We start from the raw sequence: 57,671 nt of genomic DNA, 5'->3' as shown, positions 1-57,671 counted from the left end.
ATTCCTGTTTCTCAAGCACAAGGAATTGCCGTCGGAAGACGAGCAATTCGTCGCCTATCGCGACCTGGTGATGGGCATGGGCGGCCTGCCCGTCACCATCCGCACGCTGGATCTGGGCGCCGACAAGGCCGATGCCGCCGGGCTGTCCCTGCGCGGCGAGGACAATCCGGCATTGGGCGTACGCGGCGTGCGCCTGTCGCTGCGTTATCCGGCGGTGTTCACCACCCAGATCCGCGCGATCCTGCGCGCCGCCTGCTACGGCCCGGTGCGCGTACTGGTACCGATGGTGACCCAGCCGGATGAGCTCATTGCGGTGCGCACGCTGTTCAAGCTGGCGCGGCAGGACCTGAAACGCGAGAACATCGACCTGCCTGAAAAGCTGCCCCTGGGCGCGATGATCGAAGTGCCCGCGGCGGCGATCAACGTGCGCGCGCTGCTCGAGTATTCCGACTTCCTGGCCATCGGCACCAATGACCTGGCCCAGTACGTGCTCGCCGCCGATCGCGGCAACGACGCGCTGGAAAACATCTACAACCCGTTGCAACCGGCACTGCTGCGGCTGCTGTCGCATGTGATCAGCGCCGGCCGCCGCGCGAAGAAGCCGGTCAGCCTGTGCGGCGAGATTGCCGGCGACGTGAACTTCACCGCCTTGCTGCTGATGCTTGGCCTATGCGAATTCAGCATGCATCCGAGTCAGATCCTGCATGTGCGCGACCGCCTCGCCACGCTGGACCACGCCGATCTGCGCCGGCACGCCGCACAGCTGCTGCGCGCGCATACCCACGAACAGGCCGAAGCCTTGCTGAGCCGGATCGTGGGCGCGCAGGAGCCCGTGGCAGCGTCTCCCGGCGTGGACTGAGGACGGCCCCGCGGCGGCCGTCTCAGCGACGGCGCCCGCCGGGGCGGACGCCTTCCACATCGATGCCTTCCAGATCGGCGCCTTTCAGAAACGCCTCCAGCAGCGCACCGCGGTATTTCTGCCGATGCAGCAGCAGGGAAAGCTTGCGGCGCAGATCGAGGAACGGCGTTTTCAAGGCCTTCAGGCGTCCCGTCGCCAGCGCATCGGTGACCGCCACCTCGGGCAGGCAGGCGATGCCGAGGCCGGCCACCACGGCCTGCTTGATCGCCTCGATCTGGTCGAGTTCAAGCACGGTCTCGCCGGGCGGCAGCTGCGCGAGCACCCGCTCGCTGGTCGCGCGCGTGGCCGAGCCGGGTTCGCGCAACACCCAGCGCGCGCCGGCGAAATCGGTGGGTTTCAGGCTGCGCTTGCGCGCCAGCGGATGCTCCGGCGGCGCGCAGACCACCAGCAAGTCGTCGCGCCACGGCCGCACCTCCAGCAACGGATGCGTCACCGGCCCTTCGACGCAGCCGATGTCGAGGCTGTGATCGAGCATGCCGGCGGCGATCGCTTCGGTATTCGCCACCCGCAGGCGGATCGCCACCTGCGGATGCGCGCGCACGAACGTGCCGAGCAGCTCGCCGACACGGTAGTTGCCCACCGTGTTGCTGGCGCCGATGCGCAGTTCGCCGCTCAGCGCCGCACCGTCTTCGCTGCCGCGTCGGCCGAACTCGGCATGACGTTCCAGCAGTTCCTGCGCCAGCGGCAGCAGTTCGCGGCCGCGCGCATTCAGGCGCAGGCGGCCACGCTCGCGCGCGAACACCGGCGCGTCCAGTTGCCGTTCCATTTCCGCCAGCGCCATGCTGGCGGCCGGCTGGGTCAGGTGCAGCCGTTCGGCGGCGGCGCGCACGCTGCCGAGCAGCGCGATCTGCACGAACACATCCAGTTGGCGGGGGCTGATGTTGATCATCAGCTTATTTTATACATTCCATCATATATTCCCAATTTTCCTGATAGTGCTGCCGGCGGACAATGGCGCATTGCCGGAGCCCACGCATGTCCACATCGTCCATCGCCACCCTCGTTCACCCTACGCTGCGCATGCGCGCGCCCGGCCTGCTGCTGGCCCTGGCGATCGGGCTGCTGGCCTTGCTGCTGGGGCGCTGGCTGCCGCTGATCGGCGGACCGGTGATCGGCATCGTGCTCGGCATCGTGGTGCGCAACCTGTTGTCGCCCGGCGAACGCTACACGCCGGGCATCGCGTTCGCCGGCAAGAAGGTGCTCCAGTGGTCGATCATCGCGCTGGGCTTCGGGCTCAGCCTGGGCCAGGTTGCCAAGACCGGTTTCGAATCGCTGTCGGTAACCCTGGTGACGATGACCGTGGCCTTCCTCGCCGCGTGGCTGCTGGGACGCTGGCTGGGCGTGCACGACAAGCTGAAGATCCTCATCGGCGTGGGGACCGCGATCTGCGGCGGCTCGGCGATCGCCGCGATAACCCCGATCATCCGCCCGGACGACCACGATACCGCGTTCGCGATCTCCACCATCTTCCTGTTCAACCTGGTCGCCGTGCTGCTGTTCCCGCTGCTTGGCCATCTGATGCACCTGTCCGACCTGGGCTTCGGCCTGTGGGCCGGTACCGCGATCAACGACACCTCGTCGGTGGTCGCCGCCGGCTACAGCTTCAGCAAGACTGCCGGCGACTACGCCACCATCGTCAAGCTGACCCGCGCCACCTTGATCATCCCGGTCTGCCTGGTGCTGGCCTTCGCCGTCGCCGCCCGCGAAAAGCGCAGGCATGCACAAGCCGGCACCGTGGGCCATTTCAGCCTGGCCAGCATCTTTCCGTGGTTCATCCTGTGGTTCCTGGTCGCATCCGCCATCCGCACTGCGGGCCTGATCCCGACAGCGATCCAGCCGGCCATCCACATGCTGGCGGAGTTCCTGATCATCGTGGCGCTCACCGCGATCGGCCTGTCCGCCAATCTGCGCAAGATGGCTGCCAGCGGCGCACGGCCGATCCTGCTGGGGCTGGGTGTGTGGATCGCGGTGGCGGTGAGCAGTCTGCTGGTGCAGCTGGTGATCGGACAACTCTGAGAAGTGAGTGGAGAGAAGCGAGAAACGAGTTGGTCGGCTGGGAGCGGAAAGTGGCCGGGGGAGAGCTTTACTCACCCCTCACCCCTCACCCCTCACTTCTCTCCACTCACTTCTGCCCTCTGCTCCATCAATGCCACACGGTCCGCACAGGTACACCGGCAACACGCATTCAAGCGCTGCGGAACACGGCGGCCCGATGGATCTCCCACGGACCGACGACCTGCAGCCAGCGCTCCTGCGCAACGGTGGCGGTGCAGGGTCCCAGCGTGCAGATGCGTATCTCGCGCGTGGCCGCCTGCGCCCGCAACATGTCCAGTACGTCGCGCAGCATCGTGTCCTCGAACGGCGTGTACAGATAGAACACCGTGCCGGCCGATAAATCGATCTCCCGCACATCGCCCTGCACGAACGTCACCCGGTCGAGGTTGAGCGAGTGCGCACAGCGCCGCGCGCACTCGACATGAGCCGCCTCCCATTCGATACCGACGCAGCGCGCGCCGGTACAGATCGCGGCGAGCATGGGGACCTGACCCAGACCGGAGCCAAGGTCGATCAGCACGTCGCGCTCATCGAGCGCGGTGCGCGCGATCATGTCGAAGATATGCCGTGCCGGCGTGGGTTGGTAAAACACCATCTCCGCGGCCAGCCCGGCGAGCGGCATCCCGGGCTCGTCGATCTGCAGGACGCCGCTGATCAACGCATCCAGATAGTCATAGCTGTCGCCCGCCGTCCGGCCGCCCTCATCCGGACCGGCCGCGTACGCACACTCGAGCAATCGGCGGGCACCCGCGCCGAGCTGGACGTCCCGGCGAATGCTTTCGCAGAGCTGGTCGTCGACGGATTCAAGGTCGACGCACAACGCCTCGATGCGATCGCGCAGCCCCGCTTCCACGGCCGTCTCCAGATGGCCGGGCAGACCACAGAGGCGCCAGCTCTCCAGACGATCGAGTACTTCGCTGCGCTCGCGCAGCCGGTCCGGTTCGTGCAACGACCGATCCCGCTCCAGATCATTGATGATGTCGTGCGGCGACCGGCTCATCGGCTGGTCATCCCTGCTTGTGAAGAGCGAACAACCGCCGACTCACGCCTTCCCCTGCTCCACCAGCGTCAGCGCCACCTTGTCGCGCAGATACACCGGCAGCGCCAGCTCCGGCGCCTGCAGGTGACCGGCATGGAATTCGCGCAACGCCAGTTCGGCGACATGGGCGGCCTGCGGGTAACGCATGCCATCGGCCGAGCGCAGCCTGCCCGTGAGGCGCTGGCTCAGCATGCTGGCATAGGTGGCCCAGCCGCTGCCCACCACCTGCCAGGCATCGGCTTCCGGCAACAGCAGCGACGCAGCGGTGCAGATGCGCTCGTCATCCAGCGCGATCAGCCCGCCATGGTCGTCGCGGCGGTAGCAGGCGGCGTAGATCTCGCCCATGCGCGCGTCGATCACGGCGAGGATCGCGGTACCTTCTTCTTCCGGCGCCTCCAGCGCCAGTGCGGCCAGCGAGGAAATGGTGATCACCGGCACGTCCAGCGCCAGCGCCATGCCTTGCGCCAGCGACACGCCCAGGCGCACGCCGGTGAACGCACCGGGGCCGCGGCCCACCGCGATCGCATCCAGCGCATGGCGGCCGATGCCGGCTTCGGCCAGCAGCGCATCGGCCATCGGCAGCACCAGCTCGGTGTGCCGGCGCGGGGCGATCTCGCTGCGCGCGATCAGTTCGTCGCCGTGGATCAGGGCGACGGAGCAGGCTTCGGTGGCGGTTTCGATCGCGAGCAGATTCATGATCGCTCCATGATAGCCGGTGGCGGCACCGGTGGTTCGGTCGATGCCGACCCCGTTGTCGTCGGTCCTGCTGTCATGGGCACGTACGCATACCAGTCGATGCGGCGGGTCAGATACATCATCAACGCCACCATCACCAGCAGCACCAGCGCGCCGATCAACAGCGCGTACTGCTCGGCCGCGATCAACCCGTACAGCATCGCGTAGATCAGCCCCAGCACGCCGCCCAGCAACAGTCCGGCGCGGCGGGCACGCAATACCGCCATCGCGTAACCGCCCACGATGAAGACCACCGCGATCGCGGCCAGCGTATAAGCCAGGCCGAAACCGATCTGTTCGGACAGCGCCAGCAGCACCACGTAGAACGTGGCCAGCGCCGCGCCGACCAGCAGGTATTGCACCGGATGCACACGCAGCCGCTTGAGCACTTCGAACAGGAAGAACGCCACGAACGTCATCGCGATGAACAGCAAGCCGTACTTGCCCGCGCGCACGTTGCGCTGGTACACGTCGACCGGCTGGTACAGCTGCACGCCGAAGGTGGATGCCTGCAATGCCCCGTCCAGGCCATTCCCGGCATCGGTCCAGTGCTGGCCGTAGCTGCGATTGAGATCGAGCATGTGCCAGTGCGCGCTGAATTCCTTGGCGTCGAGCTGATGCTCCAACGGCAGCGCCGCGCCGATGAAGCTCGGATCGCGCCACGGCGCGCGCATCGCCACGTCGGTGCTGCGCGCCAGCGGCAGCAGCTGCAGCGATTCGGTGCCGGCCAGCTTGAGATTGATCTCGACATCGATCGGTTGGTCGGCCAGCGCATCCAGGTCGATCGGCACCACCACGTTCGACCATGGACCAAGCCGATCGGCCGACGAGTCGAAGCGCGCCGGCCTGCCGTTGATGAGCAACTCGCTCACCTCTTGCAGGCCGCGCAGGTCGCCGATCGGCAGGCGCAACTCGGCCTTGCTGCCCTGCCACTGCGCGTTGCTGGCGCGGCGGAACTGGGCCAGGTCCTGCGCCCGGAATTGCCCGCTGATCTTCACCGTGGAGACGAATACCGGCGCGGTGTAGATACCGTAGCTGCGCGTCTGCACGGCCAGCGCCACATCCATCTTCAACTCGTCCGCCAGCATGCTCTCGCTGCCGGAGAGAGTCTGTGGCGGCCGGTTGTCCACCGCCATCAGCTGGGTCAGCGTCGGAACCGTCAGCACCGGACCGCCCAATACCTGCTGACCGCCCCAGCCCTGCGCGATCTGCGCAACCGCGGTCTCGCGCAGTTGCTGACGCTCGCTCACCAGCCCGCTCACCTGCATCAGCGGTATCGTCATCAGCAACGCCAGCACACCGATGCCCAGCACCTTGGCCGTCACCGTCTGTGTCCACTTGACCATGTCCTGCACTCCCTGGGTCGGAGCGTCGATCAGAACAGCAACGAGGGCGATGGCGCAGGCAATGGCGGGCCGCACGCTGGCCGCAAGATGGCATGCCGATGACCGCGAACCTTCGCACCGCCGGCGCGGTCTCTGTAACAGTTCGCCAGCAGAAAGGCTGGCCATCCGATCGCGAAAAAGGGGCAAGCCATGCGCACCATTGCGAAGTTTCTGGCCCGCAACAAGGGCTTCATCACCTTCATGTTGTGCATGGTCGTGTTCCGCAGTGCGGTGGCCGACTGGAACGTGGTGCCGACCGGATCGATGCAGCCCACCATCCGCATCGGCGACCGCATCCTGGTCGACAAGCTGGCCTATGACGTACGCCTGCCGCTGACCCACATCTCGTTGCTGCACCTGGCCGATCCGCAACGCGGCGACATCGTGGTGCTGGATTCCCGCGCGGCGCACGAGCGGCTGGTGAAACGGGTTATCGGCCTGCCCGGCGACCGGGTGGCGATGCGCAACAACGTGATCTTCATCAACGGCCGGGCCGCCAGCTATACCGCCGGCAGCTACGATGGCATCCACGATGACCTGCTGGATCCGGCCCGCTACCGGATCGAACGCTACGGCGACATCCGTCACGCGATACGCCTGTCGGTGAACCGGCCAAGCCCGGCCATCAACTTCGGTCCGGTGAAGGTGCCGCCAGGTCGGTACCTGCTGCTGGGCGACGACCGCGACAACAGCATGGACTCGCGTTATCTCGGTTTCTTCGCGCGCGATGAAGTCGTGGGGCGATCGCGCTACGTGGTCGCCTCACTGGATCCTCGGCATCACTATCTGCCGCGCATCCATCGCTTCGGCGCAGCGCTGGACTGAATGTTCGTGGCCGGTGTCTGCGGCAAGTAGTGCTTCTTGTGGGAGCGGCTTCAGCCGCGATGATCTTCGTCGGCGCGTTGGGGCATCGCCCGCTAGCGGGCTCCTACACGGGTCGGATCGTGCCGCTTGGGCCTGGGCATTGGACTCAGGGACGGTGCTGGCACGGCGTCACCAATGTCCCTTGATGGAACACGATCTGCCATTCGTCGCCTGCGCGCCTCCAGACAGTACTGCGCCGGCTCACCCGCTCGCCCTGCTCCAGGGTGTACGTCAGCAGATACGTGTCCGGCCCGAGTTCGCGGCAATGGAAGTCATGGGTCTTCCAGGTATGTTCGGCGGGATCGGGGGCGCGGCGCTCCAGCACGTCGAGGACCTGAGCGCGGCTGTAGCGGCGGCCGGAAGCGCCGATTTCCCAGAAGTCGGCGGCAGCCATGCGTTCGTAGTCGGCACGCGTGGTACCGAACTCGGGGCGATGGAAGATCGGCTCGCGGCGGCGCAATTCTTCCAGCACCGGCTGCAGCTCGGGCGCGGTGATCGGTGTGGGCTCGATCGAGTCAGCCATGGCGCTGGCTCCTGTGCGTTGAGCGGCATGCCGGTAGAAATCGTCGACGCGAAGATGCTGCGAACGGCGCCTTGTGCGAGCCGCTTCAGCCGCGATGTTGTTGGTCAGTCCGCAAGAGCATCGCCCGCCAGCGGGCTCCTACGGTTTTGCGCTTTCGAAGAATGCTCGCACATCGGCCAGTTCGCGTGTGCGCGGCATCGGCGGCAGGCTGGCCAGGAACAGCTTGCCATAGCCCTTGGTGGTGAGCCGCGGATCGCACAACACCAGCACGCCGCGGTCGTGCACGTCGCGAATCAGGCGACCGGCGCCCTGCTTCAGCGCGATCACGGCGCTGGGCACCTGCCAGCCCATGAACGGGTTGATGCCGGACTGCTCCAGCGCCTCCAGCCGTGCCATCAGCACCGGATCGTCCGGTGCGGCGAACGGCAGCTTGTCGATCACCACCACGCTGAGCGCTTCGCCGACCACGTCGACGCCTTCCCAGAAGCTGGCTGCCCCGAGCAGCACGCCATGGCCGCTGGCGCGGAACTCCTCCAGCAGGCGTGGCCGCGGCGCGGTGCCCTGCACGAACAACGGCCACGGCACCTTGTCCTGCAGCAGTTCGGCGGCGCGACGCAGCGCGCGGTGGGAAGTGAACAGCAGGAACGCGCGCCCGTTCGAGGCGTGCAGCACCGGCAGCGCGGCCTCGATCACCTGCTCGGTGTAATCGCGGGCGTTCGGATCGGACAGGCCCGCCGGCAGATAGCACATGCCCTGCCGCGCATAGTCGAACGGACTTTCCAGGCTCAAGGTCTGCGGATCATCCAGCCCGAGCTGACGCGCGAAGTGATCGAAGTTGCCGGCTACCGACAGCGTGGCCGAGGTGTGGATCCATGCGGCGTGGGTGCGCTCGCGCAGGCCGCGCATCGGCACTGCCAGATCCAGCGGCGTGGCGTACAGCGCGAAGCCGCGCGGAAAGGTTTCGTACCAGCGCACGTCGCGGTCGCGACTTCCTTCGCCTTCGACGATGCGGTCCAGCCGTTCGACGAACAGGTCGGCGCGCTCATGCAGGTTCGTCATGCCGCGCGAGCGCTCGGCCTGCGAAGCCAGCAGTTCGGCCAGCGTGGCCAGCAGTTCGCGCAGGTCATGCAGCGAGCTGCGCACGTCGGCGCGGTCCTGCAGTTGCTGGAACGCGCCGCGCGCCGGCAATGCATCCATCGCCAGCCGCAGCTTGCGCAACGCATCCTGCAGCGCCTCCACCGGCTCCAGCAGCAGGCCGATCGCGCCGGTGATACCGTTGCATTCGGCCAGCGCGTCCTGTGCCAGCTCGGTCAGCTGGCGCGCGCTGACGCTCTGCGAGAAGAACTGCCCGGCCAGCTCGGGGATCTGGTGCGCCTCGTCGAGGATGAATGCGGCCGCGCCAGGCAGAATCTCGCCGAAGCCTTCCTGCTTCAGCGCCAGATCGGCGAACAGCAGATGGTGGTTGACCACCACCACGTCGGCTTCCAGCGCTTCGCGGCGCGCCTTCACCACATGGCAGTCGTCGAAGAACGGGCACTCCACGCCGAGACAGTTTTCCGGCGTCGAGGTGACGCGCGGCCACAGCGGCGATTCTTCCGGCACTTCGGCCAGCTCCATCCGGTCGCCGCGCCGCGTGCGTGCCGACCACGCGCGTATCGTCGCCAGCTGCGCCGCCTGCGCGCGCTCGAACGTGGCGCCCTCGCGCACGGTCTGATCGAGCCGGTACAGGCACAGGTAATTCGCGCGCCCTTTCAGCAGCGCCGTCTTCAGGCGCGCACCGAGCACCGAACGCACCTTCGGCAGGTCGCGGAAGTACAGCTGGTCCTGCAGCGTCTTGGTGCCGGTGGAAATGATCACCCGCTCGCCCGACAGCAGCGCCGGCACCAGATAGGCGAAGGTCTTGCCGGTGCCGGTGCCGGCCTCGGCGATCAGCGTGTCGCGCCCCGCGATCGCCCGCTGCACCGCCAGCGCCATGGCCTGCTGCGCCAGCCGCGGCGCGAAGTTCGGCAGCTCGCGCGCGAACGGGCCGTCGGCACCGAGCAGGGTGCCGATGTCGTCGGACTCGGTGTCATCGATGGCGGTCATCCACCCAGTATGGCGGAGCGCCGGCGTGCGGCAAAACCGTGCCGCTGCCCGCTACGCCGTTCCGAAGCCCTGGTCGCTCGCACGATAGGTCCGTCGCCTGACGCTCTTCCTGCAAGCGTCGAAATGATGCATCGCGTCGACGAACCGGGCGGCGCCTGCTCAGTAGCGCGATATCCCCGCCTTGTGGCACTGCTGCACTCCCTTGCGCGCGGCATCGGCGCCGGCGGCGTCGCCGGCCTGCAGGCGCATCTCGACGATGGTCTGCCAGTTGCGTGCGCACAGCGGGCCGAGCTTGGGACCGAGCGACCACGACTGGCGCGCGAGTTTTTCGGCCCTGGCGAAGTCCTTCAGGCGTATCGCGATCTCGGCACGATCCTGCAGCAAGTCGGGCGAATCCGGCCTGAGCTTTAGCGCCTGGTCGAGCTTGCCCGCGGCGTCCGCGTAGCGGCCGGCCTGTTCGTCGCTCTTCGCCATGTCCTGCAAGCTGGCGACCCCGGGGTCGCGCAACGGGTTGACGTCGATGACGGATTTTTCGCGGTCGCCGGCGGCGCGGATGGCCCCGACCATGTCGTGGTCGGGCACTACGGTAGGCCTGGCCGGTGTCGGTGCCGACTCGAACAGACTGCAGCCGCCGAGCAGCGCGGCAGCCAGCAGGAAGGACAGCGCGGACAAGTGTTTGAACGAATGCGACATGATGATCAATTCCGGATGGGTATGTCGGTGGCGCCAGGCGCGGCGCTGCCGGCGGGCGCAGGATGACCGCCGCCGAACAGACTTTGCACGCCTTGCCAGAAGCAGCCTTCGGTATCGGTCGACAAGGTGCCTGCGATGACCGGAAACTGCCGCGCGCCTTCGCACTGCGGCTCGGTGCGCTTGCCGTCGCTCGGGTTGATCCAGGCCATCTCCAGGCCGTCGGCCGTTGCGGTGGACAGTGGCCGGGTGGGCAGCTTGGCGAACAGGTCGCGCCAGGCGCGCAATGCACCGGTGGCACCGAACAGGCCGGTCGACTTATTGTCGTCGCGACCCATCCAGAACACCGCCAGATGCTCGCCGGTGAAGCCGGCGAACCAGCTGTCGCGGGTGTCGTTGCTGGTGCCGGTCTTGCCGGCGGCATGCAGCCACGCCAGTCCGGAATTGCCGATCGAACTGGCGGTGCCGTACAGCGCCACCTGCTGCATGGCCCACGTGGTCAGCCGCACCGCTTCCTGGTATTCGCCGCTGCCGCCTTGCACCTGATAGCGCTTGATCGTGCGGCCGTTGCCGTCGACCACGCCGCGCACCGCGACCAGCGGCAGCGCATGACCATCGGCGGCGATATATTGATACAGCTGCGCCAGCTGCAGCGGCGCCAGGTCGATCGCACCGATCAGCAGCGACGGACTCGGGTTGACGTCGGTGAGGCCGAACGATTCGAGGAATGCCTTGATCCGCGGCAACCCGACCTGCAAGCCCATATGGATGGTCGCGAGATTCCACGACTTGGCCAGCGCGTCGACCATCGGCAGCTGACCGTGGCTCTGGTTGTCGTCGTTCTGCGGTGTCCACATGCTGCCGTCCGGCTGGCGCATGCTGATCGGGCTGTCGTCGAGCAGGCTGGCCAGATTCCAGCGCTCGGGCTGGGTCAACGCGACGAGATAGACGAACGGCTTGACCGTGGAGCCGATCGGCCGGCGCGCGTCGAGCGCGCGGTTGAAGCCCTGTTCTCCGGGGATCTTGCTGCCCACTACGGCGAGCACGCTGCCGGTCTTCGCATCGGTCACCACCGCCGCCGCCTGCAGCGGATCGGCGCGTCTGCCCAGGCTCTTCATGGTTTCGGTGATCGCCTGCTCGGTGTACAGCTGCGCGGCCGGATCGAGCGTGGTGAAAATCGACAGATTGCCCTGGCTCAGGGTTTCATCGTCGAAGTCGGCGGTGATCTGGGTGCGCACCAGCTGCATGAAGGCGGGGAAACGGTTGTGCGGCAACTGGCCGTTGCTGACGATATCCAGTGGCGCAGCCTGCGCGGCGTTGAGCTGCGCCGCGCTGAGCAGGCCGGTGGTGGCGAACTCCTGCAGTACCAGATTGCGCCGGGCCAGCGCGCGTTCCGGCGAACGGCGCGGATCGTAATAACTCGGTCCCTTCACCATGCCGACCAGCAGCGCGATCTCCTGTGGGCGCAGGTCCTCCAGCCGGCGCCCGAAGTAGAACTCGGACGCCGCCGCGAAACCGTGCACCGCCTGGCCGCCCTGCTGGCCGAGGAAGACGTCGTTGACATAAGCCTCGAGAATCCGCCCCTTGCTGTAATGCGCCTCCAGCAGCAGCGACATCAGCGCCTCGTTGAGCTTGCGCGTGAAGTTCTGGTCACGGCTCAGGAACAGGTTGCGAACCAGCTGCTGGGTCAACGTGGACCCGCCCTGCACGGTATGCCCGGCGCGCAGGTTGGCGACCGCGGCGCGCATGATTGCGCTGAAGTCGATCCCGATATGGTGTTTGAAATCGCGATCCTCGACCGCCTGCAGACCGCTCAGCAGCAGCGGCGGCACGTCGGCCAGATGCACGAAGCGGCGCTCCTCCTGGCTGGCGCCGTACAGCGTGGCGATGCGCGCCGGATCAAGATGCGCCAGCGCGATCGTCCTGTTGCTGGCGGCATCCTGCACCGACTGCACGATGCCCTTGCCCAGGGTGACGCGAATGCGCTTGGGCAACTCGCCGCCGTCGGGACCGGCGTAACCGCGCGAGGTGATCGTATAGCGCGTGCCCTGCTTCGCCCAGCTGCCGGCGACCTGGCCGTGGCCGTCGTTGCTGTAGCCGGCGAAGGTCAGTTCCAGCTCCAGCGCAGCCGGCGTCATCGGCATGTCGGCGGCCAGCGGCAGCGGTCGCGCGTAGACCCGGGTGGGCACGGCGAACACCAGATCGTTGAAGCGATCCTGCACGCGCTTGTTCAGCACCAGCGTGTACGGCAGCACGAAGCCGAACAACAAGCCCATGCCGATCCAGAACGGGATGCGCAGCCACGGCCAACATCGACGGGCGAGCGAGCGAAGACGATTCAAGAAGTCCAACGTGGGGAAATCCGGCAATCAAGTGGTTCGATCATAGGGCCTGCTACCCGGCGCGCATATGAACGCGTCGGCCGGTTTTGTGGCCAGACGCGGGCAATGTGTGCCTGTCGACCTGTCGATCTTGTTGACCTGTGGGAGCGACTTCAGTCGCGATGCTCACGATCCATGTGTGTATGCATCAGAGCATCGCGACTGAAGTCGCTCCCACAAAAGCTTCCCCAGGAGCCTCCCACGCCAGCCATGCGTTTCTATTCTATGTAGATGACATCCACATCGATGCTTCCGGCCGGAACGGCCGGGGGCGAATGCCCAGCAGCCGCTGCAATTCGCCGTTGTCGGCGATAAGGTCGCTGTCCAGCCGGCTCAGCGGTCCGCGCAACGGCGGCAGCGCGAACCGGGCCATCTGCAACAGCCACACGGGCAGCGGCACCGGCACGGTGGCCTGCGGCAGGCTGCGACGCACACGCGCGAACATCTCGCCGGCCGGCAGGCGCTCGCCGCCGCCGATCGGCAAGATACGGCCGGATGTCGCCGGGCAGTCCAGCACCGCCATCACCGCCTGCGCGATATCGTCCGCATGCACCGGTTGGCGCAGGCCATGACCGGCCGGCAACGGAAACAAACGCGTGCGCATCGCGCGGCGGGCGATCGGGGTCAGGCTCTTGTCGAGTCCGGCACCGTAGACCAGGGTCGGCCGCAGCACGGTCCAGGCGCAGCCGTGACGGGTACATGCCGCGGCCAGCGCGGCTTCGCCATCACGCAACTGGCGTGAGATCTTGCGTTCGGCGGACACGCTGGAGTCGCGCTTGGTTTCGGCACTCATCGAACTGGTGGCGATCACCCGCGGCGAATCACTCAGGCGGGCCTGTGCCAGCCAGTCGGCCAGCCCCTGCAGCGGACCGAAACTGATGATCGCCGACAACGGCGGCAGCGCCGGAACGTCGGCGGGCAGCGCGCCCTGCAGCCAGTTCACCCCGGCTTGCGCCGGCCGTGGACGCCGGCTCAATGCCAGCACCGGCTCACCGCCGGCCAGCAGGCGGGGCATCAGGAAGTGACCGATCTGGCTGCTGCCGCCGAACACCAGTACCGTCATGCAGCGCTCACTGGTTGCCCTGCAACCGGGCAGTCAGATCGAGTACGCGCGGATGATTCGGTGACAGCTTGCGGGCATGCGCCAGCGACTGCGCGGCGTCGATACGGTCGCCACGTGCCAGCTGCTGCTCGGCCTGATCGAGCCATGCGCTGGTCAGGCGGTCGCTCAGCGCGTTCTGCACCGCGTCGCCCGGCGCCAGCTCGGCCAGGTTCGCCAGCATGTCGTCGGCCTGTTTCAGGTTGCCGGCGGCGAGTGCCAGGTTGAACTGCAGCTCGACCTGCCCGGGCAAGCCCTGCAGTCCGCGCGTCGCCGCGTCGCTGTTGCCGTCGATCGCCAGCGCACTGCGATACAGGTCGTACGCGCTGTCGCCGGGCGGCATCATGATGTCGCCGTTCTTCGTGGCCACCTTCGCACGCTGCACCAGTCGCGCCACCGCCGCATTTTGCTCTGGCGACAACACCACCGGCGCAGGCGGCGCCTCGCTGTCGTTTTCCGACGGAGCCGCGGCCGGCTGCGACGGCGCGCTCTTCAAGCGTGCGCGTGCAGCGGCCAGATCGGCCGACTTCGGTGCCAGCTCGGCGGCCTGGTCGAGCAACTTGGTCGCCTGCGCGGTGTCGCCGGCGTCGATCGCGGCGCTCGCCTGCACCGTCATCGCCTGCGCCACCTTGCCGAGGCCGGCCTTTGCCTGCGCGTTGTCCGGATCGAGCTTGAGGGCGGCCTGGAAATGGGCCAGCGCCGTATCGTCGCCGGCGCCGCCGATGCGGCCGGCGCGCAACGCGTCCTGGCCTTGCTTGAGGAGCGCGTCCAGCGCGGCGTTGTCCTGCTTGCGGGTCTGCGCCTGCAGCGCGCGCAGCGCCGGCAACGCACCATTGTTCGGCTGCAAGGCGGCGAGTTGCTCGATGCTGGCGTTCGCCGCGTCGGTGTCGTTCGCATCGAATGCCTTGCGCGCCTGCACCGCCAGTGCGGCGCCGACCTGGTCGAGTCCGTGCGCCGCCACCGCATTGCCGGGATCGGCGCGCAACACGCGCTGGTACAACGCACCGGCTCCATCGGGGCCGCCCAGTTTGCCGGCGGCCAGCGCCTGCCTGGCCTGGTCGACCAGATCCACCGTCTGCACCTGCGACGCGCGAGCGCTGCTGATCGCACGATCGAGCCGGTCGATGTCGCTGCCCCCGCCGAGCAATTCGCGTGCGGCCGCCGCCTCCTGCGTTGCCTGATCGAAATGGCCGGCCTGCAGCGCGGCATCGGCCTGCGCCAGTTCCGCCTGGCCGACCTGGCGCAAACCGTCGCGGGCACGGTCGTTGTCCGGCTCCAGCGCCGCCGCGGCCTGAAACAGTTCACGCGCGCTGGTGCCGTTCTGGCCGTCCAGACGGCCCTCCTGCAAGGCCTGCTGCGCCTGCGCCAGCACCGTGTTGAAGTCGGTCCGCGGCAACATGCCGCGCAAGCGATTCTGGCCCAGCCAGAGGGCTGCGATCACCGCGATCGCCAGCAGCAGCAACAGCGGAGTCCGCTTGCCGCGCCGACGGTAGCGGCGAGGCTCCGGCTCGTCGGTGTCCGCCCGCGTGTTCGCACGCGGACGGCGGGGCTCGACAGACATCTGCGGCAGACCATCGGGGGATGGTGCGCGCGGCACATCCAGACGATCGAGATCCCCCAGCGTGGGCTCGGTGCGGGTGGGTGGATGTGTGTCGTGCTGGTCGCGGCGTCCGCTCATGATACGTAGCTGTGCAGGCTGTCGCTGCAGCTTAACATCGGGCTGCCGGTCGCTGCCCCGCCCATGTCTGGGCATTGCGCGGTCATTCAGCCGACGCCGACCCGGCGCACGTCGATCACGTTCGGCAGAGCCTGCAGTTTGCCGAGCAGGGTCGACAACTGCTCGAAGTCGCGCACGCGCAGGGTGAAGCGCATTTCCACCTCGCCGGTATGCGCGAGCAACCGGCTGGCGGAGACGATGATGTGCGTGCCGGCGTTGCTGATCACACTGGTGACGTCCTTCTGCAAGCCTTTGCGATCATAGCCGCGCAGTTCGATGTCGACCTCGTAGGCCTGGCTGGCGGCGCTGCCCCAGCTCACTTCGATCACCCGGTCCGGATCGCGTCGCGCCAGCCGCGCCAGGCTGCCGCAATCGGTACGGTGCACCGATACGCCGCGCCCCTTGGTGATGAAGCCGCGCACCGGATCGCCGGGCAGCGGCTGGCAGCAGCGCGCCAACGTGGTCAGCAGATTGCCGATACCTTCGATGCTGAGCGCGCTGCGATCGAGCGTGGCCGGCCGCGCGGTCACCGCCGGCGGCGGAGTTGCCGGCGGCTGGGCGGCTTCCTGCACCACGCGTGCGATCTGGCCGGGCGTGAGCTCGCCCAGTGCCAGCGAGACCAGCAGTTCATCGTGGGTCTGCAGGTGGAAATGCGCAGGCAGTTTGGTCACGTCCGCGCCCGACAGCCCCAGCCGCTTGAGCTCGCGCTCGAACATGCTGCGGCCGGCCGCGAGATTCGCGTCATGGGCGATCCGGCGGAACCACGCGCGCACCTTGTCCTTCGCCCGCGAGGTATTCAGATAGCCGTGGTGCGGCGACAGCCAGTCGCGGCTGGGCTCGCCCAGCTTGGTGGTGAGGATTTCCACCCGATCGCCGCTCTGCGGCTGGAACGTCAGCGGCACGATGCGGCCGTTGACCTTGGCGCCGCGGCAGCGATGGCCGACTTCGGTATGCACCAGGTAGGCGAAATCCAGCACGGTCGAACCGCGCGCCAGATCGAACACCTCGCCCTTGGGCGTCAGCAGGTAGACGCGGTCTTCCAGCAGCTCGGTATGCAGCTCGGCGGCCAGCGCGCTGTCGTCATCGCCGCGCGGCTCCAGCAGCTTGCGCATCCAGGCGATCTTCGCCTCGAACTCGGCATCGCTGCTGCCGCCTTCCTTGTAGCGCCAGTGCGCGGCCACACCCAGTTCGTTCGCGCGATGCATCTCGTGGGTGCGGATCTGCACTTCCAGCGTCTTGCCCTCCGGCCCCAGCACGGCGGTGTGCAGCGACCGGTAGCCGTTCGCCTTGGGCCGCGCGATGTAGTCGTCGAACTCGCCAGGCAGATGCGGCCAGCGCGCATGCACCACGCCCAGCGACGCGTAGCAGTCGGTGACGTTGTCGACCAGCACGCGCACCGCGCGGATGTCGTACAGGTCGGAGAAGTCCAGCGACTTGCGCTGCATCTTCTTCCAGATCGAATAGATGTGCTTGGGCCGCCCAGCCAGCTCGGCATGGATGCCGGCAGCGGCAAGCGAGCGCTGCAACTCGTCCAGCGATTCGCGGATGAAACTCTCGCGGTCGCTGCGCCGCTCGTCGAGCAGCTTGGCGATGCGGCGGTAGGTTTCCGGCTGCAGGAAGCGGAACGCCAGGTCCTCCAGTTCCCACTTCAGCTGCCAGATGCCGAGCCGGTTCGCCAGCGGCGCATGGATGTCGCGGGTCAGCCGCGCCAGCGCGGCGGCCTGCTCCGCCGGCAGCGATGACGCCGCGCGCATGCGCGCCAGCTGCCGCGCCAGCAGCACGAACACCACCCGCAGGTCGCGCACGATCGCCAGCAACAGGCGGCGCAAGCCTTCGGCCGCGCCTTCCGGTGCCCGCTGCGCGTGCAGCGCCCACACCTGTTCGGCCGCCTGCTGGCCACCGACCAGGCGCTGCAGCTCGGCCGGCAATTTGGTGGCCTGCGCCTTCCACAGCGCCGGATCGACCCGCGCCAGCTCGAACCACAAGGCCGCCGCCTGGGTTTGCGCATCGCAGCCGAGCATGCCGAGCAGGTCAAGCACATCGCAGCATTCGGTTTCGGGAACGGGATGCGCGGCACACGCCTGCAATGCCTCGGCCAGCAGCGGCGACAAGCTGCCGGCACCGTCGCGCCATGACAGCAAGCTGGAGGATTTGACGGCTCGGGCCATGAGACAGGATGTCCGGTACAGACCGCTATGGTAGCCGCAGCGGTCCGCCGGCGGTCGGCAGGCGCACGACCGGGCCCGGCCGGCGTGAGCAGTGCTTGGCTTGAGGGCGCTTTACCGCGCAGAATCGTCCATCATGCCGTTCCACGATCCGCCGTGCCCCGAGGACTTACCCATGCCGATCCGCCCACGTCACCTGATCCTGTCCATGCTACTGACGCTGCCGTTGTGGGGCCTGACCGTACATGCCCAGCAGACCACCGGACTGCAGCAGCGCATGAGCGACAGCGAGTTCAAGGCGGCAGGGCTGGACAAGCTGTCGCCGCAGGAACTGGCCAATCTCGACAGCTGGCTGAGCACGCACGGCAAGGTCACCACCAAGATGGTCGACGCCAGCGGCAAGCCGGTGTTCTATGCCGGCAAGGCCAAGCGCAGCAAGATAGACGCGCACATCGTGGGGCACTTCGATGGCTGGCATGGCCAGGATCAGTTCACTCTGGACAACGGCCAGGTATGGAAGCAGGTCAGCTCGGATGCACCCTCCTGCATGAGCGCCACCAATCCGGCGGTCAAGGTCAAGCCTTCGCTGATGGGCACCTGGCTGATGTACGTGGAAGGTTGCAACGGCGACGTGCACGTCGAACGGACGCACTGACCGCGCGGCTCAGGAAAGCACCGCCAGCGCCTTCGCAAGCCGCTTGGCCGATACCGGCTCGGCGGTTTTCAGCTCCTGCGCGAACAGCGACACGCGCCACTCCTCGATCAGCCAGCGCAGCTCGGCGAGGTCTGCCGCAGCTGCGCCCGCGGCGCGGTGCTGCAGGTAGGCGCGCCAGTACGGCATCACCTGCAGCATCCGTTGCTGATCCTTCGCCGGGTCCTGGCGCAGCCGCTCGCCGCGCAGGCGCATCGCCTTGAGGTAGCGCGGGTAATGCGCCAGCCGTGCCGGCGGAAGTTCACGCAGGAAGCCGGGCGTCATCAGCGCGTCGAACTGCTCGCGCAGGTCGTCGTAGCTGGCGCGGGCGAAGCCGAGCAGCGGCGGCTGCAGCCAGGGCTTGAGTTCGGCCTGCGCCTCGATGATCGGCTCGGCCAGCTTCAGCCGTTCGATGCCGGCGCCGAACAGCTCGCGCGAAAACTGCGTACGCAGCTTCTCGAACGCACCGGCGGTACGCACGTCCAGCTCGTGCCGTTCGAGCAGGTCGCCGAAACCCCCTTCGAGCAGATCCTCGCGCAGGCCATCGACTCCTCCTAGTGAAGCGTACTTCAACGCCAGCGCATTGCCGATCGGCAGGCGCCGGCGCGCCTGCTTCGCATCGCTGAGCAGCGCATTGCGCAGCAATCGCACCACGCCCTGCCGGTGTGCCGCGCGCGCCTCGTCGCTGCGTTCGAACACTCGCAACGCCACCGTCTCGCCCAGGTCGACCAGCGCCGGGAACGCGGTGAGTCCGCCGCTGGAACGCACCTGCGCGGGAATCTCCTCGAAGTCCCAGCTCGCCACGTCTTCGCGGGTCAGCTCGATGTCGGTCTTGCGCGAAAACGCCTCGCGTGCCTGGCCTTCCCACTGTCCGCGCAGCGCGGCGAGGTCGCGGCTGCTGGCCAGCGTCTTGCCCGGCTTCGATGAAGTATCCCCGTCATGCAAGCGGTAGCGCATCAGGAAATGCGGCGGCAGTTCGACGGCGGAAAATTCAGCGGCGGCAACATCGACGCCGGTGGCGCGTTTCAGGAACGCCGCCAACGCCTTCTCCAGCGGCTCGTCGCGGGGCGCTTCGGCCTCGACGAAGGCGCGGGCGAAATCCGGCGCCGGCACGAAGTTGCGGCGCAGTGCCTTGGGCAGGCCGCGGATCAGCTCGGCCACCTTCTCGCTCAGCAGGCCTGGCACCAGCCATTCGCAGCGAGCGGGCGGGAGCGCATTCAACATCGCCAGCGGCAGATGCAAGGTCACGCCGTCGGCGGCGTCGCCTGGTACGAAACGATATTCCAGCCGGTAGTGTTGTGGCGGGATCTCCAACGACGCTGGAAACGCCTTGGCATCCAGTCCTGTGCCGCCCGCCATCACGTCGTCCAGCGACCAGCGCAGCGCAGCCTGTTCGGCAGGGCGCGCCCTGCTATACCACGCATCCAGGGCGCGACTGCTGGCGATCTCTTCCGGCAACTTGCCCTCGAAGAATGCGACCAGATCGTCCTCATGACGAACCAGTCCTTCGCGGCGCTGCTTGGCCTCGATGCCGAGCGCCTCTTCCAGCACGTGCTGGTTCGCTCGCACGAAATCGGCCTTGCTCTCGATGTCGCCACGGGTCAGCGCCTCGCGCAGGAAGATGGCGTGTGCCAGTGCCGGATCCTGCTGCTGGAAAGTGACTGGCCGTTTCTCCACCAGCACCAGCCCGAACAAGCTGACCTGCTCGTACGCAACCACGCAGCCGCGCTTCTTCGACCAGTGCGCATCGCGGCAGCTCATGCGCAGCAGGTGCGCCGCCTGCTGCTCGATCCACAGCGGCTCCACCCGGGCGTTCATCATGCCCCACACGCGTCCACCCACGTCGAGGATCTGCGCGGAGAAGATCCAGTTCGGCGGCACCTTCGCCAGCGCCGAGCCGGGGAAAACCTGGAACTTGCGTTCGCGCGTGCTCTGGTACACGCCCTTCTCGTCCTTGCGACCCACTTGGGTGGGCAGACCGGCGAGCAAAGAGCGGTGCACGGATTCGTAAAGACGACTTGCATCCGTCTCGTTGATCGCTGCAACCACAGGGTCCCGCACGCCATCACGCTTGAGCCCTCTCCTCCGCTCGCGGGGAATGGGGTTGGGTGAAGGGGACTCCCGTTTCGACATAGAGCGCCCCTTCGCCCCAACCTTCTCCCCCATCGCTTGCGATGATGGAGAGGGCGCAGGTGCATCCAGCTTCCAGCCAAGCTCCGCCACCACCAGCAGCAACTGCCGATGCAGCTCGCGCCACTCGCGCATGCGCATGAAGCTGAGGAAGTGCCGCGAACACCAGTCGCGCAATTTCGACTGGGTCAGCTCCTCGTGGGAGTCATGGTAGGCACGCCACAGGTTCAGCACGCCGACGAAATCTGATTTCGGGTCGGCGAACGCGGCATGCGCCGCGTCAGCCTGCTGGCGCGCGTCCGACGGGCGCTCGCGCGGATCCTGGATGCTGAGGAACGACACGATGGTGAGTAATTCGCGCAGCGAGTGTAGCTTTTCGCCCTCGACCAGCATGCGGGCCAGCTGCACGTCGATCGGCAGTCGCGCCAGCGTGCGGCCGATCGCGCTGAGCTTGCGCCCATCGTCGATCGCCGAAATCTCGGCCAGGCGGCGGTAACCATCCGCCACCACGCGCGGGTCCGGCGCCTCCAGAAACGGGAACGCTTCCACGTCGCCCAGCTGCAGCGCCAACATGCGCAGGATCACGTTGGCCAGCGATGAGCGCAGCAGCTCCGGATCGGTGAACGCGGCACGACCGGCAAAGTCGGCCTCGTCGTAAAGGCGATAGCAGATGCCCGGCCCGACTCTTCCGCAACGGCCTTTGCGCTGATCGGCCGCGGCCTGCGAGATCGGCTCCACATGCAGCCGCTCGAGCTGGCTGCGCTGGCTGTAGCGCTTCACCCGTGCGCTGCCGGTGTCGATCACATAGCGGATGCGCGGCACCGTGAGCGAAGTCTCGGCGACGTTGGTGGCCAGCACCACGCGGCGCTTGATGCCGGGTTTGAACACGCGGTCCTGGTCGCCGGCCGAGAGCCGCGCGTACAGCGGCATGATCTCGGTCTCGCGGTATTGCCGGCGCGACAGCAGCTGGTGCGCATCGCGAATCTCGCGCTCGCCGGGCAGGAAGATCAGCACGTCGCCGCGCGGGTCGTCGTGGCTGATTTCATCGAGCACGGCGGCGATGTGTTCGGCGCTGCCCTGCTGAAACGCGTCGCGCGGCCCCCGTAGGAGCGCACCCTGTGCGCGATGGCTCTTTGCTTCCACCGGTGCAAGAGCATCGCGCACAGGGTGCGCTCCTACAGATGCAGAGGCATCCACCGGCCGCCAGCGCAGCTCGACCGGATACGCGCGCCCTTCCACCTCCACCACCGGCGCGCCGTCGAAATGCTCGGCGAAGCGTGCGGTGTCGATCGTGGCCGAGGTCACGATGATCTTCAGCTCGGGCCGCTTCGACGCCAGCTGCTTCAGGTAGCCCAGCAGGAAGTCGATGTTGAGGCTGCGCTCGTGCGCCTCGTCGATGATGATGGTGTCGTACGCGCTCAGCCACGGATCGCCCTGCGTCTCGGCGAGCAGGATGCCGTCGGTCATGAATTTGATCAGGCTGCGCTCGGACACCTGATCGTTGAAGCGGACCTGGAAGCCCACGATGTCGCCGACCGGCGTGCCCAGCTCCTCGGCCACGCGACGGGCGACCGAGCGCGCGGCCAGCCGGCGCGGCTGGGTGCAGCCGATCATGCCCGCTTCGCCGCGACCGGCGGCCAGGCACAGCTTGGGCAGCTGGGTAGTCTTGCCCGAGCCGGTCTCGCCGGCGATCACCACCACCTGATGCTCGCGGATCAGCTTGACGATGTCCTCTCCGCGCGCACTGATCGGCAGCGATTCGTCCAGGCTGATCGCCGGCTTCGCCGCGACGCGGGCGCGGCGCTTCGCCGCCGAGCGCTCGATATCCGCGCGCAATGCCGCCAGCTTGTTCTCGTCGGGCCGGCGCGACAGCGCACGCCAACGGCCCAGCAGGCGGCCGAAGTCGCGGCTGGAAACGGTATCCAGCTGCCGGCGCAGATGGCGCAGGCCCGGGTCGGCAGCGGAGTCGGGAGTGCGGATGTCTTTCATCGGACCGCACATGATAGCCGCTGGCGACTTGATAGCCTCCGGCTATCGACAACATCGGAAGGATTCATTTCCACGCCGGCGGTCGGGCCGTTACTGTCCATCCATCACATCCCACCCCGGAAGGAGCAGCACATGGCCATTTCCATCGGTATCGCCAGAAAAGACCGTGAGGCGGTCGCCAGGCATCTGTCCAAGCTGCTGGCCGACACCTATTCGCTGTACCTGAAGACGCACAGCTTCCACTGGAACGTCACCGGCCCGCAGTTCAACAGCCTGCATGCCATGTTCGAGACCCAATACAACGAACTGTGGCTGGCCGCCGACGAAGTGGCCGAGCGCATCCGCACGCTGGATGTGTTCGCTCCCGGCTCCTACAGCCAGTTCGGCAAGCTCACCTCGATCAAGGAGGAAGCCGGCGTGCCGGAGTGGAAGGAGATGGTGAACCAGCTGGTCGAAGGCCACGAGATCGCCGCTCATACCGCCCGCGCCACCATCAAGGCCGCCGATGCCGCCGGCGACGAAGGCACCGCCGACATGGTCACCGGCCGGTTGAAGGAACACGAGAAGACCGCATGGATGCTGCGCTCGCTGCTGAGGTAGGCGCGTCCGGAGCCCCGCGAAATCAGATGGCAGGATCGCCATGCGCCGCCGCTTTTCGTGCTTCGTGACCATGCGGTGGCCGGAGCAGGTGGACGGTTGCGGGAAGTCGAATCTCCCACCGGGGCTGACCTTGCGCTGACCGCGGCGGACGATCCTTGTTGAGCCTACTGCCATGCATTGGTTAAGCTCCTCGGGCTTCATCGCCTGTTGCGCAGGCTTCCTCCGGGGATTTTTTTGAGCGCCACCGCAACAAACCACAACAGTCGGTATCCGCTGCTCACCGCGATCCTGCTCGCCCTGATCGTGGCCGCGATGAACATCGGGCTGTGGTGGTGGGGCAACTTGCCGCACGGTCCGGAAGACTGGCACGGCAAGATCGGCGGCTTCGCGTTCTCCGCGTTCCAGCGCTACCAGGACCCGATCAAGCAGGACTATCCCACCGACGAGGAGATCGACCACGATCTCAAGCTGGTCGCGAAATACTCCGACCGCATCCGCACCTATTCGATGCAGGTCAATCCGCAGACCTACCGGCTGGCCGAGAAGGATGGCCTGGAAGTGCTGGCCGGCGCCGAGATCGGCCGCCGGATGGAGAACAACGAAAAGGAGATCGACACGCTGATCGCGATGGCGCGTCATTTTCCCGGCTCGATCAAGCGGGTGATCGTGGGCAACGAGGTACTGTTCCGCGGCGAACTCACGCCCGCGCAGATGATGACCTACCTCGATCGCGTGCGTGCCGCCGTGCACCAGCCGGTGTCGATCGCCGAGCCCGACTACATCTGGCTCAAGTATCCGGAGCTGGCCGATCATGTCGACTTCATCACCATCCACATCTTTCCGTTCTGGAACGGCGTGCCGGTAGCCAACGGCGCGGCGCTCGCCGCGGCACTGGGTTCATACCAGATGTTGCAGCAACGCTTTCCCTACAAGCACATCGTGGTCGGCGAGATCGGCTGGCCGTCCAACGGCGACCGCCACGAGCATGCCGATCCGTCGGTATCGAACGAGGCGATCTTCATCCGCGAGTGGCTGCTCGCGGCGAAGCAGCGCAACATCGACTACTACCTGATGGAAGCGTTCGACCAGCCGTGGAAGGAGCAGCTGTCGGGCCGCACCGAGGCGTACTGGGGCATCTTCAACGCCGATCGCCAGCCGAAATTCCCGTTCACCGGTCCGGTGACGGAAGACACCGGCTGGCCCTGGAAGGCCATCGCGGCCAGCCTGCTGGCGCTGCTGCCGATGATCTTCTTCGCCCGCCGCTTCAGCCGCTTCAAGCTGATGGGACGACTGTTCTTCTGCATGCTGATCCAGCTCGCCTGCGGCCTGATCACCTGGTCGGCCACGCTGCCGTTCAATTTCTACCTGAGCTGGATCGACTGGACCATGCTGGTGCTGTTGTTCCCGGCCCAGATCGCGATCCTGGCGATCCTGCTGATCAACGGTTTCGAATTCACCGAGGTGCTGTGGCGGCGCGAGTGGATGCGCCACGCCGGCATGCTGACGCCCGATCCGCCGGAGAAGCAGCCGTTCGTGTCGATCCACCTGGCCTGCTACAACGAGCCGCCGGAGATGGTGATCATCACGCTCGATTCGCTGGCGGCGCTCGACTACGCCAATTTCGAAGTGCTGGTGATCGACAACAACACCAAGGATCCGGCGGTGTGGAAGCCGGTGCAGGCATATTGCGAACAGCTAGGCAAGCGCTTCCGCTTTTTCCATCTGGAACCGTGGCCCGGCTACAAGGCCGGCGCCCTGAACTTCGGCCTGAAGGAAACCGACCCGCAAGCCGACGTGGTGGCGGTAATCGATGCCGACTACGAGGTACGCGCCGACTGGCTGGCGGCCCTCACCGGCTACTTCCACGACCCCAAGGTGGCCGTGGTGCAGTGCCCGCAGGCGCACCGCGAGTTCGAGCACAACGCATTCCGGCGGATGACCGCGTGGGAGTACGACGGCTTCTTCCGCATCGGCATGCACCATCGCAACGAGCGCAACGCGATCATCCAGCACGGCACCATGACGATGGTGCGGCGTACCGCGCTGGAAGGCACCGGCGGCTGGTCGGAATGGACGATCTGCGAGGATGCGGAGCTGGGCCTGCGCCTGATGCACTCCGGCTACGAGCTGGTCTACGTCGATGAACTGATGGGCAAGGGCCTGACCCCGGCCGACTTCAAGGCCTACAAGAGCCAGCGCTACCGCTGGGCGTTCGGCGCGATGCAGATCCTCAAGGGGCGCTGGAGCTGGATGACCCAGAAGGGTCCGCTCAGCGCGGGCCAGCGCTTCCACTTCCTCACCGGCTGGTTCAGCTGGTTCGCCGATGCGCTGCACCTGATCTTCACCTTGATGGCGCTGTTCTGGACCGCCGGCATGGTGGCCTATCCGCAGTACTTCAGCCTGCCGATGCAGCTGTTCCTGATCCCGGTGATCGGCTTCTTCTTCGCCAAGGCGATCTTCGGCATCGTGCTGTACCGCGCCCGCGTGCCGTGCAGCTGGTACGACACGCTGATGGCGTCGCTGGCCAGCATGGGGTTGTCGCATGCGATCGCCCGCGGCATCCTGCACGGCCTGACCCGCGAGAAGACCTCGTTCGTGGTCACCGCCAAGAGCCGGCGCCTGGGCGGCAGCAACTTCGCCGCGTTCGCGCCGGTGCGCGAAGAGCTGCTGATGGCCGTGGCATTGATGCTGTGCATCGTCGGCATGGCGTTGAGCTACGGCACGCACTACATCGAGGGCACCTTGTGGATGTTCATCCTCGCTGCGCAGTCGATTCCCTATGTATCGGCAGTGATCGGCGCGTGGATCGCGCACAAGGCGGGCGACAAGGCCGGTTGATGTCGCCTCGGCGACATCAGCAGATCAAGGATGACGCTCTGGCTCATGTAACGAGGTAACCGGCGGCATTCATACCCAGCCAACATCGACTTGGGTAAGCTGCCCTCACCCCGTGAAGACCCCCGCAAGGACGGAACCCCCACGCATGCGCCGAATCCCCCGACGCCTGAGCTTGCTGTTGCTGCCGGTGGTGCTGTTGTCGACACAGGCCCGGGCCGGCGTGCAGCTGACGGTGGATGGTGTGGCGGATCCGTTGAAAGGCGCGGTGATCGCCGGCGTCGAACTTTCGCAATACGCGATCCGCGATGTCAGCGATGCGCAGATGCGCCGCCTCTACGAGCGCGCACCCGGGCAGGCGAAGTCCTCGCTGGAACCGTACGGCTACTACGATGCCATCGTCACCGGCGACCTGCAGCAGGTCGGCAAGGACTGGCGCGTCACGCTGCACGTAAGACCCGGCGAGCCGGTGAAGGTCACCGCGGTCGACGTGCAGTTGGACAAGACGGCTGACGGGATCGCGCCGATTCGGCGCGCGCAGCGCGCGCTCGGGCAACTGAGGGGCAAGACGCTGGACCACGGCGCCTACGATGCCGCCCGCGACGCGCTGAGCGCACAACTCACCGCCAATGGTTTTCTCGACGCCCGCCTGCTCACCCATCGGGTCGAGGTGACGCGCGCCAACCACAGCGCCTCGATCAAGCTGGCGTGGCAGGCAGGCCCGCGCTATCGCTACGGCCGGGTGCATTTCGAAGGCTCGCAGTTCGACGACGGCTTCCTCGACCGCTACGTGCCGTTCAAGTCCGGCGACTACTTCTCGCAGGATCAGCTGCTGGAACTGCAGCAGGCACTGAACGGCGCGGACTATTTCGCCGTGGTGAATGTGCTGCCGGACGCGGACGAGGCGAAGAACGGCGTGGTCGACGTCACCGTGCAGCTGGCGCCGGCCAAGCGCACGATCTATACCGGCGGTCCGTTCATCGGTACCGATACCGGCTTCGGCCTGCGCGGCGGGATGGAGCGGCGCTGGGTCAACCGGCGCGGGCACAAGTGGAAGAACGAGCTGGTCGTGGCGCAGCGGCTGAAGACGCTGTCCACGCTGTACTCGATCCCGATGCCCGGCGACAACCAGCGCAGCTTCAACTTCGGCGCCAAATTCCGTGACGCGAATACCACCACCTCGCAATCGCGCACACTCGAGCTGGTCGGCAACGAGACTCGCCTGTGGCATGGCTGGACGCGCACGCTCGGCGTGCACGCGCTGTCCGGCACGTTCACCGTCGGCAAGCACGACAATGAGCCGGATAGCACGCCAGGCATCGAGCATGGCCGCAGCACGCTGGTGTTCGGCGAGGCGTCGCTGTCGCGCAAGCAGGTCGACAACCCGACGTTCGCGCGCCGCGGCTGGTCGATCAACCTGACCGCCAGCAGCACCGCCGGCACGCTGCTGTCCGACGCCAGCTTCAGCCAGCTCGCCGCCGACGCGAAATGGATACGCGCGTTCGGCGCACAGAAGCGCAACCGGCTGATCCTGCGCGGCAGCGCCGGCTACACCTGGACCAACGATTTCACCGCACTGCCGCCCCAGTTGCGCTTCTTCGCCGGCGGCGATCGCTCGGTGCGCGGCTACGGCTACCAGTCGATCGGTCCGCGCAACAGCGAAGACCGCGTGATCGGCGGCAAGAGCCTGCTGGTGGCCAGCACCGAGGTCGAGCATTACTTCACGCGCAACTGGGGCATGGCCGCGTTCGTCGATGCCGGCAATGCGTTCAGCGGCATCGACTATCGTCCGAAGATCGGTGCCGGCCTGGGCGTTCGCTGGCTGTCGCCGGTCGGCATGATCCGCGTCGACCTGGGCACGCCAATCCACGACTCGCGCAACCATGGCATCGAGCTGCACCTGGTGATCGGGCCGGACTTCTGAGATGAGCAAGACGACCAAGACCAGCACCACCGCTCCCCACCGCCGCCGCTGGCTGCGCTGGCTGGGCGGCGGACTGCTGCTGGTCGTGCTGCTGCTCGCCGTCACCGCCGGCTGGCTGCTCGGCACCGGAGCCGGCCTGCGCTTCGCGTTGGCGCGGGTGCAGGCCGCCAGCGCGGGCGCACTGCGCGTGCAACATGCGCAGGGACGGCTAATCGGTCCACTGGATCTGGTCGGCGTGCGCTACGACGACGGCAAGGGCACCGTGGCGAACGTGGCCAAGGCCCATCTGGACCTGCGCGCCTGGGCGCTGCTGGCCAGACGCGTGCATGTACTCGTGCTGGATGTCGATGGCGTCGAGGTGGCGTTGCCCAAGCCGACACCGGATCAGACGCCAAGCTCCGGCAGCTTCTCGCTGCAGCCGCCGGTCGAGCTGATCCTCGATCGCGCCCGCATCGGCACGGTGAAGGTGACCCGGGACAGCCAGCTCTTGTTTGCCTCCAACCAGCTCGACCTGGCCGGCAGCTGGACCCGCCGCGGCATCGAACTGGGCCGGCTCGACCTGCAGGCACCGGAAGGCCACGTCGATCTCGCCGGCACGTTGGCGATCGGCAACGGTTACCAGGGCGACGGCAAGGCCGACTTCGCGTGGAAGCTCGGCGACACCGACTACGCCGGCAACCTCGTCGCGCACAGCGACAGCAGGCAGGCACGTTTCGAGCTCGAGCTCGGCACGCCGACCGTCGTGCAGCTGCAGCTGGATCTGAGCCAGGGCGGCGACTACGCCTGGACCGGCAAGCTCGACGTGCCGCGTTTCGACCCGAAGCCGCTGCTGGGCGCCAGCTCGCTGAAGGCGCTGGCGGTTGCGGTGCAAGGTCATGGCGACCGCTACGGCGGCGCGCTCGATGGCAGGCTCGATCTCAACGACTACCAGCTGTTGCTGCAGCCGCTGCGCGCGCAGTTCAGCCGCGACTTCAACACACTGACCTTGCAGCAGCTCGGTCTCGGCTCGCCGCAGATCAAGGGCAGCGTCGCCGCCAGCGGCGTGGTGCAGCTCGATGCGAAGCCGCTCAGTGCCCAGCTCGACATTCGCTGGAACGATCTGCTGCTGCCGCAGGAGCTGGTCGGCCAGGTGCTGGCCAGCCACGGCGAACTCGAGGCCGGCGGCACGGCCGACAAGTACCACGCCGAAGGCGATGTCGAGATCGGGCCGCCCGGCAAGCTGGCGAAGCTGGCACTGAACCTCGACGGCACCACGCAGCTGATCGCGATGCACACGCTGGCATTGAAGCAACCGCAAGGCGGCGTGCAGGCCAACGGCACGCTGACCTTGCAACCGGTATTTGCGTGGCAGGCCGAGGCCAGCGCCCGCCGTTTCGATCCCGGTCAGCTGTTTGCCGGCTGGAACGGCGCGCTGGACTTCGACATCGCCAGCACCGGCAAGCTGCCGAAGCATGGCCCCGACGCCACGCTGGAAATCCGCAAACTGGCCGGCAAGCTGCGCGACCGTGCGGTCAGCGGCAACGGCAAGCTGCACCTGTCATCGAACCAGGTGATCGACGGCCAGCTCAACCTCGCCTCGGGCGGCAGCAGCGTGAAACTGGATGCCCGTCCGGGCGCCGAGAACGACGCGGACCTGCAACTGGCGATTGCCTCGCTGGGCGACTGGCTGCCGGATGCCAGCGGCCGTCTGGACGGCCATTTCACCATCCGCGGCAAACAGCCGAAGCTCAGCATCAATGGCCAGTTGCAGGGCCGCTCGCTGGCCTGGCGGCAACAGAAGGCGGACTCTATGCACTTGATCGTCGGCCTGCCCGACATCAGCCGCCTGGCCGGCAAGCTGGATCTGCAGACCAGCAACGTGTACCTGCAAGGGCTGACGTTTCAGCACATCGACCTGCTCGCCGAAGGCAGCCAGGGCGACCATCGGCTGAGTGTGGACGCACGCGGCACCCAGCTCTCCGGCAAGCTGGCCTTGCACGGTGCCATGAAAGGTCCGGCATGGAACGGCACGCTCGCCACCCTCGACCTGGAGCCGCAGGGCATGCCCGGCTGGCGCCTGCGGCGGCCAGCGCAACTGAGCTACGACGACGGCGCGATGAGCCTGGCCGAAACATGCCTGAGCGCCGGCGATCCGCAGCTGTGCGTGGCGGCGAAACAGGACAAGCCCGGCAATCTCGACGCCAGCTACCGGCTGCATGCGCTGCCGCTGGCGCTGCTGATGAACGCGGCAGGCGACGCCGACCTGCCGATGCGCGCCGACGGCATCCTGGAAGGCAGCGGGAAAATCCGCCGCAGTGCCGCCGGCGCGCTCAGCGGCGACGTCTCGATCAGCTCGGCACGCGGCAGCATCACCTACACCAGTCAGGCGGATGCGCCGCTGTTGCGCTACGACCAGCTGCGCCTGAACGCCGAACTCGCACCCGCCAGCCAGCGCATCGACGTGCACAGCGGTCTCGACGACGGCGGCCGTCTGGACGGCCAGGTCACGATCGCCGGCGCACAGCAGGCGCTGGGCGGACAACTGGATCTGCGCCTGAACAATCTCGCCGTCATCGAGCTGTTCAGCAGCGAAGTGGCCACCGTCAAAGGCAGCGCCGAGGGCAACTTCCGTTTCGCCGGCACGCTCAAACAACCGGCGATCACCGGCCAGGCCAACGTGCGCGGATTCGCGGCCGAAGTACCCTCGGCCGGACTCAAGCTGACCCAGGGCCACTTGAGCGTCAGCACTACCGACGCCCGCCAGTTCCTGCTCGACGGCAGCGTGCAGTCAGGCAAGGGTACGCTGGCGATCCATGGCAGCGCCGGCCTCGGCGCCGACGGTACCGGCCAGGGCAGCCAGACCGCCATCACGCTCAAGGGCAGCCAGTTCACCGCCGCCGACATTCCGGCCGCGAAAGTGGTGGTCACGCCCGACCTGATCGTGAAACAGGACGCCAAGGGCATCGACATCGGCGGCAGCCTCAGCGTCGACAGCGCCGATGTGAATACCGAGAAGCTGCCCGGCGCCGGCGCCACCAAGGCGTCGCCTGACGTGGTCGTGGTCGACCAGGAGAAACAAGAACAGGCCGCCAGCAAGCTGCCGATCAGCGCACTGGTCAAAGTGGATCTCGGGCAGAAGACGCATATCGTCGGCATGGGCCTGGACGGCCGCGTGACCGGCCTGCTGACGGTCAGCGAACGTCCCGGCCGCGCCACCACCGGACAAGGCCAGCTCGCAGTCGACGGCACTTATCGCGCCTACGGTCAGAACCTGCAGATCCAGCGCGGCCAACTGCTGTTCGCCAGCACGCCGATCGACAATCCGGGACTCAACATCCGCGCCGTGCGCAAGCTCAACCCGAACGCCACCATCGACGAAGGCCAGCAGGTCGGCCTGCTGGTATCCGGCACGGCGCAGCGGCCGATCCTCACGGTGTTCTCCAACCCGGTGATGGAACAGTCCGATGCGCTGTCCTATCTGATCACCGGCAAGCCGCTGTCCGAGGTGAAGGGCGGCGAAGGCAGCATGGTCAGTGCGGCGGCGCAGGCGCTGGGTTCCGCCGGCGGCGATCTGCTGGCCAAGCGCATCGGCTCCAGGCTCGGCGTCGATGACATCGGCGTGTCCAGCAACGAAGCGCTCGGCGGCAGCTCGGCATTCACCGTCGGCAAGTACCTGTCGCCGCGACTCTATCTCAGCTACGGCGTCGGCCTGTTCGAGCCGGGCGAAGTCATCACCCTGCGCTACCGCTTCAGCAAGCGCTGGAACTTCGAGGCCCAACAGGCCACCGATTTCAGCCGCGCCAGCTTCAACTACCGCTACGAAAAGTGACCTGGCTCAACCCAGGTACAGCGAGGGTGTCGCGCTGAATCCTGCCTTGACGTGCCTGGCGGTATCGTCGGCCAGCACCTCGGAGTCGCCCGCCTCGATACCGGCAAGCACGGCCTGCGCAATATCCTCCGGCCGCGATTTCGGGCTGTCGACGTCCTTCACCATGTCGGTATCGATATAGCCGGCGTGCACGCCGACCACCTGCGTGCCCTGCCCGCGCAGCTCGTTGCGCAGGCCGTTGGTGAGTGCCCAGGCCGCCGCCTTCGAAACCGAGTACGCCCCGGTGCCCGGCAGGCTCGCCCAGCTCAGCGCGGACAACATGTTGACCAGCGCGCCGCCGCCGTTGGCGCGCAGCACCGGCGCGAAGGCGCGGCTCATCGCCAGCACGCCGTAGAGGTTGGTGTCGAGCACGTTGTGCAATGCCTCCACACCGTTCTCGCCGAGCAGCGGCTCGTCGCCGATGATGCCGGCGTTGTTGATCAGCAGATCGACGTCGCCGCACTGCGCGGCAGCGGCGGCGATGTCACCGGCGTTGTTCACGTCGAGCCGGACCGGCACCAGGCCTTCGAGCACGGGCACGCTGGATGGATCGCGTGCACCGGCGTAGACCTTGCGCGCACCGGCGGCAAGCAGCGCCTTGGCGTAGGCGAGCCCGAGCCCGCGATTGGCACCGGTGACGAAGGCAATGCTGTTGTTGATTTTCATGGATCGATACCTTGGCAAGGAGAGAGGGAATGCCGCGTGCTCAGCGCGAGGCTTGTGCGGCAGGGGATGCATTCAGTTGCACGGTGACCGTACTGGAAAGTCCGGGACGCAGCCGTGTCAGCGCAGCTTGCCCGGCCTCGAAACGGATGCGCACCGGCACGCGCTGCACGATCTTGGTGAAGTTGCCGGTACCCGGCTCGAACGGCAGCAGCGAGAACTGCGAACCGGAACCGGGCGCAAAACTTTCCACGTGGCCTTTCAATGTCCGGCCGGGCAAGGCGTCCACCTCGACGCTGGCGGTCTGGCCGACCACCATGCGCGCGGTCTGGGTTTCCTTGAAGTTGGCGATCACGTACAGCGCGTCCAGCGGCACCACGGTGAGCAGGCGCGTGCCGGGCTGCACGTAGTCGCCGGGTTCGACCTGGCGGTCACCGACCACCCCGTCGATCGGCGCACGTACCAGCGTGTTGGTCTGGTCCTGCCGCGCCAGATCGAGCGCGGCTTTCGCGCTCGCCACTGCCGCTTCGGCCTGCGCCAGGGTGGCCTGCAGGGTCAGCCGCTTGGCATGCGTCAACGTCGCCTGATCACGGCTCACCGCGAACTCCGCCCGGCTGTGGTCCGCGTTTGCCTGGGCGGTGACGGCGGCGGCGTGGAACTGCTCCACGTCGCGTCGCGCCACCGCGCCACTGACGACCAGGGCGTCGTAACGCCGGCTGTCGGCCTCGGCCAGCGCCTGCTGGGCGTCGGACGAGCGGATCGACGTCTGCGCCGCGCGCACGTTGGAACCGGCAAGCTGCTCTTCCGCATCCAGCGCCACCAGGGCGGCGTCTGCCGCCGCAACGCCGGATAGCGCGTTCCGCAGTTCGGCGCGCGCCGACGCCACCTTCGCGTTGAACTCCTCGGCATCGATGCGCACCAGCGGATCGCCCCGATGCACGTGCTGGTCGTGCCGTACCAGCACATCGGCCACCAGCCCGCGCACCTTCGGGGCCACGACCGAACTGTCGGCCTGCAGGTAGGCGTTGTCGGTGGATACGCTGCGCTTGGGAACGGCGATCCAGAGCGCGCCGACGATCGCGATGACCAGCGCCACGACGGCGGCGAGCAACGGTTTGCGCGACCACGGCGTGCGTGGCGTTGCCGGCTGTTCGACGACTGCCGTGCGTGGTGCGGCGTCGGCGCTCATCGTTTCATCACTCGAAAGGTGGAGGTGACCGAGGCATGCAGCCGGCTGATTGCATCGACGGGACGGACAGGGATTTCGCCGGGCATGTTCATGACGGCAGCCCGAAGCGCTGCTTCAACTGCGCGCGCGAGGCGGCAAGGATCGCATCCGAGCGCTTCGCATCCGTCTCGATCCGCGCCAGCGAGAGGGCGCCGATCAGCTCGGCCATCATCGAGCGCGCCTCGGCCTCGGCCGCCGCATGTCCCAACCCGGCCAGCTTCTCGCCGAGTCGGATGGTGGACTGCCGCACGCCAGTGACGAACTGCTCGCGCGCCGGGTCCGCCAGCCGCGGCACGTCCGAAGCCAGCGCCGCCATCGGGCATCCGAAGCTGCGCGCGTCACGGTGTTTCTTCGAGAGATAGAAGTCGATATAGGCCGCCAGGCCCTCGGCCGGACTCCGTCCTGCGGTGTCGTGCTCCAGCCGCGCGCGCGCGTCCTCGAACATCTGGCCGATCGCGGCGGCGACCAGTTCGTCCTTGGACTTGAAATGGGCGTAGAAGCCGCCGTGGGTCAATCCCGCCTCGGCCATCACGCCGGCCACGCCGACACGATCCGGGCCGTCGGCGCGGATCGCCTTCGCCGCGGCCTGCAGCACGGTGGCGCGGGTCTTCTGCTTGTGTTCGGTGTCGTAGCGCATGACCGCCTCGCTTTTTATATGATCAACATCATATTATGATTTCCCGACAATGCAAGAGCTGCCCGTGAATACCTCCGCGACCCTTTCCCTATCGACACCCATCGCGCCCGCCGAGCTGCCGCTGGCGCGCAAGTTCCTCATCTTCGGGGTGATGGCGTTCGGCATGTTCATGGCGCTGATCGACATCCAGATCGTGGCCGCCTCGCTCAACGACGTGCAGGCGGGCCTGTCGGCCGGGCCGGATGAAATCAGCTGGGTGCAGACCGGCTACCTGATGGCCGAACTGGTGATGATTCCGTTCGCCGCCTTTCTCGCGCAGGCGCTGTCCACGCGCTGGCTGTTCGCGCTGTCGGCCGGCAGCTTCACGCTGGCCAGCGCGCTGTGCGGGATGGCCTGGGACATCCAGTCGATGACCGTGTTCCGGGTCATCCAGGGCTTCGTCGGCGGCGCCATGGTGCCCACCGTGTTCGCCACCGGCTTCGCCCTGTTCACCGGCAAGCAGCGCGCGCTGATCCCGGCGATCCTCGGCATGGTCTCGGTGCTGGCGCCGACGCTCGGGCCGACGGTGGGCGGCTGGCTCACCGAGGCGGTCGGCTGGCGCTCGATCTTCTACGTCAACATCGTGCCGGGCATCCTGGTGACTGTGTTGTCGGCGCTGCTGGTCAAGGTGGACCGGCCCAATCTGGCGATGCTGAAGAAGATCGACTACGTGCACCTGGCCGCCATGGCGGTGTTTCTCGGCGGGCTCGAATACGTGCTGGAGGAAGGCCCGCGCCACGAATGGCTGGGCGACCCGACCATCGCCACCGCAGCGTGGCTGTCGCTGGTCGGCTTCGTGCTGTTCCTGGAGCGCTCGTTCCGCTCGTCCGATCCGATCGTGCGGCTGTCGCCGTTCCGCCAGCGCAACTTCGTGTTCGCCTGCCTGTTCAGCCTGGCGATCGGCTTCGGACTGTACGCGGCGACTTATCTGGTCCCGGTGTTCCTGGGCCGCGTGCGCGGCTACAACAGCCTGCAGATCGGCACCACGGTGTTCGTCACCGGCGTCGCACAGATCGCCAGCACGGTACTCGCGGCGCGGCTGTCGCAACGGATCGATGCGCGCTGGACGATCAGCGCCGGGCTGTTGCTGTTCGCCGCCAGCCTGTGGCTGTTCTCGGCGATGACGCCCGACTGGGGCTTCGCCGCGCTGTTCTGGCCGCAGGTTCTGCGCGGCTTCGCGATTATGCTGTGCATCGTGCCGAGCGTGAACATGGCACTGAACGGTTTCGCGATGGCCGATCTGCGCTACGCCTCGGGCCTGTTCAATCTGATGCGCAACCTCGGCGGCGCGATCGGCATCGCGGTGGTCAACACCTGGCTGCAGGACCAGACCCGCATCCACACGGCCCGCTTCGGCGAAAGCCTGGGCGAAAGCGGCCGCAACGCACCCGAGGTGATTGCACAACTGGCCGGCCGGATCGGTCAGGTCACCACCGATTCCGCGCACGCCGTGCTGATGGCACAGGGCGAACTCGGCAGGCTGGTGTCCCGCTCGGCCACGACGCTGGCGTTCGACGATGCGTTCCGGCTGATGGCGTGGATGTTCGTGGCGGCGCTGCTGCTGGTGCCGCTATGCCGAACGCCGGCCGAAGCCAGTCCTGCGGCGGCCGAAAGCGCGCATTGACCCGGTTTGCCGTCGGTCCGGCGCGGGCAACCTCCGATCGCTAGCCCATCAGTCATGCCCACAACGGCAAGGTGGCGGACTATCGTGGGCATTCCATCCTACCGGACATCAAACCATGCAACGCATCCGTTGGATTCTGACCGCCGCCGTCCTGTGCGGACCGAGCGCCTGGGCGGCCATGCCCGCGCCGGCCCCGCACGCTGCCGACCGTCCTGCCGGCGTGGATCTGGCCGGCATGGACCGCAGCGTGAAACCGGGCGACGACTTCGACGGCTACGCCAACGGCAACTGGCGCAAGACCGCGGTGATTCCGCCCGACCGTGCCAGCACCGGTATCTTCCTGCAGGTATTCAACAAGGCCGAGCAGCGCAACGCCGACCTGATCAAGGCGGCGGCCGCGGCCCACGCGCACGCCGGCTCCGACGAAAGCAAGATCGCCGACTACTACGCCGCCTTCATGGATCGGGCCGGCATCGCCAAACATGGCCTGAGCCCGCTCAAGCCCGAGCTGGCGAAGATCGACGCGATCAAGACGCCGGCCGATCTCGCCAGCGTGCTGGGCAGCCAGCTGCGCGCCGACGTCGATCCGATCAATGCGACCAACTTCAGCACCGAGCACCTGTTCGGCCTGTTCGTCACGCAGGGGCTGGAGGATTCCGCGCACAACGTGGCTTACCTGCTGCAGGGCGGCCTGGGCATGCCCAACCGCGACTACTACCTCGCCCCCGACAAGGACATGGCGGCCATCCGCGCCAAGTACCAGGCTTACATCGCCGCCCAGCTGAAGAACGCCGGCATCGTCGACGCGGACGCCAAGGCGAAGGCCGTGTTCGAACTGGAAATGAAGATCGCCAAGGCGCAGGAGAGCCTGGTCGACAGCGAAGACGTGCACAAGGCCAACAACCCCTGGAACACGGCGGACTTCGCCAGCAAGGCGCCAGGCCTGGACTGGGCTGCGTACCTGCACGCCGCGGGCCTCGACACGCAGAAGCAGATCACCGTGTGGCAACCGAGTGCGATCCGCGGGATTTCCGCGCTGGTCGCCAGCGAGCCGCTGGATACCTGGAAAGCCTTCCTCATCTTCCACACCATCAATCACAGCGCCGGCCTGCTGCCGCCGGCATTCGCCGACGCGAGTTTCGAGTTCTACGGCCACACGCTGCAGGGCACGCCGAAACAGCGCGCCCGCTGGAAGCGCGCGATCGGCGCGCTCAACGGCGACCTCGGCGATGCGGTGGGCCGGATCTACGTGAAGAAATACTTCCCGGCCTCGTCCAAGGCGCAGGTGAAGCAGATGGTCGACAACATCCTCGCCGCGTTCACCGACCGCGTCGATCAACTCGACTGGATGACGCCGGCCACCAAGCAGAAGGCCAAGGCGAAGATCGCCACAGTGCGCGTCGGCGTCGGCTATCCGGAAACCTGGCGCGACTACTCCGACCTGACGATCCGCCGCGACGATCCGGTCGGCAATCACCTGCGCGCCGAACAGCACGAATACCGGCACCAGCTGGCCAAGCTCGGGCAGCCGGTCGACAAGGGCGAATGGTGGATGACGCCGCAGACCGTCAACGCGGTGAACCTGCCCTTGCAGAACGCGCTGAACTTCCCCGCCGCGATCCTCGAAGCGCCATTCTTCGATCCGAAAGCCGATGCCGCCTCGAACTACGGCTCGATCGGCGCGGTGATCGGCCATGAGATCAGCCACAGCTTCGACAACACCGGTGCCGAGTTCGACGCGCAAGGCCGCCTGGCGAACTGGTGGACGCCGGAAGACCAGGCCCACTTCAAGGCCACCGGCCAGAAGCTGGTCGAACAGTACAACGCGTATGAGCCGCTGCCCGGCCTGCACATCAACGGCCAGCAGACGCTGGGCGAGAACATCGCCGACGTGTCCGGCCTCACCATCGCCTGGATCGCGTATCACAAGTCGCTGGGCGGCAAGCCCGCACCGGTGATCGACGGCATCACCGGCGACCAGCGCTTCTTCCTCGCGTTCGCCCAGTCCTGGCGCACCAAGACCCGGCCCGCCGCGCTGCGTGCCCAGGTGATCGGCGACGGCCACGCGCCCGGCAACTTCCGCGCGCAGACCGTGCGCAACCTCGACGCGTGGTACGACGCGTTCGCGCCCAAGCCCGGCCAGAAGCTGTACCTGGCGCCGAAGGACCGGGTGAAGATCTGGTAGAAATTTCAAGCCTCGCAAAAAAGCAAAAGGGCCGCATGCAAGTGCGGCCCTTTTGCTTCACCTGCTGGCTACCGAAGCGGCTATCGCCCTCCCGTGCCGAGGCGTTGCGTCCAGGCCTCTGTCGACGTATAACATACGTTATAACTTGCCCCGGAGGCCGCCATGAAGCTCAAGATCACCACCATCGGCAACTCTGCCGGCGTCATCCTGCCGCGCGAACTGCTGGCCCGTCTGCGTCTGGAAAAAGGCGATGAGCTGTTCGCGCTGGAAACCCCTGATGGCATCCGGCTCACCACTTACGACCCGACCCTGGCCAAGCAGATGGAAGTGGCCGAGGAAATCATGCGCAAGGACCGCAACGTCCTGCACAAGCTGGCGCAATAGGCGGACGACCATGATCATCTGGATCGAACGGCCGCTGGCCATCGCCATCCACGAACGTCAGCTGGCCGAACATGGCGGCGGCAGCGGCGCGCGCGACGGGAACCTGCTGGATTCCGCGCTCGCCCGACCGCAGCAGCTGCATACCTATGGCGACCCGCCGCCGGATCTCGCCGACCTCGCCGCCAGCCTCGCCTTTGGCCTGGCGCGCAATCATCCCTTCGTCGACGGCAACAAGCGCACGGCGCATGTCTGCTATCGCGTGTTCCTTGCACTCAACGGCGTCGATCTCGTCGCCATTGACGAGGACAAGTACGTCACCATGATCGCCCTCGCCGAAGGCAGCCTGTCCGAAGCTGAATTTGCCGCCTGGCTGAGTCAGCACATCAGCCACGATGCAAAAAAACGCGTGAACGAACCGCGGGAACGCTACGCGCTGAAGCAGCCTGATCCAGGTTAGGCTGATTAACTCCGTCCCTCGATCATTCTGAGGTTTTCGGCATCCTCAGCCTTGGGCGTCACGCGACAACGACTCAGGTTTTGCCGACGTCACCGTCGATGCCCAACCCCTCAATGCCGGTGATGCTGGCCGAGTCGAAGCCCGCCAGTGCCGCAAAACGGCGGCCGCGCTCCGCATAATCCTTGAACTGGTCGAAGCTGGGCGCACCCGGCGAGAGCAGGATCACTCCACCGTCCGGTGTGCACACCTTCGCCTCGGCCACGGCGCCAGCCAGATCCGCGACATGCATGATCGGGCAGGCCACTCCGGCGGCGCGCAAGGCAGTTTCGATGCGACCGCCGTTGCTGCCCATGCAGACGATCGCGTGGGCGGGTGAGCTGCGCATCGCCTCGACGAACGGCGTCCAGTCCAGTCCGCGATCGTGGCCGCCGACCAGCACGGTCACCGCGTGGCCGTGCAGGCTTTCCAGCGCCGCCAGCGTGGCCAGCGGCGTGGTGCTGATCGAATCGTTGACCCAGTGCCAGCCATCGCGCTCGCCCAGCGGCTGCAGGCGATGCGGCAACGGACGGAAATGCGCCAGCGCCGGGGCCGCGGCCATCGCGTCCATTCCCACGGCAGCCAACGCCGCCAGCGCGGCGCAGGCGTTCAGCGCGTTATGCAGGCCCGGCGCCGCGAGCTGCTCGACCGGAAAGACTTCCTGTGTGCCGCGACGGATGAAACCGTCGGCGACGTGCCAGCCTGCCGGCTGACCGAACAGCAGGCGATGCGGATGCTTCTGCGTGCGTTCCAGCAGCGCCGGCTGCAGCCCGTTGACCAGCAGCTGTCGCGAGACGTCGGCCAGACGCAGCTTGTCGACGACGTAGCGCTCGCGTGAGCCGTGCCAGTCGAGATGCTCCTCGTACAGGCTGGTGATCACGCCAAGCTCCAGCGGACCCGCCTCGCCGGTCTGGAAGCTGGACAGCTCGATCACCCACAATTCGGCGGGTTGCGAGACAGCCTGGCGATCGGGCAGCTCCAGCAGCGGCAGGCCGATATTGCCGGCCAGCGCCGTGCGCACACCCAGCGCCCGCGTCAGGTGCGCGATCAGCGCACTGGTGGTGCTCTTGCCCTTGGTGCCGGTCACGGCGATCACATGCGCGTCGGGATTTTCGCCGAACCACAGCGCGGTGCCGGAAGTGAACTGCGTGCCTTGCGCCAGCGCCGCCAGCAAGGCCGGCTTGTACGCCGAGATGCCGGGCGACTTCACCACCACATCGAACCGGCTCAGCGTGGCGGCATCCGGCTCGCCGGCAACCACCTCGAGCGCCGGATCGAACGCGCGGGCGGCGTCGACTTCGGCTGCAGCGCAGAACAACGTGAACCGCTGATCCGGGCAACGCTGACGCACCGCATGGATGGCCGCGCGCCCCTCGCGCCCGAAGCCCCATATCGCGACCCGACGGCCGACCAGCTCAGCAATACGCATGACGCCCAACAACGAGGAGAATGGGGGCGAAGTCTTTCATCAGCCGATCGCCGCCAGTGCGGGCTGCAGTCGCACCGGCACGCGATGCCCGTCTCCCGCTATCAGCCACGGCTCCAGCGCCAGCTGCGATGCGTCCAGCTGCGGCAGGATCTCGCTGTGAAAGCGTGCGACCAGCGTGTCTTCCTGCCATTCGGGACGCTGGCTCAACGCATGCATCGCGGCGCGCGCCTCGGCGCCCTCGCCCACGCACTCGAACGGTTTGTGGTCCTGGTATTCCAGCAGCGCATCGAAACCGGCGGTCTGATTTTCATCGTCCAGCAGGTTGCGCCCGAAGATCGACAGCAGCCGCGGCTTGGGCAGGAACGGCGCCAGCGCGAGAAACACGAAATGGCATTTCGGGCATTGCCCGCACCAGCGGTCGGCCGGCTTCGGGCCGAGCAGCTTGAAATTGCGGTTACAGCTGGAGAACACCTCGAAGTACGGCGTCAGCTTCGCGAACGCACGCGTGATCGCCAGCTCCGAATACGGCCGCAGCAGCGAGCAATAGTCGAGGTCGCTCGCCACATGCGTGTGCAGCCAGTCGCCCAGCAGCTGCTCGAACGCGTAGCTCTTGCTCCACTGGTGGTTCACCTGCTGGCCGTCGTACTCCAGCGTGGCGGCCGAGGCGGAACGCTCGTTGGCGAACGCGATCGAGTCGTAGCCATACAGGATCGCGGCGACGGCGAGGATCGCCGAGTTCACCGCGGTCACCGGCACATGCCCGTTCCACGCGCCCAGCCGATTCAGCTCGAACAGCCCCGGCGCCAGCTCGCGCTGGATGTTCAGCATGGGCAGGCCGGTGCGTTCCGCGCAGGCGGCGATCAGCGCGGAATTGCCGACCCACACTGCGGTCGCCTCACCACCGATCGACTTGATCGCCTCCACCGCGACCAGCGAATCCTTGCCGCCGCCGATCGGCACCAGCGTGCGTTTCGGCAGGTTCAATGAATGCACCGTCGGCGCTGCAGCACCGCGGGGGAATTCAATGCGTCCACGCAGATCCAGCCCGTTGCGATAGGCGAACTCGGCCAGGCCGTGCAGGTACAGCTGATCGAGCAGCTCGGCCGTAGCGTCGTCGAGCGGCCCCGTCGCCACCTCGATCTTCGGCGGCACGCCGGCCTTGTAGTAGCTGACGCCCGCGATCAGATGCAGCAGTTTCAGCGCCGCCTCGAACGCCGCGGCATGCGCGGCCGGAACCGCCGGCGCATTCGGGAAACGAATCCGCTCGACCAGTTCCTCGCCGTCATCGAACGCGTACGCCAGCTCGGCCACGCCGTCGGCGTAGCTGCAGCGCACGAAACGAAACAGCTTGGTCAGCCGCGGTTGAATCATGTTGCTCACGTCTTTCTCCATCGCCCGCTTCACCAGGAAAACGAGCAGATTGATTCTAGCTTCGAGCAGCACAGCTGCCGAGAGCCATCTCCCCAGCGGGGAGATGGGGAAAAGCTACTCGATCACCACCTCGTCGGCTTCGTCGCGCAGGTTGTAGTGCGAGGACATCACCTTGCCGTACGCGCCCGCCTGCGCGATCAGCATCACGTCGCCCTCCTGCGCCTCGGGCAGGCGGCGGTCGGTGCCCAGCACGTCGCCACTCTCGCAGATCGGGCCGACGACCTGGTACAGCGCGGTGGCCGGTTCGTCGAGCCGGCTGAGGTTCACGATCTCGTGCCAGGCGTCGTAGAGCGCGGGACGGATCAGGCTGTTCATGCCGGTGTCGATGCCGAGGTAGCGGAAACCGCTCTTGTCTTTCTGCTGGGTCACCCGCGCCAGCAGCACGCCGGCATCGGCGACCAGGTAACGGCCCGGCTCCATCCACAACTGATACTGCGGATAAGCGGCCTTGACCTCGCGCAGCACGCGATCGAGTTCGGCGATGTCCAGCGGCGCCTCGCCCGGATGGGACGGCACGCCCAGGCCGCCGCCGATATTGAGGAACGCCACGCTGCCGATGCGCTCGGCCAGGCTGGCCAGCTGCACATACACCTCGCCCCAGTGCGCGGCGTCCAGCACGCCCGAACCCAGGTGCGCATGCAGGCCGCGCACGATCACGCCGTGGGTGCCGGCCAGTTGCAGAAACGCGGCGAGCTGCTCCAGCGGCAGGCCGAACTTGCTGCCGCTGCCGCCGGTGCGCACCTTCTCGTGGTGGCCCAGGCCGCGGCCCAGATCGACCCGCAGCATGATCTCGCGATCGCGGAACAGTTCGCCCCAGCGTTCCAGCGGATGCAGCGCGTCCAGCGTGACCGTGGCACGGGTGCCAAGTGCCAGAACGTAATCCGCGCGCGGCGCGAAGTTCGGCGTGAACAGCAGCGGCACCGACTCCGCCACGATCGCACCGACCGCTTCCAGCTCGCCCGGCGAGACGCATTCGAACGCAAAGCCTTCCGCCGCCAGCGCACGCAGGATCGCCGGGTGCGTATTCGCCTTCACCGCGTAGTGCAGCCGATCGACCGCGGCCAGCGACTTCAGCGCGCGCGCCTGCTGGCGCACCGTGGGCAGGTGGTAGACGTAGCGCGGCGTGGTCCCGGCCGCCAGCTCCAGCAGCCGCTGCCGTTGCGTGTCGCGCCACCACGCGGCGGCGGCCGCACCCGGTGCTTCGCCGCTGCCGTACAAGGTCTGCCAGCTGGGGCCGAACAGTGCGCTGTCGTCGGTGCGCAGGGCGCCGGCGGCGATCAACAGCTCATGCAGATGCGGCAGCAGCGTATCGACCACTTCCTCGTCCACCACGAAGGTGAGATTGAGGTTGTTCGACGACTGCGAAATCATGTGCACGCGCAGCTGGCCGAACTCGGCCAGCACGCCGGACAAGGTGTGCAGCAGCGAGCGCATGCCGCGACCGACCAGGGTGATCGCCGCGCACGGCGCGATCACCTTGACCCGGCATACCTTGGCCAGGTCGGTGGCCAGTGCGGCGATCGCATCGGAGTCGAGCAGGTTCTCGGTGGGATCGAGCGATACGGTGACGTTGGTCTCGGCCGAGCCGATCAGGTCCACCGACAGTCCGTGCTGCTTGAAGTGCGCGAACACGTCGGCAAGAAAACCGACCTGCTGCCACATGCCGACCGACTCCATCGACACCAGGGTGATGCCCTTGCGCGCGCTGATCGCCTTGACGCTGGGCGCGTGCGCACGAACCTCCGGGCCGATCACGGTGCCTTCGAGTTCCGGCCGGTTGGTGTCCTTGATCAGCAGCGGCACGCGCGGTTCGCGCAACGGCGACAGGCAGCGCGGATGCAGCACCTTGGCGCCGGTGGAGGCGATTTCCTGGGCCTCCTCGTAATCCAGCCGCTGCAGCAGCCGCGCGCCCGGTACCTGGCGCGGGTTGGCGGTGAACATGCCGGCCACGTCGGTCCAGATTTCCACCCGCTGCGCCTTCAGCAGCGCACCGAAGTACGCCGCCGACGTATCCGAGCCGCCGCGGCCCAGCAACACCGTGCGGCCCTTGGCGTCGCGAGCGATGAAGCCCTGGGTGATGAACACCTCGCCCAGCGCGGCAAGCCGCGCGTTCAACGCGGGATCGGCTTTGGTCTCGACCATCGACGACAGCAGCCGGGTGCGTTCGTTCTGGTTCGGCAAGGCGATGGCGGCCAGACAGTCGCGCGCGTCCAGCCATCGCGTGGGCAGGCCGCTGTGGCTGAGGAACGCGGCACCGAGCGCGCTGGACATCAGCTCGCCGTGCGCCTGCACCTGCGCCTGCCAGGCCAGCTCGCCCAGCGTGGCGGCGCCTTCGTGCGCCAGCTTCGCCAGATCGGCTAGCCGCTCGCCCAACGTGTCCGGCATGGCCAACTGCATGTGGTCGAGCAGATCGTAGTGGCGCTGCGCGATCGCCTTGGCCGCCTCGCTGCGTTTGCCCGACTCGCCCTGCGCGCACAATTGCTTGAGCGCGTCGGTGACGCCGGTCAGTGCGGAAACGACGACCAGTACGCGCGCGCCCTCGGCGCGGCGGCTGGCGACCAGTTCCAGAATGTTCTGCCAGCGCGACAACGTGGCGACACTGGTGCCGCCGAACTTCATTACGATCCAGGGGGCGTCGGCAGGAAGCGACGCGGGGCTTTGCGGGTTCACGGCGACCTTCAGTGGCGATGGTTGGGGAAAGACAATTCCCCCAGTGTTGCGCCGCAGCAGGTGGAATGCAACCGCTGGATGCCTGCGGACGTTTGGATGGCTAAATGCGAGGGCGTATGGACCGGGGAACCGTCACCCTGGCGGACGCCTGGATGACGGCAGCCGAGGTGCGCGCTGCGCACGCAGCGTCATTGAACAACGACCGGGATCTTGCCGATCCGCGCCTGCCATTCGCGCGGACCGGTCTGGTGCACCGAGCTGCCCAGCGAATCGACCGCCACGGTCACCGGCATGTCCTCGACCGTGAACTCGTAGATCGCTTCCATGCCCAGATCGGCGAAGCCGACCACACGGGCCGCCTTGATCGCCTTGGACACCAGGTAGGCTGCGCCGCCGACCGCCATCAGGTACACCGACCGGTGCTTCTTGATCGCCTCGATCGCCGCCGGCCCGCGCTCGGCCTTGCCGACCATCCCGAGCAGGCCGGTCTGCGCCAGCACCTGCTCGGTGAACTTGTCCATGCGGGTGGCGGTGGTCGGGCCGGCCGGACCCACCACCTCGTCGCGCACCGGGTCGACCGGGCCCACGTAATAGATGAAGCGGCCCTGGAAATCGACCGGCAACGGCTCGCCCTTGTCGAGCAGCTCGACCATGCGCTTGTGCGCCGCATCGCGGCCGGTCAGCAGCTTGCCGTTGAGCAGCAAGGTCTCGCCCGGCTTCCAGCCGGCGACATCCGCCTGCGTCACCGTGTCGAGATTCACCCGGCGGCCTTTCGAGGCGTCGTAGGTCAGCTTCGGCCAGTCTTCCAGCGACGGCGGATCGAGCATCACCGGGCCGGAGCCGTCCAGGGTGAAGTGCGCGTGGCGGGTCGCCGCGCAATTGGGGATCAGCGCCACCGGCAGGTTCGCCGCGTGGGTCGGGTAATCCTTGACCTTGATGTCCAGTACGGTGGTCAGGCCGCCCAGGCCTTGCGCGCCGATGCCCAGCGCGTTGACCTTCTCGTACAGCTCGATGCGCAGCTCCTCGGCGCGATTGGCCGGGCCGCGCGCGATCAGCTCCTGGATGTCGATCGGCTCCATCAACGCCTCTTTCGCCAGCAACATCGCCTTCTCGGCGGTGCCGCCGATGCCCAGCCCCAGCATGCCCGGCGGGCACCAGCCCGCGCCCATCGTGGGCACGGTCTTGAGCACCCAGTCCACGATCGAGTCGGACGGGTTGAGCATCACGAACTTCGACTTCGCCTCGGAACCGCCGCCCTTCGCCGCCACGATCACGTCGAGCTTGTCGCCCGGCACGATAGCCACGTTGATGATGGCCGGCGTGTTGTCCCTGGTATTGATGCGCTTGCCGGCCGGGTCGGCCAGGATGCTGGCGCGCAGCTTGTTGTCCGGGTCGTTGTAGGCGCGGCGCACGCCCTCGTTGACCATGTCGTCCAGCGACATCGTGGCGTCCCACTGCACGTTCATGCCGACCTTGAGAAACACGGTGACGATGCCGGTGTCCTGGCACAGCGGCCGATGGCCTTCGGCGGCCATCCGCGAGTTGATCAGGATCTGTGCCATCGCGTCCTTGGCCGCGGGACTTTCCTCGCGCCCATAGGCGGCAGCCAGGCCCTTGATGTAGTCGACTGGGTGGTAATAGCTGATGTACTGCAACGCGTCGGCAACGGACTGGATCAGATCGGCTTGCTTGATGATGGTCATGGGACGGGCTCGAGCTCGGAGATGAGGGCGCCGCAACCGTATATCCGCAGCGCAAGCCCACTATTGTGCCGCAACCGGGCCGCACCTCAAAAAAACAACGGCCGCGCAAGGCGGCCGTTGTTTTTTGACCGAAGCAACCACTCAGAAGCGGTATTCGGCAAAACCCGAAAGCACGCCGATATTGTCGGCATAGCTCGTACCGGTGTACTTCACTCTGCCATGGTAATTGTCGTAGCTCGCCCCCAGGCTGAAGTGTGGCGTGATGTCGTAACCGGTGCCGACGCCGACGTAGCCGCCATCGCCACTGAAATTTTGCGAACCGAGGCCACTGATGTTCTCTACCAGCGTGGAACGAAAATACCCCAGACGCCCGGAAACGAACCACTTGCTCACGAACTTGTACTTGAGGTCGATGCCCAATAGCGGGCCCTTGCCCTGCGCACTGTAATTGGCATTGAAGTTGCCGGCGGTCACCGTACCGCGAGCGTTGCCCAGATCGACATAGCCAGCTTCTACGCCGAAGTCGACTACGTTGCTCTGCCAGCTGTAGCCCGCGCGTACCGCAGTGCTGACATCGGTGCGATCACTGAACCCCTTGTCCTGGTAATGCGACTGCCCCAGATTGCCATTGACGAAAAATGCGCCCGGATCGGTGGCAAACGCACAGCTCGAAGCTGCTGCCAATACAACGGCAAAGGCGGTTATCTGAAATTGCTTGTTCATGGCTTCCCTGTTTTGATGTATTTGCTTACATGCCTCGCGGCCCCATGCACGCGAGAGCGCGCATTCTTGCCGACCCGCCAGCACGTTTGCAATTAACGCAAGATATTGCGCATCACCACGAATGGTTGATCCATTAACTCGCAATAATTCGCTTTTCCTGCAAGCCATTGACAGCCGCGGCGTGCGGCGATTGCGAAAAAATCCGCCTGTCGACCTTCAGCGGACCGCTGCACCATGGATGAGAGCATGGATCAGAGCATGGATATCGCAAACTATTTCGCCGGAACAGGCACTTTCAGGGCCAGCCGTACGCTGCTAGCGTCGCTCGATCAGTACGGATTTGTATTCAGGGGCCGTCCTGGTTGGTTGTTGGGGTACCAGCTTACGAATGTACGGCTTGCCGGCAGGCGCGACGCTGCCGGCCGCAGCGCCGCCCGGCGCGACCGTTTCAACCCTTGGAGAAAACCCATGCTTACTAACCTGCATCGCAAGTCGCTCGCGACTTCATTGGCGTTGCTGCTCTGTGGCTTCGCCAGCGTATCGTTCGCCGCCGGCGGCTCGGCGCCTGCCGACCCGGCACCTGTCGACCTCGGATCAAGCAACCCCGCTCAAACCGTGAACGTCACGCTGGTCCTCGGCCTGCACCATCAGGATGCACTCGAGCAGTACATCTACAGCACGGTCACCCCGGGCAATCCCGCGTACCACCGCTTCCTCACCACGGCACAGTTCGCGGACCGCTATGGCGCCACCGCCGACGAGATATCCAGGGTGAAGTCGTTCCTGAAGCAGCAAGGGCTCGCGCAGGCCGAGCTGCTGCCCAATCATCTGGCGATCAAGGTCAGCGGCACGATCGGCCAGTTCGATACGGCCTTCCATACGTCCATCCACGATTACCGGGCCGGCGACGGCTCGACCTTCCACCGGCCGAATGCGGCACCGAGCGTGCCCGCGGAGCTGGCCGGCACGCTGGTCGTGGCCTCGGGCCTCAACAGCGAGGCGCGCTATCGTTCGCATCGCGTCAGTGCGCTGTTCCCGCCGCAGCCGGGGGCCAGGACGAATGCGCTGGTCAAGGGTGCGGCCGCACCCGCCACGGCGCCCTGCACCGGCAATCCCACAGCCACCTGCACACCCGGCGAATTCACCGTCGGCGACGTGGCCAACCGCTACAACATCAACCCGCTCTACAAGGCCGGAGTGAACGGCAAGGGTTCGACCATCGGCATCGCCACCCTGGCGAATTTCCTGCCCGCCGATGCCTACAGCTACTGGAGCACGATCGGCCTGGCAGTGAAACCCGACCGCATCACGCAGGTGCACGTGGACGGTGGCGGACCGCTCGGCAGCGCAGCAGGCTCGGGTGAGACATCCCTCGACGTCGAGCAGTCCGGCGGCCTGGCGCCATGGGCGGACATCATCGTATACGACGCACCCAACACCGATGCCGGCTTCTTCGACGTATTCAACCAGGCGGTGTCCGACAACAAGGTAGACAGCTTGTCGGTAAGCTGGGGCTCGCCGGAAATCTTCTACTTCCCGCAGCTCAACGGCGGTGTCGACTTCACCGACGAATTGCTCGCTTTCCATCAGGTCTTCCTGGAAGCGGCAGCACAAGGCATCTCGATGTTCGCGACGTCCGGCGACTCGGGCGCCTACGACACGGTGCGTGCACTGGGCGGCTCGCTGACCGATCCGGTGCCACCGCCGCTCACCGCCGACGCCCCGGGCTCTGATCCCTTCATCACCACGGCAGGTGGCACCACCGTACCGTTTTCCTACGCCTTCAGCGGTGGGCCGACAGCATCGATCGGCAAGGAAAGCGTCTGGGGCTGGGACTACATCTCCAACTACTTCCAGGCCAATTTCGGCGTGGATATCACCTCTGAAGTGTTCTCGGTCGGCGGTGGCGGCGGCGTCAGCGTGTTCTGGCCGCTGCCGCGCTATCAGCAGTTCACTTTCGGCACCCGCAGGAGCGAGAAGAACCAGACCTTGTTCCTCCCCGCCTTCGGCATCGACTACAAGTTGCCTGCCAATTACCGCGGCCGCAACGAGCCCGACATTTCGCTGAATGCGGATCCGGAGGCCGGCTACAGCTTCGTCTCGTCACTGGACGGCGCGGGCCTTCTGACGTTCGAAGGCGGCACCAGTTTCGTCGCGCCCCAGCTCAACGGCATCAGCGCCCTGCTGACGCAGAGCACTGGGCACCGGGTGGGCTTCTGGAATCCGCAGGTATACTTCCTGCAGAACATCTTCGGCTACGGCTCGTGGTCGCCGTTCAACGATATCCGCGCCGGCGACAACTGGTTCTATCACGGCGTACCCGGCTACGACCAGGGTGCCGGCATCGGCACGCTCAATGTGAGGAACCTCGACCTGTTCCTGCGCAGCGGCTTCTGATTCGGCACAGCGTTGATCCTCGCGCTGACTGGCGCCCATGGGCGCCAGTCAGCGATGCTTGGAGCATTCCGGATGGACGCTTGCATGCGGCGTCGCAGAGGTGGCATGGTCTGGCGCTCCCCCAGGCGCTCCCATGACCCGTCGACTCCGCTTTCTGCAACTGGACGTCTTTGCCAGCCGCCTGTTCGACGGCAACCCGCTGGCCGTGGTGTTCGATGCCGCAGGGCTGGACACCGACACCATGCAGCGCATAGCGCGCTGGACCAATCTCTCCGAGACGACCTTCCTGCTGCCGCCGACGCAGCCGGCGGCGGATTATCGCGTGCGCATTTTCACCACTCGCCAGGAGCTGCCGTTCGCCGGGCACCCCAGCGTGGGCAGCGCGTACGCAGCGATCGATCATGGACTGGTGGCCAGCGGCAAGACGTCGCTGGTGCAGGAGTGCGCTGCCGGTCTGCTGCCGGTGCAGGTAGCCGGTACCGGCCGGTCGCGGATCATCCACGTGCAGGCCCCACCGGCGCGGATCGCGCCTTGCGCCGCGGACTTGCGCGACGAGCTGGCCACCGCCTTGCACGCTCCGCTGGATCCGGCCGCGATACGCCTGGTCGACAACGGCCCGCGATGGATCGTCTGCGACCTGCGCGAAGCGCCCTTGGTGCGCGGATTGCGCCCCGATTTCACCGCCCTCGCCGGCGCCTGCGAACAGACATCGGCCATCGGCGCATGCGTCTTCGGCCGCGAGCGCGACGGCACCGCGGCGATGGCCGTGCGTGCGTTCTGTCCCTCCGAAAACATAGCCGAGGATCCGGTCACCGGTAGCGCGAACGCAGCCATCGCCGCATATTTGCAGGCGACCGGCGGATTGTCCGCGTACGGCCAGCGTTATCGCGTCAGCCAGGGCCGCGAGGTCGGCCGCGATGGCTTCGTCGAGGTGAGCGTGGACCCGGCCGGCCCAGCCATCATGATCGGCGGCGCCTGTGCGATCGGCGTGCGCGGCGAACTGCTGCTCGAGCACATTCGCTGAGCGGCGGGCGTCTTGCCGGATGCGCCGCGGGCCGCCATGCTGCCGCGATCTCCTCATGACCGGTTCCATGCCAGCCCCCACTTCACCCGCGACTTATCTCCGCAGCCTGCGCCCGTGGGATGCCGCCCTGATCGTGGTCGGCGGCATCATCGGCGGCGGCATTTTTCTCAATCCCGGCATTGCCGCACAACGCACCGAATCGGGCCTGGCGCTGTTGTTGCTGTGGGCCGGCGCCGGCGTGCTCACCTTGATCGGCGCGCTGTGCTATGCCGAACTCGGCGCACGCAGGCCACGCGCGGGCGGCACCTATGTCTACCTGCGCGAGGCCTTCGGGCCCATGGCCGGGTTCCTGTTCGGCTGGACCATGTTGCTGGTGATCTATTCCGGTTCCAGCGCGGCGGTAGCCACGATCTTTGCCAGCTATGCCGCGGCGGCGTTCGGCCTGCCGCCGGCGATGGCGCTGCCGCTGACGGTCGGCGCGCTGGTCTTCGTGGGCGGCATCAATTTGTTCGGCATTCGCCTGGGCGCACAGATCCAGAACCTGTTCGCGCTGCTCAAGCTGCTGGCGGTGGCGGTGCTGGTCGTGTGCGGCCTGTTCCTGGCCGGTGCCGGCCACGGCCAGGTGCTGGCCGTCGATCCGGCGCGCAGCAACGTCGGTTTCATCGGCGCGGCGCTGCCGGTGCTGTTCGCGTATTCCGGCTTCACCTATCTCAACAACCTGGCCGGCGAGGTGCGCGATCCGCAGCGCACGCTGCCGCGCGCGCTGACGCTGGGCATGCTGCTGGTGATCGTCGCCTACGTGCTGGTCAACGTGGCCTATCTGGCCGTGCTCGGCCATGACGGCCTCGCCGCCAGCCGCGCGCCGGCAGCCGACGTGATGCAGCAGGTGTTCGGTCCGCTCGGCGCCAGGTTGATCGCGCTGGGCGTGGCGATTTCCACATTGGGCTTCTGCAACATCACCCTGGTCGCCGGCGCGCGCGTGCTCCAGGTGATGGGCGAGGACGGCCTGTTCTTCCGCGCGGTGGCGCGGCTGCACCCGCGTTATCGCACGCCGAACACCGCATTGCTGTTGCTGTCGGGCTGGGCGATCGTGCTGGCGCTGTCGGTCGGTTATGGTCAACTGCTGGATTACGCCACGTTCGGCGACTGGCTGGCCTGTGCGGTCGGCGTCGCCACGTTGTTCTGGTATCGCCACCGTGACGGCGGCGACGCGAGTTTCAAGGTACCGGGCTATCCGTGGCTGCCGCTGCTATTCGTCGGCACGGTGGCGTGGGTGGTGGTGATGACCGCGCGCGACAACCCGCGCAATGCCGGTATCGTTACGCTGATCATGGCCGCCAGCGTGCCGGTCTATGCGGTCTGGCGTCGCTTGTTCAGTCGCGCGCACCCCTAAGGGGGCGGCACCAATGCCACAATGCGCGGATAGATTCGTGAGGAGATGATGGATGGCGCCCGTGCAAGCCCAGGCCGTGCCGGTCACTGCGGAAAGCAGCGTCGTGCCCGAGAAGATACGCGACGGCATCGATCTGGAGATCAACGGCGAACACTTCCGCCACACCGGCGATCCGCAGATGCCCTTGCTGTGGTACTTGCGTGATGTGTTGCGCCTGACCGGCACCAAGTACGGTGGCGAGCATGGCGAGAACGGCGCCGACCTGGTGCTGCTCGACGGCAAGGCGTTGTCCGCGATCGGCCAGCCGATGAGCGGGCTGGCCGGCAGGCAGGTCGTCACGGTGGAAGGCTTGGCCGGCAACGACGGCAGCCTGCATCCGGTGCAGCAGGCCTTCATCGACGAGGACGCCATCGGCTGCGGCTATTGCACGCCCGGCTGGCTGATCGCCGCGGTCGACCTGCTCAGGCGCAAGCCCAATCCCGGCGACGACGACATCGATCGCCTGCCCAACCTCTGCCGCTGCGGCTGCCAGACCCGTGTGCGCAGCGCGATCAAGCGCGTCGCCGCCGGCAAGGCGGGCCAGCCATGAGCAGCGACCGCTCGCCCCCCAACCAGATCCGGCTGTCGCGCCGGCGCTTTCTGCAAGTGCTGGCCGGCACTGCCGGCGCGCTGGTCGTCGGCATCCGCATGGCCGAAGCGGCCGATGCCCCGCTGCCGCTGGCCCTGCTCGGCGACACTTTCAACGATCTCGGCGCCTACGTGCGCATCGATGCCGACGGCAACGTGTTGATCGGCGCGCGCGATCCGGACACCGGCACCGGCGTCGCCACGTCACTGCCGCGCATCATCGCCGACGAACTCGACGCCGACTGGAACCGCGTCAGCGTGTTGCCGCTCGGCCTCGGCGTGACCGACAACAACGGCCAGCCGCGTTGGACCTACGGGCGCCAGGTCGGCGGCAACGGCGGCTCGATCCCCGCCGCCTGGAACGACCTGCGCCAGGTCGGCGCGCTGGCGCGCTGGCTGCTGCTGCAGGCCGCGGCGCGCCGGCTCGGCGTACCGGCCAGCAATCTGCGCTGCGATGCCGGCACGGTGATCGCGCCGGACGGGCGCCGCTTCACCTACGGCAGCCTTGCGGCGGACGCCAGCAAGATCGCCCTGCCCACCAGCCCGCCACCGCTGAAAAACCCCGCGAACTACCAGTTGATCGGCAAACCCGCCGGCGATGTCGACGCGCGCGCCATCGTCGCCGGCCTGACCCGTTACGCGATCGACGAGCACTACGGCGACGAGCTGGTCGCCGTGCTGGCGCATTGCCCGTGGGCGGACGGCACGCTGGCGCAAATCGACACCACCGACACGCTCGCCGTCAAAGGCGTGCTGAAAGTGGTGCAGTTGAAACCCGAGCCCGGTCAGCCGCTGGGCAGCACGGTGATCGCCCCGGCGGTGGCGGTGCTGGCCGTGGACACCTGGTCGGCGCTGCAAGGCCGCGAGAAACTCAAGCTCGAATGGAAACCCGGCGCCAGCGGCGGCGAAAGCAGCAACGCGCTGGAGCAGCAAGCCAGCGCCCTGCTCGCCGGCAAGACCGATCCCACTTCGCGCGTGCGCAACGACGGCGACGTCGAAGCGGCCGGCAAGAAAGCCGCACGACGGCTCGAGGCCACCTATTTCCAGCCCTGGCTCGCCCATGCAACCGCCGAGCCGATGAACTGCCTGGTGCGGCTGGACAAGGATCGCGCCAGCCTCGTCGTGCCGACCCAGGCGCCGCAGAAAGCGTGGGCGGTAGTGCAACGCCTGACCGGCCTGAGCCCCGCGCAGATCGATATCCGGGTGCCCCGCGTCGGCGGCGGCTACGGCCGCCGGCTCGATCACGACTACGTGGCCGAAGCCGTGATGGTGGCCAAGGCCGCCGACAAGCCGGTGCGCCTGCTGTGGACGCGCGCGGGGGACTTCGACCACGACTATTACCGGTCCGGCGCCGTGCATCACCTCAGCGTGATCCTCGACCGCAAGCGCCAGCTGCTAGGCTGGAACCAGCGCATGGCCAGCGCGTCGGCGCTGGCCCATCGCAGCACGCCGGACAACCGGCTGTGGACGTCCGAACTGCACCCCGACCAGTTGCCCGCCGCGCTGGTGCCGAACTATCGCAGCGACTGGTACGCGCTGAATTCGGCGATCCCGCGCGGCCCCATGCGCGGCATGCCGCACACCAGCAATGCGTTTGCGGTGGAAAGCTTCATCGACGAAATCGCGCACAGCATGAAAGAGGATCCGCTGGTCACCCACCTGCGCATGCTGGGCGAGCCGCGCGAGCTGCCGTTGAGCGTCGGCGGCACGTTCGATACCGGCCGGCTGGCCAACGTGCTGAAGCTGGTCGCCGACCGGATCGAATGGAAGAACTGGCTGCACAGCGTCAACGGCCTCGGCATCGCCTGCTGGCACATCGACGGCGCCTATGTGGCCCATGCCATCGAAGTGGCGGTGCAGGACCAGAAGCTGGTCATCCAGCGCGTCGTCTGCGCCGTCGATGTCGGTCGCGTGATCAACCCGCTGGGTCTCGAAGGCCAGCTCGCGGGCGCCACGCTGGACGCACTCTCCACCACGTTGAACCTCGCCATCACGTTCAAGGATGGCCTGGTCCAGCAACACAACTACAAGGATTATCCGCTGGCCAGCATGGCGCAGCTGCCGAACGCAGTCGACGTCATCGTCGTGCCCGCCGACGACCGCCCACCCGCCGGCGCCAGCTTCCTCGCCATGCCGACCGCCGCTCCGGCACTGGCCAACGCGGTCTTCCGCGCCAGCGCCGTGCGCGTGCGCCGGCTGCCGCTGATGAAGGAATGGCTGCGCATGCGGTAGGACCGCGCCGGCGCGGATCGGTGGCCAGCGATCGCTGACCAGGATCGCCGGCTCGGCCGCGCCCCGTCACGGCGTCAGCGGCACGCTCGTTTTACGGACGCCCTGATTTTGCCCGTCATCCCGGAATCGCGAAGCGATATCCGGGATCCGGTGCCGTTGGACATCACCGCGTTGCGCGAAAGACACCGTGGCCAGCAAGGGCTGATTTTCCAGCATGCCGAACCGAAGGCCCCGGAAGCTGTCGTCACCATTTCCAGCGCATCGGCCAGAGTCGATTACTCCGACGCCCGATGATCAGACGGCATCGTCCTTGACGATCACCGCGTAATGCTGGACCAGCGGCTCGAACTCCAGGAGATAGTCTTGATCCTCCGGATAATACTTGGCCTTGAGCACGTCATCGCCGGCAAAGCGACGCACGCAATCCTCGGACTCCCAGTAGGTCACGGTCAGGAAATGGGTCGTGTCGCCGTCGTCCCGACGCAGCACAGCCACACTCAGGTTTCCGGGCACGGAGCGATAGTCCGGAACGGCCTTCCGTTCGAGGAACCTTGCGTACTCATCGGCCTTCGAACGCGGAGTGCGTCCGTGCCACATGCGGTAGATCATGAAGCCCTCCAGATATTCGAGTTGAGCAGTGCAGCGCGATTGCATTGACGAGATGTACAAATCGACAGCATGTCATCTCCATGTTTGAAAACCACCGAATCATGGATGCTTCAGGAATCTGAAGTAGAAACCTGCGAATACCAGGACGATCCCCTCTCTCCGACGAAGTTGCGCTTGCGATCTCCGTATACTCGCGCCAAGTGGATTGCACTTTTCCCTTGACGAAGCCCACCACTTGAGACATCGCGTACTTTGGCGGCATCCGCAGCATCATGTGCACATGATCCGACATCAAACGACCTTTCCCGACTCGGCTTTCCTCCTGCTCCGCCAATCGGCGAAACACCTCTCCCACATACTTTCGAAGCTCGACGTACAACGTGCGACGACGGCACTTCGGTATGAACACCACGTGGTACAGGCACTCCCCCATTGCATGTGGTTTAAGCTTTGGTATTCGTCCATCGGTGAAATCTCCTCTCATGTGCTTGGCGGCTCACGAGTTGGAGTTTCCCCGACGGACTCCTGCATACGTCGAACTTCTACTGCCTCCCCGGCAGAGTCGGGGGAACTACCTTGGTGGTTTAGGTGCTCTACTCGGGGTCAACAGATCTAATCCGCACGGTCTTTGCCGGACTAAGCTAAGCGGCCGTGCGGGCGGTAGCGCATGACTGTACCGGAAACTTGCTCCCGCACGGTCCGCTCGAGCGCATGATCAGACAACGTTCTACAGCTCGCCACGATGCGCTAGCACCTTGTAGCACAGCGCCAACATGCCGCTTTTGTAGGCTTTGACCTCGGTCAGATGCAGCGGGATGTCTCTGTCGAGCTTCTCGAAGAATGCTATACCGTCGCCAATCAATATCGGCAGGATCGAATAGCGCACTTCGTCGGCCAGTCCGAGACGAAGGCACTCGCCGCAAACTGAACCGCCTCCGGCAAACCAGATTGAACGGAATCTGGGCCGCAAGCGCTCATTGACCAACTGCGTAAGATCGCCCGAGTAGAACTCGACGGTATTCCGGGTTCGCGGCAGATCGCGAGTGGAGAGGACAAAAGTAGGTTTGTCGCCATATGCCCACCCGAATCCCTTGGCTTCGAAGCCCAGCGCAGTCTCATAAGTCCGCGACCCCATGACGTAACAATCGATCGTTTTGAGAAACGCTTTGACGAACTCCGGGTCCATGGTGTCCCCGCCTGCGAATTCGTCCGAGGTTTCGAGCCAATCGACACGCCCGTCCCTTCGAGCAATGAAGCCATCGAGGCTCGCCGCCATGTGGACCGTTACACGCGAATCAGGATTTGCCATCTCTTTGCCCTAACGTGCCAGGAAGCGGATTGGCTAGCCACCTAACGCGGGAGTTGAGCGGCGGCGAAGCCGCCCGTCTTGAACTGTTAGACATGCGTTCGCCGCTGACGAAGAAGAGTGACAACATACTCCGCTCTGGCGGCGCCGTTGACAGGCAATTTGCGCTCGTCGCACCATGCGCAAAGAGCACCAACGTTTACAGGAATGCGCTCGACTACTAGGCCCTCGGCCTCGATCATGCGCACCGCATCATGCGCGGCACGCTCCCAGTCTTGGAACGTTGCGTCGAGTTCGCCTCGATCTGGCACGACCTCGGTGAGTAATTTCCACTGCGCCTCGTCGTACCAGGCGAAAGCGACAGCAATGCTCTTCTCGTTACGCATGGCCAATGTCCAACGCTGGAGTTGAGCGGCGGCGAAGCCGTCCGCCTCGAACGAGTAAAAAGAGACTTCCTCCCCTTTCGGCCTCGAGGGCCATGATGGTGTTTCTACACAACCGTCAGCAGAAGAGGAAGTCTCCATGAACACTATAACCATCGGCGTGGATTTGACGAAGAGTGTGTTTTCGGCATGCGAGGTGGATGGCCCCGGCCATGTGCTGCGGCGGCAGGATCTGCGGCGTGAGCCGTTTGGCCTGTGGCTGGCCCAGCTGCCGGCGGGCACGGTGGTGGCGATGGAAGCGTGCAGCGGCGCGCATCACTGGCGCGACGCTGCCTGGAGTACGGCCTGCAGCCGCGGATCACGGCCGTCCAGTTCGTCAAACCGTTTCGCAAGAGTGGCACGGCCAAGAATGATCGCGCCGACGCCGAAGCGATCGCCCCCGCGGCGCGCCAGGGCACGTTGTAGATGTGCATGGCATCTTGGATGGACTGACCAGATTGTGACTGGTCTAACGCATAGAAGTAGCCAGTGTCTCCGTCGTCTTCAAATACCGCAGCGAAAGAGCCGTCTGGAGCAGAACCCTCAACGAATTCCTCGGCGCCAACGGTAATTTTCTGCTTGGCTACGACGTTAACCGGCATGAAAGTCCTAACGCTGGAATTGAGCGACGGCGGAGCCGTCCGCCTTGAACGAGTAAAAAGAGACTTCCTCCCCTTTCGGCCTCGAGGGCCATGATGGTGATGCTGGTCAACCGTCACTCGAAGAGGAAGTCTCCATGAGCACTATAACCATTGGCGTGGATTTGGCGAAGAGCGTGT

The 57,671-nt window shown here is 66.5% G+C and carries 41 protein-coding genes and 3 pseudogenes (1 of these 44 running past the window's edge); 19 read left to right on the top strand and 25 right to left on the bottom strand.

The genetic code is table 11. The features are described 5' to 3' along the window. Nucleotides 1-859 carry the 3' portion of a phosphoenolpyruvate--protein phosphotransferase gene (gene ptsP / locus ACFPPB_RS14635; protein ID WP_377328354.1) on the top strand. The gene continues 908 nt to the left of window position 1, outside the view, so 859 of the gene's 1,767 nt are visible here — the last part of the coding sequence; its start codon lies off the left edge, out of view; its stop codon occupies nucleotides 857-859. Nucleotides 860-881: 22 nt separating this feature from the next. Here ptsP and ACFPPB_RS14630 read toward each other — a convergent pair whose 3' ends face one another. After that, nucleotides 882-1,808, bottom strand: a complete 927-nt coding sequence (locus tag ACFPPB_RS14630) for a LysR family transcriptional regulator (RefSeq protein ID WP_377328352.1) — start codon at nucleotides 1,806-1,808, stop codon at nucleotides 882-884. A gap of 86 nt (nucleotides 1,809-1,894) precedes the next feature. Between ACFPPB_RS14630 and ACFPPB_RS14625 the strand changes: the two genes are divergently transcribed. Next, complete coding sequence (locus tag ACFPPB_RS14625; RefSeq protein WP_377328350.1) at nucleotides 1,895-2,935, top strand: YeiH family protein; 1,041 nt, start codon at nucleotides 1,895-1,897, stop codon at nucleotides 2,933-2,935. A 169-nt stretch (nucleotides 2,936-3,104) separates the two neighbouring features. On the opposite strand, the gene ACFPPB_RS14620 is transcribed toward ACFPPB_RS14625, so the two are convergent. The 3 genes from ACFPPB_RS14620 to creD are packed head-to-tail and all read right to left on the bottom strand — an operon-like array spanning nucleotide 3,105 to nucleotide 6,094. Further along, complete coding sequence (locus tag ACFPPB_RS14620; RefSeq protein WP_377328348.1) at nucleotides 3,105-3,974, bottom strand: methyltransferase domain-containing protein; 870 nt, start codon at nucleotides 3,972-3,974, stop codon at nucleotides 3,105-3,107. A 42-nt stretch (nucleotides 3,975-4,016) separates the two neighbouring features. Beyond that, complete coding sequence (tsaB, locus tag ACFPPB_RS14615) at nucleotides 4,017-4,709, bottom strand: tRNA (adenosine(37)-N6)-threonylcarbamoyltransferase complex dimerization subunit type 1 TsaB (protein WP_377328346.1); 693 nt, start codon at nucleotides 4,707-4,709, stop codon at nucleotides 4,017-4,019. Beyond that, nucleotides 4,706-6,094 carry a cell envelope integrity protein CreD gene (gene creD / locus ACFPPB_RS14610; protein ID WP_377328344.1) on the bottom strand — a complete coding sequence of 463 codons (1,389 nt, stop codon included), beginning with the start codon at nucleotides 6,092-6,094 and terminating at the stop codon, nucleotides 4,706-4,708. The genes tsaB and creD overlap by 4 nt, the downstream gene beginning before the upstream one ends. A 189-nt stretch (nucleotides 6,095-6,283) precedes the next feature. Here creD and lepB point away from each other — a divergent pair, with 189 nt between their 5' ends. After that, on the top strand, nucleotides 6,284-6,958 hold the full coding sequence (gene lepB, locus ACFPPB_RS14605; RefSeq protein ID WP_377328342.1) for a signal peptidase I: 675 nt from the start codon (nucleotides 6,284-6,286) through the stop codon (nucleotides 6,956-6,958). A gap of 145 nt (nucleotides 6,959-7,103) precedes the next feature. Here the strand turns inward: lepB and ACFPPB_RS14600 are convergent, their stop codons facing one another. From ACFPPB_RS14600 to ACFPPB_RS14570, 7 genes are all read right to left on the bottom strand, one after another. Next, nucleotides 7,104-7,520 carry a nuclear transport factor 2 family protein gene (locus ACFPPB_RS14600; protein WP_377328340.1) on the bottom strand — a complete coding sequence of 139 codons (417 nt, stop codon included), beginning with the start codon at nucleotides 7,518-7,520 and terminating at the stop codon, nucleotides 7,104-7,106. Nucleotides 7,521-7,658: 138 nt separating this feature from the next. After that, nucleotides 7,659-9,605 carry an ATP-dependent DNA helicase gene (locus ACFPPB_RS14595; RefSeq protein WP_377328338.1) on the bottom strand — a complete coding sequence of 649 codons (1,947 nt, stop codon included), beginning with the start codon at nucleotides 9,603-9,605 and terminating at the stop codon, nucleotides 7,659-7,661. A gap of 159 nt (nucleotides 9,606-9,764) precedes the next feature. Then, nucleotides 9,765-10,298 (bottom strand): tetratricopeptide repeat protein, encoded by a 534-nt coding sequence (locus ACFPPB_RS14590; protein ID WP_377328336.1) that lies wholly within the window; start codon nucleotides 10,296-10,298, stop codon nucleotides 9,765-9,767. A 5-nt stretch (nucleotides 10,299-10,303) separates the two neighbouring features. Continuing rightward, nucleotides 10,304-12,646, bottom strand: a complete 2,343-nt coding sequence (gene mrcB / locus ACFPPB_RS14585) for a penicillin-binding protein 1B (protein WP_377328334.1) — start codon at nucleotides 12,644-12,646, stop codon at nucleotides 10,304-10,306. Nucleotides 12,647-12,899: 253 nt separating this feature from the next. Beyond that, nucleotides 12,900-13,739, bottom strand: coding sequence for an SDR family oxidoreductase (locus ACFPPB_RS14580; protein ID WP_377328332.1), 840 nt, complete (start codon nucleotides 13,737-13,739; stop codon nucleotides 12,900-12,902). A 7-nt stretch (nucleotides 13,740-13,746) separates the two neighbouring features. Continuing rightward, entirely contained in the window at nucleotides 13,747-15,453 is a 1,707-nt protein-coding gene (locus ACFPPB_RS14575) for a hypothetical protein (protein ID WP_377328330.1), read from the bottom strand. An 86-nt stretch (nucleotides 15,454-15,539) separates the two neighbouring features. Beyond that, nucleotides 15,540-17,660, bottom strand: a complete 2,121-nt coding sequence (locus ACFPPB_RS14570; RefSeq protein ID WP_377328328.1) for a RelA/SpoT family protein — start codon at nucleotides 17,658-17,660, stop codon at nucleotides 15,540-15,542. 172 nt (nucleotides 17,661-17,832) lie between these two features. Here ACFPPB_RS14570 and ACFPPB_RS14565 point away from each other — a divergent pair, with 172 nt between their 5' ends. Then, a complete protein-coding gene (locus tag ACFPPB_RS14565) occupies nucleotides 17,833-18,312 on the top strand; it encodes a hypothetical protein (protein ID WP_377328326.1) in 480 nt (159 codons plus the stop codon). 9 nt (nucleotides 18,313-18,321) lie between these two features. Here ACFPPB_RS14565 and hrpA read toward each other — a convergent pair whose 3' ends face one another. Further along, nucleotides 18,322-22,467: an ATP-dependent RNA helicase HrpA gene (hrpA, locus tag ACFPPB_RS14560; RefSeq protein ID WP_465269356.1), complete on the bottom strand. Its 4,146-nt coding sequence runs from the start codon at nucleotides 22,465-22,467 to the stop codon at nucleotides 18,322-18,324. A gap of 132 nt (nucleotides 22,468-22,599) precedes the next feature. Here hrpA and ACFPPB_RS14555 point away from each other — a divergent pair, with 132 nt between their 5' ends. The 4 genes from ACFPPB_RS14555 to ACFPPB_RS14540 all read left to right on the top strand — a co-directional run bounded on the left by ACFPPB_RS14555 (nucleotide 22,600) and on the right by ACFPPB_RS14540 (nucleotide 31,634). Further along, nucleotides 22,600-23,067, top strand: a complete 468-nt coding sequence (locus ACFPPB_RS14555; RefSeq protein ID WP_377328324.1) for a Dps family protein — start codon at nucleotides 22,600-22,602, stop codon at nucleotides 23,065-23,067. 234 nt (nucleotides 23,068-23,301) lie between these two features. After that, nucleotides 23,302-25,905 carry a glycosyltransferase gene (locus ACFPPB_RS14550; RefSeq protein WP_377328322.1) on the top strand — a complete coding sequence of 868 codons (2,604 nt, stop codon included), beginning with the start codon at nucleotides 23,302-23,304 and terminating at the stop codon, nucleotides 25,903-25,905. Between the two features lie 145 nt (nucleotides 25,906-26,050). Next, on the top strand, nucleotides 26,051-27,826 hold the full coding sequence (locus ACFPPB_RS14545; RefSeq protein WP_377328320.1) for an autotransporter assembly complex protein TamA: 1,776 nt from the start codon (nucleotides 26,051-26,053) through the stop codon (nucleotides 27,824-27,826). 1 nt (nucleotide 27,827) lies between these two features. Next, nucleotides 27,828-31,634 carry a translocation/assembly module TamB domain-containing protein gene (locus ACFPPB_RS14540; RefSeq protein ID WP_377328318.1) on the top strand — a complete coding sequence of 1,269 codons (3,807 nt, stop codon included), beginning with the start codon at nucleotides 27,828-27,830 and terminating at the stop codon, nucleotides 31,632-31,634. 6 nt (nucleotides 31,635-31,640) lie between these two features. On the opposite strand, the gene ACFPPB_RS14535 is transcribed toward ACFPPB_RS14540, so the two are convergent. The 3 genes from ACFPPB_RS14535 to ACFPPB_RS14525 all read right to left on the bottom strand — a co-directional run bounded on the left by ACFPPB_RS14535 (nucleotide 31,641) and on the right by ACFPPB_RS14525 (nucleotide 34,201). Further along, nucleotides 31,641-32,339 (bottom strand): SDR family oxidoreductase, encoded by a 699-nt coding sequence (locus ACFPPB_RS14535; protein WP_377328316.1) that lies wholly within the window; start codon nucleotides 32,337-32,339, stop codon nucleotides 31,641-31,643. 40 nt (nucleotides 32,340-32,379) lie between these two features. After that, nucleotides 32,380-33,525 carry an HlyD family secretion protein gene (locus tag ACFPPB_RS14530; RefSeq protein ID WP_377328314.1) on the bottom strand — a complete coding sequence of 382 codons (1,146 nt, stop codon included), beginning with the start codon at nucleotides 33,523-33,525 and terminating at the stop codon, nucleotides 32,380-32,382. Between the two features lie 88 nt (nucleotides 33,526-33,613). Then, the gene (locus ACFPPB_RS14525; RefSeq protein ID WP_140653151.1) at nucleotides 33,614-34,201 is read right to left on the bottom strand and encodes a TetR/AcrR family transcriptional regulator; all 588 of its coding nucleotides are present in this window, start codon (nucleotides 34,199-34,201) and stop codon (nucleotides 33,614-33,616) included. Between the two features lie 64 nt (nucleotides 34,202-34,265). Here ACFPPB_RS14525 and ACFPPB_RS14520 point away from each other — a divergent pair, with 64 nt between their 5' ends. The 4 genes from ACFPPB_RS14520 (at nucleotide 34,266) to ACFPPB_RS14505 (ending at nucleotide 38,890) form a co-directional block, all read left to right on the top strand. Then, a complete protein-coding gene (locus tag ACFPPB_RS14520) occupies nucleotides 34,266-35,864 on the top strand; it encodes a DHA2 family efflux MFS transporter permease subunit (protein WP_377328312.1) in 1,599 nt (532 codons plus the stop codon). A gap of 115 nt (nucleotides 35,865-35,979) precedes the next feature. Further along, the gene (locus ACFPPB_RS14515; protein ID WP_377328310.1) at nucleotides 35,980-38,049 is read left to right on the top strand and encodes a M13 family metallopeptidase; all 2,070 of its coding nucleotides are present in this window, start codon (nucleotides 35,980-35,982) and stop codon (nucleotides 38,047-38,049) included. A 162-nt stretch (nucleotides 38,050-38,211) separates the two neighbouring features. Then, entirely contained in the window at nucleotides 38,212-38,433 is a 222-nt protein-coding gene (locus ACFPPB_RS14510; RefSeq protein WP_377328308.1) for an AbrB/MazE/SpoVT family DNA-binding domain-containing protein, read from the top strand. Nucleotides 38,434-38,443: 10 nt separating this feature from the next. Next, on the top strand, nucleotides 38,444-38,890 hold the full coding sequence (locus tag ACFPPB_RS14505; RefSeq protein WP_377328306.1) for a type II toxin-antitoxin system death-on-curing family toxin: 447 nt from the start codon (nucleotides 38,444-38,446) through the stop codon (nucleotides 38,888-38,890). Between the two features lie 73 nt (nucleotides 38,891-38,963). Here ACFPPB_RS14505 and murD read toward each other — a convergent pair whose 3' ends face one another. The 5 genes from murD to ACFPPB_RS14480 all read right to left on the bottom strand — a co-directional run bounded on the left by murD (nucleotide 38,964) and on the right by ACFPPB_RS14480 (nucleotide 46,882). Beyond that, nucleotides 38,964-40,355, bottom strand: coding sequence for a UDP-N-acetylmuramoyl-L-alanine--D-glutamate ligase (gene murD / locus ACFPPB_RS14500; RefSeq protein ID WP_377328304.1), 1,392 nt, complete (start codon nucleotides 40,353-40,355; stop codon nucleotides 38,964-38,966). Nucleotides 40,356-40,394: 39 nt separating this feature from the next. Continuing rightward, entirely contained in the window at nucleotides 40,395-41,726 is a 1,332-nt protein-coding gene (gene murL / locus ACFPPB_RS14495) for a UDP-N-acetyl-alpha-D-muramoyl-L-alanyl-L-glutamate epimerase (RefSeq protein WP_377328428.1), read from the bottom strand. A 114-nt stretch (nucleotides 41,727-41,840) separates the two neighbouring features. Beyond that, nucleotides 41,841-44,456: a bifunctional aspartate kinase/diaminopimelate decarboxylase gene (locus tag ACFPPB_RS14490; protein WP_377328302.1), complete on the bottom strand. Its 2,616-nt coding sequence runs from the start codon at nucleotides 44,454-44,456 to the stop codon at nucleotides 41,841-41,843. Between the two features lie 188 nt (nucleotides 44,457-44,644). Beyond that, nucleotides 44,645-46,159 carry a fumarate hydratase gene (locus ACFPPB_RS14485; protein WP_377328300.1) on the bottom strand — a complete coding sequence of 505 codons (1,515 nt, stop codon included), beginning with the start codon at nucleotides 46,157-46,159 and terminating at the stop codon, nucleotides 44,645-44,647. Nucleotides 46,160-46,300: 141 nt separating this feature from the next. Next, the gene (locus tag ACFPPB_RS14480) at nucleotides 46,301-46,882 is read right to left on the bottom strand and encodes an outer membrane beta-barrel protein (RefSeq protein WP_377328298.1); all 582 of its coding nucleotides are present in this window, start codon (nucleotides 46,880-46,882) and stop codon (nucleotides 46,301-46,303) included. A gap of 468 nt (nucleotides 46,883-47,350) precedes the next feature. Here ACFPPB_RS14480 and ACFPPB_RS14475 point away from each other — a divergent pair, with 468 nt between their 5' ends. From ACFPPB_RS14475 to ACFPPB_RS14450, 6 genes are all read left to right on the top strand, one after another. After that, on the top strand, nucleotides 47,351-49,279 hold the full coding sequence (locus ACFPPB_RS14475) for a S53 family peptidase (protein ID WP_377328296.1): 1,929 nt from the start codon (nucleotides 47,351-47,353) through the stop codon (nucleotides 49,277-49,279). A gap of 133 nt (nucleotides 49,280-49,412) precedes the next feature. After that, on the top strand, nucleotides 49,413-50,303 hold the full coding sequence (locus ACFPPB_RS14470; RefSeq protein ID WP_377328294.1) for a PhzF family phenazine biosynthesis protein: 891 nt from the start codon (nucleotides 49,413-49,415) through the stop codon (nucleotides 50,301-50,303). Nucleotides 50,304-50,358: 55 nt separating this feature from the next. Next, nucleotides 50,359-51,696 carry an APC family permease gene (locus tag ACFPPB_RS14465; RefSeq protein WP_377328292.1) on the top strand — a complete coding sequence of 446 codons (1,338 nt, stop codon included), beginning with the start codon at nucleotides 50,359-50,361 and terminating at the stop codon, nucleotides 51,694-51,696. Between the two features lie 52 nt (nucleotides 51,697-51,748). Then, a complete protein-coding gene (locus ACFPPB_RS14460; protein WP_377328290.1) occupies nucleotides 51,749-52,285 on the top strand; it encodes a (2Fe-2S)-binding protein in 537 nt (178 codons plus the stop codon). Further along, the gene (locus ACFPPB_RS14455) at nucleotides 52,282-54,555 is read left to right on the top strand and encodes a xanthine dehydrogenase family protein molybdopterin-binding subunit (RefSeq protein WP_377328288.1); all 2,274 of its coding nucleotides are present in this window, start codon (nucleotides 52,282-52,284) and stop codon (nucleotides 54,553-54,555) included. The genes ACFPPB_RS14460 and ACFPPB_RS14455 overlap by 4 nt, the downstream gene beginning before the upstream one ends. A 156-nt stretch (nucleotides 54,556-54,711) precedes the next feature. Continuing rightward, nucleotides 54,712-54,849, top strand: a complete 138-nt coding sequence (locus tag ACFPPB_RS14450) for a hypothetical protein (RefSeq protein WP_377328286.1) — start codon at nucleotides 54,712-54,714, stop codon at nucleotides 54,847-54,849. On the opposite strand, the gene ACFPPB_RS14445 is transcribed toward ACFPPB_RS14450, so the two are convergent. From ACFPPB_RS14445 to ACFPPB_RS14430, 4 genes and pseudogenes are all read right to left on the bottom strand, one after another. Beyond that, nucleotides 54,850-55,164: an antibiotic biosynthesis monooxygenase family protein gene (locus tag ACFPPB_RS14445; protein WP_377328284.1), complete on the bottom strand. Its 315-nt coding sequence runs from the start codon at nucleotides 55,162-55,164 to the stop codon at nucleotides 54,850-54,852. 155 nt (nucleotides 55,165-55,319) lie between these two features. Next, nucleotides 55,320-55,629 (bottom strand): annotated as a pseudogene (gene tnpA, locus ACFPPB_RS14440) (IS200/IS605 family transposase); the annotation flags it as partial. Nucleotides 55,630-55,891: 262 nt separating this feature from the next. Further along, nucleotides 55,892-56,473, bottom strand: coding sequence for a dihydrofolate reductase family protein (locus tag ACFPPB_RS14435; RefSeq protein ID WP_377328282.1), 582 nt, complete (start codon nucleotides 56,471-56,473; stop codon nucleotides 55,892-55,894). A gap of 86 nt (nucleotides 56,474-56,559) precedes the next feature. Continuing rightward, the gene (locus tag ACFPPB_RS14430) at nucleotides 56,560-56,994 is read right to left on the bottom strand and encodes a hypothetical protein (RefSeq protein ID WP_377328280.1); all 435 of its coding nucleotides are present in this window, start codon (nucleotides 56,992-56,994) and stop codon (nucleotides 56,560-56,562) included. On the opposite strand from ACFPPB_RS14430, the pseudogene ACFPPB_RS14425 reads away from it, so the two are divergent. Beyond that, nucleotides 56,993-57,315, top strand: a pseudogene (locus ACFPPB_RS14425) (IS110 family transposase); the annotation flags it as partial. The gene ACFPPB_RS14430 and the pseudogene ACFPPB_RS14425 overlap by 2 nt on opposite strands. Nucleotides 57,316-57,365: 50 nt before the next feature. On the opposite strand, the pseudogene ACFPPB_RS14420 reads toward ACFPPB_RS14425, so the two are convergent. Next, a pseudogene (locus ACFPPB_RS14420) lies at nucleotides 57,366-57,494 on the bottom strand (DUF2251 domain-containing protein); the annotation flags it as partial. Nucleotides 57,495-57,671: the final 177 nt, after the last annotated feature.

The organism is Rhodanobacter terrae, assembly GCF_042657005.1.
Classification (GTDB): domain Bacteria; phylum Pseudomonadota; class Gammaproteobacteria; order Xanthomonadales; family Rhodanobacteraceae; genus Rhodanobacter; species Rhodanobacter terrae.
Note: the sequence above shows the minus strand (reverse complement) of the source record. Positions and strands in the feature narration are given on the sequence as shown.

Bases quoted from the DNA above. Each gene is read 5' to 3' on its own strand.
- ACFPPB_RS14630 (WP_377328352.1), bottom strand. From the start codon at position 1,808: ATGATCAACATCAGCCCCCGCCAACTGGATGTGTTCGTGCAGATCGCG.
- ACFPPB_RS14625 (WP_377328350.1), top strand. From the start codon at position 1,895: ATGTCCACATCGTCCATCGCCACCCTCGTTCACCCTACGCTGCGCATG.
- ACFPPB_RS14620 (WP_377328348.1), bottom strand. From the start codon at position 3,974: ATGAGCCGGTCGCCGCACGACATCATCAATGATCTGGAGCGGGATCGG.
- tsaB (WP_377328346.1), bottom strand. From the start codon at position 4,709: ATGAATCTGCTCGCGATCGAAACCGCCACCGAAGCCTGCTCCGTCGCC.
- creD (WP_377328344.1), bottom strand. From the start codon at position 6,094: ATGGTCAAGTGGACACAGACGGTGACGGCCAAGGTGCTGGGCATCGGT.
- lepB (WP_377328342.1), top strand. From the start codon at position 6,284: ATGCGCACCATTGCGAAGTTTCTGGCCCGCAACAAGGGCTTCATCACC.
- ACFPPB_RS14600 (WP_377328340.1), bottom strand. From the start codon at position 7,520: ATGGCTGACTCGATCGAGCCCACACCGATCACCGCGCCCGAGCTGCAG.
- ACFPPB_RS14595 (WP_377328338.1), bottom strand. From the start codon at position 9,605: ATGACCGCCATCGATGACACCGAGTCCGACGACATCGGCACCCTGCTC.
- ACFPPB_RS14590 (WP_377328336.1), bottom strand. From the start codon at position 10,298: ATGTCGCATTCGTTCAAACACTTGTCCGCGCTGTCCTTCCTGCTGGCT.
- ACFPPB_RS14580 (WP_377328332.1), bottom strand. From the start codon at position 13,739: ATGACGGTACTGGTGTTCGGCGGCAGCAGCCAGATCGGTCACTTCCTG.
- ACFPPB_RS14575 (WP_377328330.1), bottom strand. From the start codon at position 15,453: ATGAGCGGACGCCGCGACCAGCACGACACACATCCACCCACCCGCACC.
- ACFPPB_RS14570 (WP_377328328.1), bottom strand. From the start codon at position 17,660: ATGGCCCGAGCCGTCAAATCCTCCAGCTTGCTGTCATGGCGCGACGGT.
- ACFPPB_RS14565 (WP_377328326.1), top strand. From the start codon at position 17,833: ATGCCGATCCGCCCACGTCACCTGATCCTGTCCATGCTACTGACGCTG.
- hrpA (WP_465269356.1), bottom strand. From the start codon at position 22,467: ATGAAAGACATCCGCACTCCCGACTCCGCTGCCGACCCGGGCCTGCGC.
- ACFPPB_RS14555 (WP_377328324.1), top strand. From the start codon at position 22,600: ATGGCCATTTCCATCGGTATCGCCAGAAAAGACCGTGAGGCGGTCGCC.
- ACFPPB_RS14545 (WP_377328320.1), top strand. From the start codon at position 26,051: ATGCGCCGAATCCCCCGACGCCTGAGCTTGCTGTTGCTGCCGGTGGTG.
- ACFPPB_RS14540 (WP_377328318.1), top strand. From the start codon at position 27,828: ATGAGCAAGACGACCAAGACCAGCACCACCGCTCCCCACCGCCGCCGC.
- ACFPPB_RS14535 (WP_377328316.1), bottom strand. From the start codon at position 32,339: ATGAAAATCAACAACAGCATTGCCTTCGTCACCGGTGCCAATCGCGGG.
- ACFPPB_RS14530 (WP_377328314.1), bottom strand. From the start codon at position 33,525: ATGAGCGCCGACGCCGCACCACGCACGGCAGTCGTCGAACAGCCGGCA.
- ACFPPB_RS14525 (WP_140653151.1), bottom strand. From the start codon at position 34,201: ATGCGCTACGACACCGAACACAAGCAGAAGACCCGCGCCACCGTGCTG.
- ACFPPB_RS14515 (WP_377328310.1), top strand. From the start codon at position 35,980: ATGCAACGCATCCGTTGGATTCTGACCGCCGCCGTCCTGTGCGGACCG.
- ACFPPB_RS14510 (WP_377328308.1), top strand. From the start codon at position 38,212: ATGAAGCTCAAGATCACCACCATCGGCAACTCTGCCGGCGTCATCCTG.
- ACFPPB_RS14505 (WP_377328306.1), top strand. From the start codon at position 38,444: ATGATCATCTGGATCGAACGGCCGCTGGCCATCGCCATCCACGAACGT.
- murD (WP_377328304.1), bottom strand. From the start codon at position 40,355: ATGCGTATTGCTGAGCTGGTCGGCCGTCGGGTCGCGATATGGGGCTTC.
- murL (WP_377328428.1), bottom strand. From the start codon at position 41,726: ATGATTCAACCGCGGCTGACCAAGCTGTTTCGTTTCGTGCGCTGCAGC.
- ACFPPB_RS14485 (WP_377328300.1), bottom strand. From the start codon at position 46,159: ATGACCATCATCAAGCAAGCCGATCTGATCCAGTCCGTTGCCGACGCG.
- ACFPPB_RS14480 (WP_377328298.1), bottom strand. From the start codon at position 46,882: ATGAACAAGCAATTTCAGATAACCGCCTTTGCCGTTGTATTGGCAGCA.
- ACFPPB_RS14475 (WP_377328296.1), top strand. From the start codon at position 47,351: ATGCTTACTAACCTGCATCGCAAGTCGCTCGCGACTTCATTGGCGTTG.
- ACFPPB_RS14470 (WP_377328294.1), top strand. From the start codon at position 49,413: ATGACCCGTCGACTCCGCTTTCTGCAACTGGACGTCTTTGCCAGCCGC.
- ACFPPB_RS14465 (WP_377328292.1), top strand. From the start codon at position 50,359: ATGACCGGTTCCATGCCAGCCCCCACTTCACCCGCGACTTATCTCCGC.
- ACFPPB_RS14460 (WP_377328290.1), top strand. From the start codon at position 51,749: ATGGCGCCCGTGCAAGCCCAGGCCGTGCCGGTCACTGCGGAAAGCAGC.
- ACFPPB_RS14455 (WP_377328288.1), top strand. From the start codon at position 52,282: ATGAGCAGCGACCGCTCGCCCCCCAACCAGATCCGGCTGTCGCGCCGG.
- ACFPPB_RS14445 (WP_377328284.1), bottom strand. From the start codon at position 55,164: ATGATCTACCGCATGTGGCACGGACGCACTCCGCGTTCGAAGGCCGAT.
- ACFPPB_RS14435 (WP_377328282.1), bottom strand. From the start codon at position 56,473: ATGGCAAATCCTGATTCGCGTGTAACGGTCCACATGGCGGCGAGCCTC.
- ACFPPB_RS14430 (WP_377328280.1), bottom strand. From the start codon at position 56,994: ATGGAGACTTCCTCTTCTGCTGACGGTTGTGTAGAAACACCATCATGG.